53 protein-coding genes and 3 pseudogenes are annotated in these 55,214 nt (G+C 61.9%); 33 read left to right on the forward strand and 23 right to left on the reverse strand.

Annotation, left to right across the window (positions count from 1 at the left end):
- Nucleotides 1-31: 31 nt before the first annotated feature.
- Nucleotides 32-727 carry a VIT1/CCC1 transporter family protein gene (locus tag A3AU_RS0124630; protein ID WP_027055253.1) on the forward strand — a complete coding sequence of 232 codons (696 nt, stop codon included), beginning with the start codon at nt 32-34 and terminating at the stop codon, nt 725-727.
- Nucleotides 728-813: 86 nt separating this feature from the next.
- Here the strand turns inward: A3AU_RS0124630 and A3AU_RS0124635 are convergent, their stop codons facing one another.
- The 3 genes from A3AU_RS0124635 to A3AU_RS0124650 all read right to left on the reverse strand — a co-directional run bounded on the left by A3AU_RS0124635 (nt 814) and on the right by A3AU_RS0124650 (nt 5,655).
- Nucleotides 814-1,869 (reverse strand): AI-2E family transporter, encoded by a 1,056-nt coding sequence (locus tag A3AU_RS0124635; RefSeq protein ID WP_027055254.1) that lies wholly within the window; start codon nt 1,867-1,869, stop codon nt 814-816.
- Nucleotides 1,870-1,982: 113 nt separating this feature from the next.
- Nucleotides 1,983-4,592 (reverse strand): cation-translocating P-type ATPase, encoded by a 2,610-nt coding sequence (locus A3AU_RS0124640; RefSeq protein ID WP_051355455.1) that lies wholly within the window; start codon nt 4,590-4,592, stop codon nt 1,983-1,985.
- 226 nt (nt 4,593-4,818) lie between these two features.
- Nucleotides 4,819-5,655, reverse strand: a complete 837-nt coding sequence (locus A3AU_RS0124650) for a universal stress protein (RefSeq protein WP_027055256.1) — start codon at nt 5,653-5,655, stop codon at nt 4,819-4,821.
- Nucleotides 5,656-6,060: 405 nt separating this feature from the next.
- On the opposite strand from A3AU_RS0124650, the gene A3AU_RS0124655 reads away from it, so the two are divergent.
- The 8 genes and pseudogenes from A3AU_RS0124655 to A3AU_RS1000000138280 form a co-directional block, all read left to right on the forward strand.
- Nucleotides 6,061-7,368 (forward strand): glucoamylase family protein, encoded by a 1,308-nt coding sequence (locus A3AU_RS0124655; RefSeq protein WP_027055257.1) that lies wholly within the window; start codon nt 6,061-6,063, stop codon nt 7,366-7,368.
- 708 nt (nt 7,369-8,076) lie between these two features.
- A complete protein-coding gene (locus tag A3AU_RS0124665; protein WP_027055258.1) occupies nt 8,077-9,885 on the forward strand; it encodes a hypothetical protein in 1,809 nt (602 codons plus the stop codon).
- Between the two features lie 263 nt (nt 9,886-10,148).
- On the forward strand, nt 10,149-10,706 hold the full coding sequence (locus tag A3AU_RS0124670; RefSeq protein ID WP_027055259.1) for a cytochrome c: 558 nt from the start codon (nt 10,149-10,151) through the stop codon (nt 10,704-10,706).
- Nucleotides 10,707-10,965: 259 nt separating this feature from the next.
- Nucleotides 10,966-11,517 (forward strand): phosphatase PAP2 family protein, encoded by a 552-nt coding sequence (locus A3AU_RS0124675; protein ID WP_027055260.1) that lies wholly within the window; start codon nt 10,966-10,968, stop codon nt 11,515-11,517.
- 58 nt (nt 11,518-11,575) lie between these two features.
- Nucleotides 11,576-12,238, forward strand: coding sequence for a flagellar basal body-associated protein FliL (locus tag A3AU_RS0124680; protein WP_245235563.1), 663 nt, complete (start codon nt 11,576-11,578; stop codon nt 12,236-12,238).
- A gap of 65 nt (nt 12,239-12,303) precedes the next feature.
- Nucleotides 12,304-14,379, forward strand: a complete 2,076-nt coding sequence (locus A3AU_RS01000000136040) for a bifunctional DedA family/phosphatase PAP2 family protein (RefSeq protein ID WP_051355456.1) — start codon at nt 12,304-12,306, stop codon at nt 14,377-14,379.
- A gap of 82 nt (nt 14,380-14,461) precedes the next feature.
- Nucleotides 14,462-15,379 (forward strand): diacylglycerol/lipid kinase family protein, encoded by a 918-nt coding sequence (locus A3AU_RS0124690; RefSeq protein ID WP_027055262.1) that lies wholly within the window; start codon nt 14,462-14,464, stop codon nt 15,377-15,379.
- 409 nt (nt 15,380-15,788) lie between these two features.
- A pseudogene (locus A3AU_RS1000000138280) lies at nt 15,789-15,928 on the forward strand (Lrp/AsnC family transcriptional regulator); the annotation flags it as partial.
- Between the two features lie 129 nt (nt 15,929-16,057).
- Here the strand turns inward: A3AU_RS1000000138280 and A3AU_RS1000000136960 are convergent.
- Nucleotides 16,058-16,750 (reverse strand): annotated as a pseudogene (locus tag A3AU_RS1000000136960) (amino acid ABC transporter permease).
- Nucleotides 16,751-16,804: 54 nt separating this feature from the next.
- A pseudogene (locus A3AU_RS0124705) lies at nt 16,805-17,211 on the reverse strand (transposase); the annotation flags it as partial.
- A gap of 614 nt (nt 17,212-17,825) precedes the next feature.
- Between A3AU_RS0124705 and A3AU_RS0124710 the strand changes: the two are divergent.
- The 6 genes from A3AU_RS0124710 (at nt 17,826) to A3AU_RS0124735 (ending at nt 22,836) form a co-directional block, all read left to right on the forward strand.
- Entirely contained in the window at nt 17,826-18,065 is a 240-nt protein-coding gene (locus A3AU_RS0124710; RefSeq protein ID WP_245235564.1) for a hypothetical protein, read from the forward strand.
- Nucleotides 18,066-18,239: 174 nt separating this feature from the next.
- Nucleotides 18,240-18,461, forward strand: coding sequence for a hypothetical protein (locus A3AU_RS0124715; protein WP_027055266.1), 222 nt, complete (start codon nt 18,240-18,242; stop codon nt 18,459-18,461).
- A gap of 198 nt (nt 18,462-18,659) precedes the next feature.
- Nucleotides 18,660-19,448, forward strand: a complete 789-nt coding sequence (locus tag A3AU_RS0124720; protein ID WP_027055267.1) for a GGDEF domain-containing protein — start codon at nt 18,660-18,662, stop codon at nt 19,446-19,448.
- Between the two features lie 185 nt (nt 19,449-19,633).
- Nucleotides 19,634-20,596, forward strand: coding sequence for a glycosyltransferase family 4 protein (locus tag A3AU_RS0124725; protein ID WP_027055268.1), 963 nt, complete (start codon nt 19,634-19,636; stop codon nt 20,594-20,596).
- 130 nt (nt 20,597-20,726) lie between these two features.
- Nucleotides 20,727-21,953: an anion transporter gene (locus A3AU_RS0124730; protein ID WP_027055269.1), complete on the forward strand. Its 1,227-nt coding sequence runs from the start codon at nt 20,727-20,729 to the stop codon at nt 21,951-21,953.
- Nucleotides 21,954-21,969: 16 nt separating this feature from the next.
- A complete protein-coding gene (locus A3AU_RS0124735) occupies nt 21,970-22,836 on the forward strand; it encodes a tetratricopeptide repeat protein (RefSeq protein WP_027055270.1) in 867 nt (288 codons plus the stop codon).
- Here the strand turns inward: A3AU_RS0124735 and A3AU_RS0124740 are convergent.
- A complete protein-coding gene (locus tag A3AU_RS0124740) occupies nt 22,774-23,490 on the reverse strand; it encodes a hypothetical protein (RefSeq protein ID WP_027055271.1) in 717 nt (238 codons plus the stop codon). The genes A3AU_RS0124735 and A3AU_RS0124740 overlap by 63 nt on opposite strands.
- A gap of 59 nt (nt 23,491-23,549) precedes the next feature.
- A complete protein-coding gene (locus A3AU_RS0124745; protein ID WP_027055272.1) occupies nt 23,550-24,134 on the reverse strand; it encodes a TetR/AcrR family transcriptional regulator in 585 nt (194 codons plus the stop codon).
- 85 nt (nt 24,135-24,219) lie between these two features.
- On the opposite strand from A3AU_RS0124745, the gene A3AU_RS01000000136050 reads away from it, so the two are divergent.
- Entirely contained in the window at nt 24,220-25,095 is an 876-nt protein-coding gene (locus tag A3AU_RS01000000136050; RefSeq protein ID WP_032918070.1) for a crotonase/enoyl-CoA hydratase family protein, read from the forward strand.
- Nucleotides 25,096-25,128: 33 nt separating this feature from the next.
- Here A3AU_RS01000000136050 and A3AU_RS0124755 read toward each other — a convergent pair whose 3' ends face one another.
- Nucleotides 25,129-25,971: an alpha/beta fold hydrolase gene (locus A3AU_RS0124755; RefSeq protein ID WP_027055273.1), complete on the reverse strand. Its 843-nt coding sequence runs from the start codon at nt 25,969-25,971 to the stop codon at nt 25,129-25,131.
- 307 nt (nt 25,972-26,278) lie between these two features.
- Between A3AU_RS0124755 and A3AU_RS0124760 the strand changes: the two genes are divergently transcribed.
- Entirely contained in the window at nt 26,279-26,914 is a 636-nt protein-coding gene (locus tag A3AU_RS0124760; protein WP_027055274.1) for a CGNR zinc finger domain-containing protein, read from the forward strand.
- Nucleotides 26,915-26,986: 72 nt separating this feature from the next.
- On the opposite strand, the gene A3AU_RS0124765 is transcribed toward A3AU_RS0124760, so the two are convergent.
- The 5 genes from A3AU_RS0124765 to A3AU_RS0124785 form a co-directional block, all read right to left on the reverse strand.
- Nucleotides 26,987-27,304, reverse strand: a complete 318-nt coding sequence (locus A3AU_RS0124765) for a cupredoxin domain-containing protein (RefSeq protein ID WP_027055275.1) — start codon at nt 27,302-27,304, stop codon at nt 26,987-26,989.
- On the reverse strand, nt 27,301-27,825 hold the full coding sequence (locus A3AU_RS0124770; protein ID WP_027055276.1) for a DUF4142 domain-containing protein: 525 nt from the start codon (nt 27,823-27,825) through the stop codon (nt 27,301-27,303). The genes A3AU_RS0124765 and A3AU_RS0124770 overlap by 4 nt, the downstream gene beginning before the upstream one ends.
- A 105-nt stretch (nt 27,826-27,930) precedes the next feature.
- Entirely contained in the window at nt 27,931-28,617 is a 687-nt protein-coding gene (locus A3AU_RS0124775) for an RNA polymerase sigma factor (protein WP_161633530.1), read from the reverse strand.
- 94 nt (nt 28,618-28,711) lie between these two features.
- Entirely contained in the window at nt 28,712-29,791 is a 1,080-nt protein-coding gene (locus A3AU_RS0124780) for an HPP family protein (protein ID WP_027055278.1), read from the reverse strand.
- A 226-nt stretch (nt 29,792-30,017) separates the two neighbouring features.
- Nucleotides 30,018-31,199, reverse strand: a complete 1,182-nt coding sequence (locus A3AU_RS0124785) for a cystathionine beta-lyase (RefSeq protein ID WP_027055279.1) — start codon at nt 31,197-31,199, stop codon at nt 30,018-30,020.
- A gap of 350 nt (nt 31,200-31,549) precedes the next feature.
- Between A3AU_RS0124785 and A3AU_RS0124790 the strand changes: the two genes are divergently transcribed.
- The 7 genes from A3AU_RS0124790 (at nt 31,550) to A3AU_RS0124820 (ending at nt 38,432) form a co-directional block, all read left to right on the forward strand.
- Nucleotides 31,550-32,185 (forward strand): DUF1326 domain-containing protein, encoded by a 636-nt coding sequence (locus A3AU_RS0124790; protein ID WP_027055280.1) that lies wholly within the window; start codon nt 31,550-31,552, stop codon nt 32,183-32,185.
- Between the two features lie 9 nt (nt 32,186-32,194).
- Nucleotides 32,195-33,010 carry a DUF2182 domain-containing protein gene (locus A3AU_RS0124795; RefSeq protein ID WP_027055281.1) on the forward strand — a complete coding sequence of 272 codons (816 nt, stop codon included), beginning with the start codon at nt 32,195-32,197 and terminating at the stop codon, nt 33,008-33,010.
- A 387-nt stretch (nt 33,011-33,397) separates the two neighbouring features.
- Entirely contained in the window at nt 33,398-34,426 is a 1,029-nt protein-coding gene (locus A3AU_RS0124800; protein ID WP_027055282.1) for an amino acid ABC transporter substrate-binding protein, read from the forward strand.
- Between the two features lie 63 nt (nt 34,427-34,489).
- Nucleotides 34,490-35,677 carry an amino acid ABC transporter permease gene (locus A3AU_RS0124805; RefSeq protein ID WP_027055283.1) on the forward strand — a complete coding sequence of 396 codons (1,188 nt, stop codon included), beginning with the start codon at nt 34,490-34,492 and terminating at the stop codon, nt 35,675-35,677.
- 4 nt (nt 35,678-35,681) lie between these two features.
- On the forward strand, nt 35,682-36,839 hold the full coding sequence (locus A3AU_RS0124810) for an amino acid ABC transporter permease (RefSeq protein ID WP_027055284.1): 1,158 nt from the start codon (nt 35,682-35,684) through the stop codon (nt 36,837-36,839).
- Nucleotides 36,840-36,917: 78 nt separating this feature from the next.
- On the forward strand, nt 36,918-37,667 hold the full coding sequence (locus A3AU_RS0124815) for an amino acid ABC transporter ATP-binding protein (protein ID WP_031252160.1): 750 nt from the start codon (nt 36,918-36,920) through the stop codon (nt 37,665-37,667).
- A gap of 99 nt (nt 37,668-37,766) precedes the next feature.
- Nucleotides 37,767-38,432 carry a TIGR02117 family protein gene (locus A3AU_RS0124820; RefSeq protein WP_027055286.1) on the forward strand — a complete coding sequence of 222 codons (666 nt, stop codon included), beginning with the start codon at nt 37,767-37,769 and terminating at the stop codon, nt 38,430-38,432.
- Here A3AU_RS0124820 and A3AU_RS0124825 read toward each other — a convergent pair.
- Both A3AU_RS0124825 and A3AU_RS0124830 read right to left on the reverse strand, forming a co-directional pair.
- The gene (locus tag A3AU_RS0124825; protein ID WP_027055287.1) at nt 38,429-39,655 is read right to left on the reverse strand and encodes an FAD-dependent monooxygenase; all 1,227 of its coding nucleotides are present in this window, start codon (nt 39,653-39,655) and stop codon (nt 38,429-38,431) included. The genes A3AU_RS0124820 and A3AU_RS0124825 overlap by 4 nt on opposite strands.
- Before the next feature lie 20 nt (nt 39,656-39,675).
- Nucleotides 39,676-39,921 (reverse strand): zinc-finger domain-containing protein, encoded by a 246-nt coding sequence (locus A3AU_RS0124830; RefSeq protein WP_027055288.1) that lies wholly within the window; start codon nt 39,919-39,921, stop codon nt 39,676-39,678.
- Nucleotides 39,922-40,088: 167 nt separating this feature from the next.
- Here A3AU_RS0124830 and A3AU_RS0124840 point away from each other — a divergent pair, with 167 nt between their 5' ends.
- Nucleotides 40,089-42,290 carry an RNA degradosome polyphosphate kinase gene (locus A3AU_RS0124840; RefSeq protein ID WP_027055289.1) on the forward strand — a complete coding sequence of 734 codons (2,202 nt, stop codon included), beginning with the start codon at nt 40,089-40,091 and terminating at the stop codon, nt 42,288-42,290.
- Nucleotides 42,290-43,825, forward strand: coding sequence for an exopolyphosphatase (gene ppx / locus A3AU_RS0124845; RefSeq protein ID WP_027055290.1), 1,536 nt, complete (start codon nt 42,290-42,292; stop codon nt 43,823-43,825). The genes A3AU_RS0124840 and ppx overlap by 1 nt, the downstream gene beginning before the upstream one ends.
- Nucleotides 43,826-43,833: 8 nt before the next feature.
- Here the strand turns inward: ppx and A3AU_RS0124850 are convergent, their stop codons facing one another.
- From A3AU_RS0124850 to A3AU_RS0124870, 5 genes are all read right to left on the reverse strand, one after another.
- Nucleotides 43,834-44,238, reverse strand: coding sequence for a DoxX family protein (locus A3AU_RS0124850; RefSeq protein WP_027055291.1), 405 nt, complete (start codon nt 44,236-44,238; stop codon nt 43,834-43,836).
- A gap of 160 nt (nt 44,239-44,398) precedes the next feature.
- A complete protein-coding gene (locus tag A3AU_RS0124855; RefSeq protein ID WP_027055292.1) occupies nt 44,399-44,821 on the reverse strand; it encodes a DoxX family protein in 423 nt (140 codons plus the stop codon).
- Nucleotides 44,822-44,998: 177 nt separating this feature from the next.
- Nucleotides 44,999-46,396, reverse strand: a complete 1,398-nt coding sequence (gene fumC / locus A3AU_RS0124860) for a class II fumarate hydratase (RefSeq protein ID WP_027055293.1) — start codon at nt 46,394-46,396, stop codon at nt 44,999-45,001.
- Between the two features lie 154 nt (nt 46,397-46,550).
- Nucleotides 46,551-47,102, reverse strand: coding sequence for a DUF805 domain-containing protein (locus tag A3AU_RS1000000137340; RefSeq protein ID WP_051355457.1), 552 nt, complete (start codon nt 47,100-47,102; stop codon nt 46,551-46,553).
- A 105-nt stretch (nt 47,103-47,207) separates the two neighbouring features.
- Nucleotides 47,208-47,558 (reverse strand): SDR family oxidoreductase, encoded by a 351-nt coding sequence (locus A3AU_RS0124870; protein WP_027055294.1) that lies wholly within the window; start codon nt 47,556-47,558, stop codon nt 47,208-47,210.
- A 62-nt stretch (nt 47,559-47,620) separates the two neighbouring features.
- Between A3AU_RS0124870 and A3AU_RS0124875 the strand changes: the two genes are divergently transcribed.
- Nucleotides 47,621-48,595 (forward strand): glycosyl transferase family 90, encoded by a 975-nt coding sequence (locus A3AU_RS0124875; protein ID WP_027055295.1) that lies wholly within the window; start codon nt 47,621-47,623, stop codon nt 48,593-48,595.
- Between the two features lie 42 nt (nt 48,596-48,637).
- Here the strand turns inward: A3AU_RS0124875 and betI are convergent, their stop codons facing one another.
- The gene (gene betI / locus A3AU_RS0124880) at nt 48,638-49,276 is read right to left on the reverse strand and encodes a choline-binding transcriptional repressor BetI (protein WP_081709661.1); all 639 of its coding nucleotides are present in this window, start codon (nt 49,274-49,276) and stop codon (nt 48,638-48,640) included.
- Between the two features lie 83 nt (nt 49,277-49,359).
- Between betI and choX the strand changes: the two genes are divergently transcribed.
- Complete coding sequence (choX, locus tag A3AU_RS0124885; RefSeq protein ID WP_027055297.1) at nt 49,360-50,298, forward strand: choline ABC transporter substrate-binding protein; 939 nt, start codon at nt 49,360-49,362, stop codon at nt 50,296-50,298.
- Nucleotides 50,295-51,140 carry an alpha/beta fold hydrolase gene (locus A3AU_RS0124890; RefSeq protein ID WP_051355458.1) on the forward strand — a complete coding sequence of 282 codons (846 nt, stop codon included), beginning with the start codon at nt 50,295-50,297 and terminating at the stop codon, nt 51,138-51,140. Before choX ends, A3AU_RS0124890 begins: the two co-directional genes overlap by 4 nt.
- A gap of 66 nt (nt 51,141-51,206) precedes the next feature.
- Here A3AU_RS0124890 and A3AU_RS0124895 read toward each other — a convergent pair whose 3' ends face one another.
- Nucleotides 51,207-51,818, reverse strand: coding sequence for a hypothetical protein (locus tag A3AU_RS0124895; protein WP_245235565.1), 612 nt, complete (start codon nt 51,816-51,818; stop codon nt 51,207-51,209).
- 132 nt (nt 51,819-51,950) lie between these two features.
- Between A3AU_RS0124895 and A3AU_RS0124900 the strand changes: the two genes are divergently transcribed.
- Nucleotides 51,951-53,084, forward strand: a complete 1,134-nt coding sequence (locus A3AU_RS0124900; RefSeq protein ID WP_027055300.1) for a metallophosphoesterase — start codon at nt 51,951-51,953, stop codon at nt 53,082-53,084.
- Nucleotides 53,085-53,142: 58 nt separating this feature from the next.
- Here the strand turns inward: A3AU_RS0124900 and A3AU_RS0124905 are convergent, their stop codons facing one another.
- Nucleotides 53,143-53,322, reverse strand: a complete 180-nt coding sequence (locus tag A3AU_RS0124905; RefSeq protein ID WP_027055301.1) for a CsbD family protein — start codon at nt 53,320-53,322, stop codon at nt 53,143-53,145.
- Between the two features lie 173 nt (nt 53,323-53,495).
- Between A3AU_RS0124905 and A3AU_RS0124910 the strand changes: the two genes are divergently transcribed.
- The 3 genes from A3AU_RS0124910 (at nt 53,496) to A3AU_RS0124920 (ending at nt 55,173) form a co-directional block, all read left to right on the forward strand.
- On the forward strand, nt 53,496-54,149 hold the full coding sequence (locus A3AU_RS0124910; RefSeq protein WP_027055302.1) for a glutathione S-transferase family protein: 654 nt from the start codon (nt 53,496-53,498) through the stop codon (nt 54,147-54,149).
- A 56-nt stretch (nt 54,150-54,205) separates the two neighbouring features.
- Nucleotides 54,206-54,529: a YciI family protein gene (locus tag A3AU_RS0124915; RefSeq protein ID WP_051355459.1), complete on the forward strand. Its 324-nt coding sequence runs from the start codon at nt 54,206-54,208 to the stop codon at nt 54,527-54,529.
- Nucleotides 54,530-54,963: 434 nt separating this feature from the next.
- Entirely contained in the window at nt 54,964-55,173 is a 210-nt protein-coding gene (locus A3AU_RS0124920; RefSeq protein ID WP_027055304.1) for a cold-shock protein, read from the forward strand.
- Nucleotides 55,174-55,214: the final 41 nt, after the last annotated feature.

Genomic DNA, 55,214 nt, shown 5'->3' on the forward strand with positions numbered 1-55,214 from the left:
CGGAACTCGAAGGCACGATCAGGAGAGAAGCATGAGCCGCCTGCATGTCGAAAACCATCTGGTGTCGCGCATCGGTTGGCTGCGCGCCGCCGTTCTGGGAGCCAATGACGGCATCGTCTCGACCGCGAGCCTGATCGTCGGCGTGGCGTCGGCCGCCGCNCCGACCTCGCAGGTTCTGGTCGCNGGCATCGCCGGGCTGGTCGCGGGCGCCATGTCGATGGCTGCCGGCGAATATGTCTCNGTCAGTTCCCAGTCGGACACCGAGAANGCCGACCTCGCCCGCGAACGCGAGGAACTCAGGACCCAGCCNGAATTCGAGCGCGAGGAACTCGCCCAGATCTACGTCAAGCGCGGTCTGGAGACGGGCCTGGCGCGCCAGGTCGCCGATCAGCTGATGGCTAGGGATGCTCTGGCCGCGCATGCCCATGACGAACTCGGCATTTCGGAAATGACCACGGCGCGGCCGATCCAGGCGGCGCTGACCTCGGCGGCGACCTTCAGCGTGGGCGCGGCGATGCCGCTCATCATGGTGCTGGTCTCGCCTCGCGCCACGCTGGTGCTGGCGGTGTCGGTAGCCTCCCTGCTTTTCCTCGGCTTGCTGGGCGCCATCGGCGCCAAGGCCGGCGGCGCCAACATCCTTCGCGCAACCCTGCGCGTCACCTTCTGGGGCGCACTGGCCATGGCACTCACCGCCGGCATCGGCGCGCTGGTCGGCACGGCGGTGTAGGCGGCGGGCGGACGGCTGGGACGCGACCGTTAGCTATATACGTGGGTTTGCCTCGCGCTGTCGCCCGCGGGGCATTCAGCACGAGGTCATTCCTGTTGCTTGCTGACTTTGTCGCGAGCGGCCCAAACCTCTACGAGCAGCATCGTCACCGTAACAGCCAGCGGCCCAAGTATGAATCCGGGAGCCCCGAACAGGGCGAGCCCGCCTATCATGGATATGAAGGCGGGGATTGTGTGAAGCCTCAGCTGATTCCCTACGAACATCGGTCGAAGGACATTGTCGATGCCGCCCACCACGATGCCGCCCCATACAGCTAGGATCAACGCCTTACCCCAGTCGCCATCGAGCAAGAGCAGGATTGCCGCCGGTATCCACACGATGAACGCTCCCAGCACCGGCACGACGGAAAGCACGCTCATCACCACGCCCCAAAGAAGGGGCGTCGGCAACCCGAGTATCCAGAACATCAGACCGCCCAAAGATCCCTGAACGGCCGCGACGGCCAGCGTCCCGTAGACCGTGGCGTGGACGGTATCGAACACCCGCTGAAACAGTCGCTCGGTGTCGGTGCTCTCCAGCGGCATCCAATCGCGGAGCAGGCGGGCGACCGCGGTCCGATCACGCAGGAAATAGAACAGCATGTAGAACGTCAGGACGACTTCGGCTGCCTGCAACACCGAGCCCTTGACGAATGTGGCACCGGCGTTGCTGAGCCATGTTGCGAGGCTCGCCATCATCGCGGGCAGATCGACCTGTTGATCGATCCACCTTCCAATAGGTGCGATGCCAGGATGGGTTTCGAGGAGACGTTGGATCTCCCCATCAGCCACACGAGTTCGGACAGAGGCTGCCCCGGAAGCAGCTTCCTCGACCAAACGCCCTACCAGGAAGGCTGCCGGAACAGCGACGAGCAGCACTATCGTCAAAACCGAAACCATCGCCGCAAGGCTGGGATGTTTCAACTTCGTCTCGATCCAGCCATGGAAAGGAGCAAACAGGATTGCCAGTGACAGAGCCCACGTGATCGCGCCCAAGAATGGTTCGGCCAGAAGTGCGCACACGACAATCCCAACGATCACGGCGGCGCCTAGCACCACCATGCCCGCGCGGCTTCCGCGAACTTGTGAATTGCCGGCGTTCATTTTCCCAACACCGAAACGGTTCGTCTGGGCGTTTCCTTCACGTTCCAACCTTTGTTGCCACCTAACTCTTCTCCAACCGACGACTGATAGTGGAGCGGCTCCTTGACCCGGCGCTAGGCCTTCAGTTGCTGCCTCCAGAGTGGCTTCAGCAACTCCAGGCATGCCAGCACAGCAAATCCCGCGGCAAGCGTCATAGCGAGATCGTCGAGATGCAGCGGTCCGAAGCGGAAGAGGCTGGTGGCAAACGGCCACAGAAGCGTCCCCGCCAGCATTGCAGCAACGACCGCGACAACAATTACGAGGGACCGGTTCGGCCTGTTAAGCGCGGCCAAAAGGGATGCGCTGAAGGAGCGATTGACAAAAATCAGTCCCACGATTGTCAGCACCAGCGAGAAAAACGTTAGCGCCCGGATTTCGTTCTCGGCCATGCCCTGCCTCAGGGCGACAATGTAGATGCCCGCGAGAAGCGCGAAGGCGAGCGTCCCCTGGATCAGCCCCCACCTGATCAATGCCCCGGAGAACAGTGGCGAGTCCGGATTGCGCGGCGGCCGGCGCATCACATCGTCTTCTTCGCTCTCGGCCTCGAAAACCAGTGAACAAACCGGATCGATCACCATCTCCAGAAAGGCGATGTGTATCGGTCCGAACAGGATCGGCAAGCCAAACAGCAATGGCAGCAGCGAGAGACCCGCGATCGGCACGTGGACCGCGAAGATGAACCCTATCGCTTTGCGCAGATTGTCGAAGATGCGGCGGCCAAGCCGAATGGCTTTGACGATCGAAGCAAAATCGTCGTCGAGCAGGACGATCGACGACGCTTCGCGCGCTACGTCGGTGCCACGGCCACCCATGGCAATCCCGATGTTGGCTGCCTTGAGGGACGGCGCGTCATTGACGCCGTCGCCCGTCATGGCCACGATTTCACCGCTCGACTTCAGCGCGCTCACGATGCGAAGTTTCTGTTCGGGCATGATGCGCGCGAACACGGTTGCGGTTTTCAAGCGCAGTGCCAGTTCGTCGTCATTGAGCGATTGCATCTCACTGCCGGTCACCACGCTTTCAGCGTCAAGGCCAGCCTGACGCGCGATTATTTTGGCGGTCGCAGGGTAGTCGCCAGTGACCATCATAACCTTGATGCCGGCGGAACGGCAGTCGCTGACGGCTTCGGGAACGCGCGCGCGCAGCGGATCCGTCAGGCCGACCAGCCCGAGAAATTCGAATTTGAAATCGTGTTGCGTCTGCGGCAAGTTGGTGCCGCGATGAGACCCGCGGGCCACGCCGAGCACACGCAGCCCCTCGGACGCCATGGCCTCGACCGAGTTCTTCAGGGCCTTGAAGTCCCTTGCGTTCAGATGGCACAACGCCCCGATCGCCTCTGGCGCGCCTTTTGCCGCAACCAGCGAATTGCCATCGCCACGTGTCGATTGCCAGACATTCGACATCGCCAGCAGTCCGGGTCGAAGCGGATAAGCGTGGACCAGTTCCCAATCCGGTTTGTCCAGAAACTTGTGCTCGGACAGCCGTTCCTTGCCGAGTTTGTGAAATGCGATCTCCATGGGGTCGAAAGGAATCTGGGCGCTGGCAAGCACACCCGTCTCGACCAGATCGGCGAATGCCGCCGGCAGGTCGGTGCCCGGCTTGTCCGCCATCCGAAACAACATTCCATCCGCCGACCGAAGTTCGGCAATCGTCATCCGGTTCTCGGTGAGCGTGCCTGTCTTGTCGGTGCAGAGGATCGTCGCCGAGCCAAGCGTTTCGATCGCGGCGGCCCTGCGGGTCAGGACGCGCGCCTGCGATATGCGCCACGCACCCATGGCCATGAAGATCGTGAGCACGACGGGAAACTCTTCCGGCAGCATCGACATGCCAAGCGCGATGCCCGCGAGCACGGCGTCAAGCCATCCGCCGCGCAGAAGCCCATAAAGCAAAACCGCGACGACGCTGACTCCACCGCCGACCATGGCGAAAATACGCACGACGCGCCGCATTTGTGCCTGCAATCGCGGCGGTTCTGTCTCCATTGAGCTCAGCGAGTGGCCTATCTTGCCGATTTCACTTCGTGACCCAGTCGCGACGACCTCGCCAATCCCTGAACCGCGGACGATCAGGGAACCCGAGAATAAGAAAGGCAGATCGTCGCCGCCTGGCCGGTGCTCGGTCGTTGGCGGTGCGCCGTCGGCGGCAATCTTTCGGACCGGTACGGATTCGCCTGTCAGCAGGGATTCGTCGCTCTGAAGGTCCTGGCTCTGGAGAAGTCTGGCGTCGGCGGGGACCCGGTCACCCTCGCCGAGCACGACGAGATCTCCCTGGACAACTTCACGACCGGCAATGCGCTTGCGTTCACCACCGCGTATGACCAGGGCGCGAGGGCTGGTGAGGTCACGCAATGCCTCCAGGACGCGCTCGGTGCGTGTCTCCTGGATGATGGTTATGCCAATCGACATTGTGCCAAATGCCAACAGGATAAGCGCTTCCTCCAGATTGCCCAGAAGCAGATAGACGATGCCTCCGCCGAGCAGGAGCGCAAGCATGGGCTCGCGAATGACCTCAAAGGCTATTCTGAATGGTGTGCGCAGATTGGACCTGGGCAGCTCGTTAGGGCCCTCGGCGAGAAGTCTGGCCTGAGCCTCGGTTTCGCTGAGGCCGCTTAGGCTCTGTTCATTTGCCGAAGCACCAGCCGCACTTTGCGCTTTCCCGAAACTGGGCGCTTCTATGGGCTGCATCTAGTCCCTCTCGGCAGCGAATGCTCGCTGCATTTGCCTGACGATCTTGGCTCGACCTCGCTCATCCGCCGCCGAGTTCACCACCTCGCTCACGTCCGGCACGAGCCGGGAGAGATTGCTATGCAAGTCGAGGTGGCCGGCGTTTTCCGGCTTTAACCCTGTCACGCAACATGTCGCGCCATGGAAGCGCAAGACTGAATGCTGATCGCGATCCAAGATCGTACGCCTAATGCGACATCAAGACCGGCAAGCGCAGGTCCGACAGAATGCCTTCCGTGGCCCCACCCAGCACAAAGTCTCGAAGCCGCGAATGGCCCCATCCACCCATGACAAGGAGGCCGCCATTGATCCTGATGGCGTGCTCCTGAAGCGCGGCGCCGATTTCATTGTCGCCGGCGTGAATCGACTCGGCCTTGGCCTTGAGGCCTCGTGCCGCTAGTCCATGCGCCAGACGATCGCCGATGTCCTCTCGCGGCAGTAACTTTTCATCCGTCACGGTGACGACCGATATGGCTGATGCCAGTTCCAGGAATGGCCTGGCATCGGCCACGGCCCTTGCAGCCACGCGGCTGCCGTCCCAGGCGATCACCACATGATCGAGTGCAATGACATCTTCGTGACCTGGAAGAATCAAAGTCGGGCGACCAGAGCTGAACACAAGCTCCTCGGCAGTCATCCGGGCAGCTTCGTTGCCTTGCGTCCAGCCCACGAGGCAGAGGTCGAAGTAGCGGCCCTCCATGGCTGCACTTTCTCCCATCAGTGCGGGCTCAGCCTTCAGCTCCTGCCTCGTCAGCGGCACGCCGCACCGCGCGGCGTCGGCCGCGAGCGCGTCCAGCAATGCCTGGCCTCGGCTTCGGCTTGCAGCCTCGACCTCGCGTATCTTGGCGGGAAGGTCGAGCAGAAAGCGGGACAAGGCATTCGAAACGTCTGGGATGTCGACGTTGATGACCGCCGCATTCAGCATTGCGTGGAGATGCCGTGCTACCGCCGCTGCGTTCGATGTGACCTTGGAACTTGGCGGATCTGGATAGGTCGGCAAAAAGACAGATGCCAGAAGTTGCATTGTTAGCTTTCCTTCGACGACGGCAAAACGGCCAGAGGCTTTCTCGTCTGACTATCGCGATTTCGTAACGATGCGCCTTGATGCACATCAATTTCCGCGCCCCTCTCGCCACTCAACCGACGGCTGACCTACGGCAATCAGCGGAAGCGGCTGCCTCTGCCATGGGGCGATTTCGGTTGGCGAGGAGACGGGCAGCCCAGTGTGCCAAAGCTGCGTTGGCGCAACGCTCCTACTAGCTTAGATGCAGGTGCCTAGGGTGGCTTTTTGGGCCAATCCGCTGCTGTGATGCGCCACTCGGCTATCCTAAAAGCAAGGCGCAGATCAACATGGCCCCGGTGCGCCATAAGACGACCGCAATGGGCTTGCGAACATAATGCTGCATTAGGATGGGTAAGCCGATCTGCGATGAGCGACGACCTGGAGACCCTGCAGCGAGAGACATTCGACTACTTCATCCATGAGGTAAACCCGGCCAACGGTCTCATTCGCGACAAGACAGAAGCCGACTGGCCAGCCAGCATTGCCGCCACCGGCCTTGCGCTGGGGTGCTACCCAGTCGGGGTCACACGCGGTTTCATAAGCCGGAGGGCGGCTGCGGAGCGAACGCTAGCCACACTCCGCTTCTTCTGGAACAGTCCTCAGGGTCCAGAGCCAGAAGCCACCGGATACCGCGGCTTTTACTATCATTTTCTCGACATGGACACTGGCCGGCGGGCCTGGCGATGCGAACTGTCGACCATCGACAGCACCTTGCTGCTGGCCGGAGCCTTGGCCGCAGCCTCATTCTTCGATCGGAAAACAACGGTCGAAGCAGAAATCCGATCCTTGGCCGACGGGCTTTACCGAAGGGCTGACTGGCGCTGGGCGCTCAACAAGGGCAAGACCGTCACCCACGGCTGGACTCCCGAGACTGGCTTCCTGAAGTATCGGTGGAAGGGTTACGATGAGGCGCTCCTTCTATATGTCCTGGGCCTTGGCTCGCCGACCCACCCTCTGCCCTCAAGCAGTTATAAGGCATGGACCGCCACGTTCCGATGGCTGCACGCCTACGGTCACGACTATCTCTATGCTGGCCCGTTGTTTATCCATCAACTTTCGCACGTGTGGATCGATCTTCGCGGTCTGCAAGACGCTTTCATGCGCGACAAGAAGAGCGATTATTTCGAAAACAGCCGACGCGCTACGCTTGTCCAGCACCACTATGCCCTGGACAATCCACGCGGTTTCGACGGCTATGGAGAACATTGCTGGGGCCTTACCGCCAGCGATGGCCCTGGGCCTTCCACGATCAGACTGAAAGGCATCGAACGCCGGTTCCTGGATTACGCGGCGCGTGGTGTCCCGTTTGGTCCCGATGATGGGACGCTCGCCCCATGGGCCGCCGTCACCTCGTTGCCGTTTGCTCCCGAGATCGTGCTGCCGACAATCGCCTTCTGGATCCACAAGGCCAAACTCAAGTCCACCCGAACGTACGGTTTTGCTTCATCCTTTAATCCGACGCACCCGCAGGGCCAAGCCAAAGGGGCATTCGGCTGGTGGGTCTCACCCTGGCATTTCGGCCTGGATGAGGGCCCGGTCGTATTGATGATTGAGAATGCACGCAGCGGGCTGATATGGCGATTGATGCGCTCGTGCCCGTACATTCGCGAAGGCCTGCAACGGGCAGGTTTCGAGGGTGGTTGGCTGGAGCAAATCCAGCCACCTCGCCTGTAGGTCGGACGGTAACGCTTCACCATCGTGACGACGGCCACGCCCCCGCATGATAGTACCGATGATGTTCCTCCTGGCAATTCAACGGGAGACCGTCAGCAACAAAGTCAGCTTACTGGCAACTTCTTCCCAAGAGCCGACTGGCAGTTCTCGGCGCCGTTGCTGACAGACAGCAAGGCGCCTCACAGCGGTCGTTAAGATCAGACTGCCACCGGCCTGAAAGCCGACGCTGTGGGCCACGCCCCAGAAACTGTCTTCAATCTTATCGCTTCGCGACCCTAAGCTGCCCGAGGTCCAGAGCCTTCTGGATTCTCAACTGGCAAGCGAGGCTCGTCGAGATCCATATCATCTCGTAGGGGCTGCTCGAGGATCGCGCACGGGAACGGCTGCGGAATCTTGCCTCGCCCTCTTGCGGTAGCCTTGGCGCAAGCGCCGCCGAATACTGGCCTTCATATCTTCACGGCATGCTTCATGTTCGTATGTCCGAAACCATGCCCATCAGGAGCGTCGATGAAACAAACGGATGAGAATATTGCGGAGCGGTAGCCCAACGGCGGTATTTCGCCGAAGTCCCGGGCTGTGATGCGCGACCGCTCATGCTGTCAGCGTCAGAGCTTGCAAATCCCGTCACTTTACACAAAACTTGACCATCGAGGCCAGTCATCCGGGGGATGTCGGTTTAGTCAATTCAAAAAATGAGGATGCTAGGCGATGTTTGCAGTCATACGCGCTCATTTTACGACCACTCCAGCGAGCGACGTCTGGTCCGACGCCGAAATGCGGAACTGGCTTGACCCTACAATACCTTACAGCGTCGCCCATTATTGGTCCCAAACGTCTTTCTCGCAAATCGATTTAAGTTATCAGCTGTTGCCGATACTTCAGCTTGCCGACCCACGCAATGACCCGAATTTCGGCACGTCGGCCCGGGACAGGCTTGTGAATGGTGTCCTCGCCGGGGCGACTAACCAGTGGGACCCAGATTGGTCCACTTTCGCCCACGTCGTTATCTGGTTTCCTGCCGCGATAGATCTTCACGGCGGCGGCAGCTACAGCGTCAAACGCAAGGACGGAACCGGCGGACGAAGCATGGTCGTTGCGGTCGTCAACAAGGGTGCGCGGTTCGACACGATCTGTCAGGAGTTTGGGCACAATTTCGGATTTCAGCATGAACGAAATAAAGCGGGAGGCGAATACGGCAGTCCCTATTCCACGATGAGTTCCGCTGTATTCCCCGATAACGCCTTCGAGCGCCCTGCCTCTCCACAGCTTCCGGCAGGTCTTGCGCCTTTCGACGGCAACCCTCCGCCTACGACGGATGTCATGCGCATAGCCGGTCCGTATGTTACCCCCTTGCAGTTCTTCGTGAAACGGACCGGAGACTTCGTGCATGCCGATTCGGTTGAAGAGCTGCCCGCCACATTCCAAGATGCCCACATCAACGTATACCTGCGAGCGCTCGATGCAGGAGTAACGTCTTGGCCAACACGCCGTAAGGTCTTGGCAGTCGTTCCGCCCGCATACGGGGACGCAAATGGATATGGAATCGAAATTCGCAGACCGCGCGAGTACGACCAAGGTCTCAATGCGGCTCCAGCACCCGGTATTTCAGGTGTCGCAGGCGCCGTGATTCATTCTTTTGATCCTTCCACCAAACTCATTACCTATGTTGGTTGCATACCGTTTGCTGACCTTGAAGGTGATCGAGACTACCGGATCGGAAATTTGGTCATCCGACTCAACAATTTCAACGAAGACTCCGATTTTGCGAGCGTTACTGTTGGTGGGTCTAAACTGGGCAAAGCCACGATTCAGTTCGCACCGGCGCAGATCTCGTCAACCGTTACTTACACGACAGATTGGGAGTGGGTGTATGCAACTCCGTGCACAATGTTTCCTGAAAGCTCATACGCCCAGCGCAGCCACCTAAAATGCACCAAAGTCGTCCTGACGGCTCTCTCCCACGGGTATGAACAGCCGGGATACGTTTGGACAATTAACGACGTGGCAGTCGACCCTGCGCAGACCAGTATGGAAGTTTCGGTCAATGTGCGGTCCGGCGATCCAGGTCCAGGCGGGCAGTTTCGAAGTGAAGGCATCACCGTAAAGTATCGAACTATAGATAACCGCCTGGAGTTCGAATCCGATGCGCCGTATTCGGAGTTCAGCCTGAGTGTATCTGCAACGGTGAGCGAAACGCTAACCGCTGCTGCCGCGTCCACCCCCGCTCGCTCCGTATCAACAGACGTTGCATTCCAGAATATAGAGATTGAATGGTCGCTGCCCTACCTCGAAAAAATGGTGCAGTGCTGGCGCGAGCACATCTACCAGTGGACCCCCGAGGACATGTTCGGCATTCCCACGGGCAACGGTGCCGTTGCCGTCAAAATGCGCCAGTTCCAACAGCTCCACGACCATCTACTGGCGACGAATCCTGAACTCGCGGAAACCCTCACGAGAGAAGTCCTAAAACTCGGAAATATTACCAGGGATGATCTTTTTGCCCAGCCTGGCCCCTGACTAGAACATCGGCTTCCGGCAGCAACCCCAGCAGCTAATCTGGATCCGGACCGATAACCCATCTGCCGCCTACGACGATCCGTGCCTCCCGGTCGGTGCGCTTGACCAGCGACAGAATGACTGGGCCCATGTCAGCGCGTAAAGCTGGGAATTGAGAGCATGACAGGGTGGCGCGAGGTGCCCCGGCTCCGGTTGGGCTATCTGGAGAACTCCCGGCTGGACAGTCTGGTGACAAGGATTCTCTAGGTCTTTATATGCGAACAATGAGACGAACAGCTATCATAGGAGCCCTGTCGCTTGCCTGCGTCCCCGCCGTGCTCGCGGCTACCCATTCGGGCCGCGACGCGATCGTCGAGGCGCGCCAAGCTTCAATGAAGGAGATGGCCGCAGCGGCAAAGACGATCGCCGGGATGTTCGATGGCAAGCGGGCCTATGACGCCGCTGCATTCAAGGCAGCGGCCGAGGCTCTCCGCGCCCGCGCCGGCCCTACGCTCATCGCCGAATTCCCGGGCGCCTCGCTGGGCGCGCCATCGAGCGCCAAATTGGAAATAAATCAGGCCCGGCCGGAATTCGAGGCGCTGGCCCGTCACATCGGCCGGCTTACCGACGCCCTGGCCGCCAAGGCCGAGCAAGCGCCGGCCCATATCAGCGACGAGATGAGAATGGGAGCCGGCCTGGCGATGGATGGCGGCAGCCTGCTCGGCAAACGGCGGGGAGCCAGCGAGCCCGATCCCGCCAAACTGCCGGCGGAGCATCTGTTGCATCTCATCCTGCAGGACTGCTCGAGCTGCCATTCGAAATTCCGGCAGAAGGTCGAATAGGACGGCTGAACGCGAACTGGCTCGGTCGGCAATCTGCAGCCGATCGATTTCTTTGGGACTTGACCGGGCCGCAAGGCACATTTCTGGCAGGAGCCACCTTCACCGTGCTGACGCTCGCAGGGTTGTTTGTCATCCGCGGTCGGTTGAAAGGGCGGGCAGATGCCTGAATACCTCGGCGCCAGTGCACTGGCCTCCACCCATCAATTGTCCCCAAGGCCGAGTACGCATTGACTCTTGAGGCCGAACCAAGGATCTGCCCATGTTTGAACTCGACGCCGCGGTTACACACGCAATCAATGGATTGGCGGAACGCAGTGCGGTCGTCGATTTTCTGATGATCTGGGTTTCCTCCATCGGCGTCCCGCTTCTGGTGCTTGCAGTCGCCGGACAATGGTGGCGGCAAGCCGAAAGGCCTCACGTTCGCCACGCGCTTGTCGCGGCCGGACTCTCGTTCCTTCTCGGGCTCGGCTTTAATCAGCTTATCCTACTCTTCGTTCACAGGATGCGGCCCTATGACAGCGGCGTAACTCATCTCCTGATCGCCCCCAGCGGCGATCCATCATTCCCCTCTGATCACGCGACAGCGACGTTCGCGATCGCGGCGGCGTTCCTCCTGCATGGCATGCGGCGCGTCGGGGTGGGCTTCCTCGCCGCTGCTGCGCTTGTCACCTTCTCGCGCGTCTATATCGGAACCCACTACGTCAGCGACGTTCTGGGTGGAGCGCTGACCGCGGTCATTGCGGCCCTTATCGTCCGCTCAGCTTTCCGGGAGGACACCCGCATCGATCGATGGGTGACCGGAATTCTGTAAATAAGCGTCGGCGACGGAATGTCCGGGGCCGCGACTGGAAATATTGGGAAGGCTCCACATGTGCCATGAATCCTCCTCACCGAACCGGGTCAATCGGTCTCGCTTGCTCGCCTTTGCCCTTGCCTTCCTGATCACGTCGCTCGTGACCCCGGTTGCCATCAGCGCTGCTCTCGAAGCTAAAACGGCAGGCCTCGCCGATGCGACGGTGCTGATCATACGTCATGCCGAAAAACCGGATAGCGGGACCGGGCTATCTCCCGCGGGAGAGGCACGAGCGCAGGCCTATGTCGGATACTTTCAGCATCTGACACTGAACGGTGCTACGTTTCGCCCCGACACTCTCATGGCGACCGCAGATTCCAAAAACAGCGCGCGCGAGCGCCTGACCCTCGAGCCTTTGAGCCAGACACTCGGGATTCCGTTGGATCTAAGATTCACCACCAAGGACATCGCCGGCCTTGTTCATGCCTTGAAAAGCGAAGGCCACCGAAAGTCCGTGCTTATTGCCTGGCATCACGGCACGTTGCCGCAGATCATAGAGGCGCTCGGCGGCGACCCGCACGCTGTCCTGCCCGACGGCTACTGGCCCGAAAACGTCTTCGACGCCGTCGTGGTGCTTCGCTACGACCATCATGGGAAGTTCATTCCGGGCTCCGAGCAACTCATTCGCGAAGATCTTGCAAACCCGCCGGGACTGATCAGGGGAGCGAATTCGCAATGAGGCCCTCCCCCGTAAAAAGCCTCCCCCGGGTGCTTCTGATCTTCGGTCAAAACGAGCGGCAATAAATGTCCTTTTTCTCGGCGCTCACGGACTACATAGCTTCGCATCCGCATCTGGCCTATGCGGCGATCTTTCTGCTGGCTTTATCGGAATCCGTTCCGGTCATCGGCGCCGTCGTTCCTGGAACCGCGATCATCGTTGGCCTTGCAGCTCTTGTCCCGAGCGGCGTGCTGACGCTGTGGCCGATGTTGATCGCAGCCTTTCTGGGCGCGATCGTCGGCGACGGCCTGTCCTTCTGGCCGGGTCATCGCTACCACCGTGAAATTCTCCTGCGGTGGCCGTTGAACCGTTATCCCGAACTCGTCGCGCGCAGCGAGGCGTTCTTCGTACGGCACGGCGGCAAGAGCGTCTTTCTGGCGCGCTTCACGGCGGGCGTCCGCGCTTTCATCCCGCTCGTGGCGGGCATGTTGCGAATGCCGGCCCGGCAGTTCTACTACGCCAACATCATCTCGGCATTCGTGTGGGCACCATCGCACATTCTGCCTGGCGTGTTCGTCGGCGCATATCTCAGCGTTGCCGGCGCTGCCGCAGGTCGGCTCGCGGTGCTCCTTGTCGCCGTCATTTTGCTCTTGTGGGTCACCGTTTGGGTCGTCCGTCATGCGTTAAGCAGGGCCATTCCCTTCCTTCTGGCGAATCTGGAGCGGCTGCGAAGATGGGCGGATACTGGGGATACGTGGGCGATGCGACAAATCCGTTCCTTGCTCGATCCGGCCCAGCAGGAAACGAGGACCCTAGCGGCGCTGGCACTGCTGCTCGTCGCAGCAGCCTGGACCTTTTTCGGCATCCTCGAGGATGTCGTCAGCGGTGATCCGTTGGTACGCACCGATGCCGCAGTCTATCGCATCCTTCAGGATCTCCGGACGCCGTCTGGCGATTCCTTGATGGTCGGTTTCACGGAACTGGGTGACACGACTGTCGTGGTTGCGATTGCCGTCGTCGTATTCCTATGGCTAGCCTGGACGCGCGCCTGGCGCACAGTGGCATACTGGGTGGCCGCCATCGGCGGTGCGGCAGCCATCAACACGGGCATCAAAGTGGCGCTCCATCGTGCGCGACCCAACGAGAGCCTCTATTCCGGTTGGAGCGATTTTTCCTTTCCCAGCGGGCACAGCACCGAAAACGCCGTCCTGTATGGTTTTCTGGCTTTCCTGATCGCTCGGCGCGTCCGGCCAGCTTGGGGTCTCCCGGTTGCGCTTGCGGCGGCCGTTTTGGTGGCCTTGATCGCCTTCTCCCGCCTCTATCTCGGTGCCCATTGGTTTTCCGACGTGGCGGGCGGACTGGCTTTCGCGACGGCATGGCTGTCATTGCTATGCATAGCCTACTTGCATCATCAACCGACCGAAAAGGGCGCCAGCGGTCTCATGGTCGTGGCATGTGCTGGTCTGGTCGTCGCCGGCGGTGCCAATGTCTATCGCCGTCACGCGGCCGACATGGTGCGCTACGCAGTCCAATACGAAGCACCTTCGATCCTGGCCGGCGATTGGTGGGCGCGGGAGTGGCAGCATTTGCCTGCGCAACGTATCGATCTCGCAGGCGAGATCGAGGAACCGTTGACCTTCCAGTGGGCCGGCAGCCTGGAACGCCTCGAAGCAGATCTGGCGCAAAAGGGCTGGCGCCCACCAACTCCGTGGACGTTGGCCGGCGCTCTCGCCTGGTTCACGCCGCGCCCTGCTCCGATGGACCTTCCAACGTCTCCCTATATGGAGCGCGGGCGCTTGCCGAGCCTCACCCTGGTCCATCCGCGCGGCGACACGGGCGAGGCCAGTTCGCGCCTCGTGCTTCGCGTTTGGGCGGCCGATATTGACCTTCGAAACGGCCATCTGACGGAACTCTGGATCGGTTCCGTCGTCGAAGAACAGCTGGGTAATCGCTTCCCCCTCTTCACGGTATCGCAGGCTCAGCCCGACGCGAACGGACCTCGCGACTTTCTTGCTGCGTCTCTCGACGCCGCACGGCTGGTGACGCGCCCCGACCTTCTTCCGATCCCCGTTTGGGACGGCCAGGTTCTGCTGGCTCGTGACGCAAGTATTCCGGCCAATCCGGGAACCGAAACTTTGCAGGGGGGCGTTGCCAGTCCCTGACCGAGAGGAACCGTGACGCAATGTCGTAATGCATGAGACGAGCACACGATACCAGTTTCACTCTTTCGCAAGTGGCGCGCACATGACTGTCCTGGTCCTCCTCAATGCAAGCGCCGGCACTATCCAGCGCGCCGACTACGATGTCGAAGCATTCGTTCGAAACGGGCTTAAGGCGCGCGGATTGGAAGCCGAGGTGCGAATGGCGGGCGGGAGCCAGATCGCGGAGATGGCCCACAGTTTCGTCTCGGCGAAAACACCCGGCGACAAATCAAGGACGCTCGTGGTCGGCGGCGGCGATGGCACCCTCGGTTGCGCGGCATCGGCGGTCGCGGGAACGGATGTCGTGCTGGGTGTACTGCCACTCGGCACCCTCAATCATTTCGCCCGCGATCTCGGTTTGTCGAACGATCTGGACGCTGCCATGGACACAATCGCCGCAGGCCATTTGGAGCAGATCGACGTTGCGGAGGTGAACGGTCGGGTTTTCCTCAACAACTCATCCATCGGCATCTATCCGTTTCTCGTCGCCGAACGAACCGCCGAGCAGAAACGGCTAGGGCTGGGAAAGCTTGCCGCGCTCGGCCCGGCGCTTGTCCGCACGCTCAAGGCTTCATCATGGAAGCGGGTCAGGATCTCGATCGGCAACGGGCGAAGCCAGAAGGCGCTTTGCGTATTCGTTGGGAACAATTTCTACGATCTGCGTGCGCTCGGCCACCGCGGCAGTCTTACGTCCGGTGAACTTTGCGTCTACGTCGTGAAGCCGCAGTCCTGGATAGGGCTCGCGCTTCTGCCGCTCAAGGCAGCGCTCGGGTTGATCGACCCAGTCCACGATGTCGAACTCTTGCGGGTTCAAAGTCTGGAGGTCAAGGCGCGCCGCCGACACCTGCGCATTGCGATGGATGGCGAGACGGTCGAGGCAATACCGCCGTTGCAGTATCGGATACGGCAGCGGTCGTTGCGCGTTCTCGCGCCCGCCATGAAAAAAGTTGCACCTCTTTAACGAATTTAAGCGTGCCGGCAGTCGCCCTCCTGTCCTGAAATCGAGGCTGGAGCCAATTCGGACCTCAATCTGATGGAACACAACAACCCAACATTGGTGCGGCATTTGGGGTTAGGTTTGCTGGCGACAGCCCCGCTAGTGGCATTGATCACGTCGGAGCGGATCCAGACATGGGCGGGCACCGTCTCACTCGGTGTCGACAAACAGCAATCTCGTCGTGGTGTACGAGACCTTCTACGTGCAAATTTCATTCCTCAAAGCCATGACGAGCTATCAACGGCCATTTCGGGCGAAGCCCAGAACAGTCTCCATATCGAGGCAAGTGCTGTTGCCAGAGAGCAGCGTCGCGCTGACCCAGATCGGGATTCGATCGTGTCTATCGCAAGCGCCTCCCGCCTCGTCGGCAAGAACTCATCATCTTCTCGGCTACGATGCCTTTTATCAGAAGCTGATCACGAACTTCGACCTAGACTAGCGACAGTCACTGGCTTCTTTTCGATGGAAGCAATCATCAGCAATCGCCCCGTGGACCTGATCAAGCTGCGGTAACCGCGACACGTATAAGCTGAGACGTGGCCGGCGAGCTTTGATACCTTGAGACTGGCGGCTGCCTTCAATTCGGAGTGGTCAACGATGAGCCCACGGATCTGCTTCGAGCTCCGTGGGCTGCAGCACGGTTTAAGTCCGTACTCTTAGCGCCCTTTCCAGCCTGTCGGCGATCTGTGTGACGATGTAGGCAATCACCATGTAGATCACGACGGCGATCACGAAAGCTTAGAGGTAATAGTAGTTCAGCGCCGCGGTAAGCTGGGATTGCGCGAAGATATCGACGACCTCGATGGCGAAGCCCAGGGAAAGCGCCTTCATGATGACCATCATCGAGGTTGTCAGGTCTGGAATCGCGGTGAGGGCCACCTGGGGGAACAGGATCCGTCGGAACAATTGCCCCCCAGTGTAGCCTAGCGAATGGGCGGCATCCGACTGACCGGTGTCGAAGGCGTTGAGAGCCCCTTTGATGATCTCCGACTGGAACGCGGCGACACAGCCGGTGATCGCAACGACCAGGATCACCCAGTTGGGGGTATTGTGTGCGTTGAAATCAATCCCGAGCAGCGAGAATAGGAACTGGAATGCCGGTGGCAGACCGAAATAGGCGAGGAAGATCACGATCACCATCGGGACGCCCTTGAATATGATCTTGTAGGCCATGATGACCTCCCGCAGCACCGGAACTCGTCTGTACTCGACGAGAGCAAAGATGCTGCCGACGATCGTCGACAGGACGAAAATCATCAGCGCCATTCCGACTGTCACAGGTACAGCCGCTAGAATTTCCTGGGTGTCCTGGAGCAGGATGTCGGTATCAAACATGGTTGAATACCCTTGGGTCAGACGCTTGCGATAGCGGCATTTTTGATCGGAGCGGTGGTCGCTGGGGATGCGGTTGAGCCAGGCATGGAAGCCTGAGCGGGACACATCCAGGGCACTACACAGCCATGCCACCGGCCAGATATTCCGGTGCCTCGCGATGAAAGCGAACCTCATGTCACTTCCCTCGCGAAGTAGGCTGCGGCCTTTTTTAGGATGTCGCGCTCCGCCTTCAGCTTGGACACTTCCTTGCGCAGCCGGTCGATCTCCTGCTGCTCCGGCTTCATCTGCCCATGACCGGGAGACGCATGCTGCGGATCGGTCGACAACTCGCGCACCCATTTGCGCAGCACATTCTCGTGCAGATCGAGGTCGCGGGCAGCCTGGGCCACCGCAACGCCCCGATCCTTGATCAATCTCACCGCTTCAAGCTTGAACTCGCGGCTGAATTTCCTTCTCTGCATTCCAACTCTCCAGTTCCGTTAAACACCTTATCTCGGTGTCCACGAAACCGGCAGCAGGCCAGACGGCATGATCCGCAGCCCGAAGCCCTTCAACCCGGCGTCATAGTGGACAACCGGCTTCCCGCTAGGTTCAACTTGGTCGACGAGCAATCTGGAAAGATCTGTGACAGGCATAGTGATCTCCTTTCGAATGTCGGCTGCCCATGTCGGCACTATGTCGGCACCGAAGTTGCTAAGTCCCGGACAGCTGCGGAGACATCAGAGGAGGAAAAGTTTTTCAGATCAATACGTTGGGTAAGCCGAGGTAAGCTGCGGCGAGATGCGGAAACCCCGGGACACGGTTTGAGGAACAGAGGCGCCGGTCTTCTAAGCCGATGGTCACAGGTTCGAAATCCTGTCGGGATCGCCAATCAACTGCCGGTTTTGCTAATGCATGTCGCCCAAAAGGTGGTCCCGGTTTTGGAGAACGACATGCATAAAAACAAAGACCTAAGGCGCGTCGCTTGAATCCGCTCATACGCGACGCGCTTTAGGCTGTCTCGTCGGTACGCTGCCGGTCTTCGCCGCAAGGCATGAACAGAGGGAACCTGACGCCCGCCAGCGCGTTGCCTCGGATGGTCAAGCAGATCGCCTTCGCCGCCGTGCTGTTCCAGGTTGCCGTCTTCTCGGCTCTGATAACTCAGACGGTTCTTTTCGCATCGACGGCTACCCAGGCCGCTGACGTACAGCAACCCGTCGCGGTCGCTGACAAGGAATGCGCCTCCGCGACCTGGCCGAATATTCCGGGCCGGTGCTTGGAGCGGGTTGAAGCGCGCAGCTCCAGAGTGACGATGGTGCTGATGGCCGGGCAATGAGGCCAGACTCGCCGGGCGGCCCGGAATTATTTCGTGATCAGCCGACCTTGGAACCTTAACCCCGCATGAGGCGTTCGGGGCCTTGTATTCGCGGAGCCTCATAAAAGGCAATGTGCGGGCCAGCGAATGGGTGGTGCAAAACAAGAGCGGGTTGGGGGAGGAGAAAACGAGGCCATGTCGAAACGTGAAATTGGAACGTCCCCTGCCTTGGTGCGGCGTATCGCTGAACTCAAAGCCAGAATGCAGGATGCCGAAATTTCCGATCATGAGATGAAGACCTTCCACAAGGTCGCCGCCATCATGGGGGCAGGCGATGGTGCCTTGCGACTGGATGCCGACGACCTGATCGCGGCATCCTTCGTTGTCGAAGCGAGTGGACCGGCGCCCAACCGTTGATGGTCAGGATTTCCTCTATCAGCTAAAGTCCAACACCAGATCCGCACGCGTCGCCAGATCCGCACGCGTCGGGAGCACGGCCGCCCTCCGGCGGTCGTTGCTTTTGACTTTTGGCCTCGATCGCGAATTGAAGGAAAGTCTTAGCATTTTGTTTGCGTTGGCACGTCATAGTAGGGACGGCTAACGGAGTGGAATGGGATGAGGCTCGACCTGTCGCCGACCAGCTGGGGCAGGGTGATCGCTGTCACCGTCGCCGGCACGGCATTCTTCATTGCCGTGGCGTTTTTCGTCGATTCGTTCAATTTTCCCTATCTCTCGCCCGAGGCTCTCTGGCACGCGGAGCTCACGGACCTGCTGCTTCCCCTGGGGCTGGGCGGCTCGTTTCTGTTTTTCCTGATGTGGAAGATTCGCCAGCTGGCCATCGCCCAGCGTGACCTCAGCGTTATCGCGGCGACCGATAGCCTGACGGCGGTGCTGAACCGCGGCGCCTTCTCGATGCTGGTCGAGGCCTATCTCGAGCAGACCCGCAAGCAGGAGCAGCCCCGTTCCGGCGCCCTGCTGATCATCGATGCCGACCACTTCAAGTCGATCAACGACCGGCTCGGTCATGACAGCGGCGACCAGGCGCTCAAGCTGATCGCGCAGGCGATCAAGGGACAGCTTCGCGGCAGCGACATTGTCGGCCGCATCGGCGGCGAGGAATTCGGCGTGTTTCTTCCCGGGGTCGACCCCTCGCAATCCTGGCTGGTCGCCGAAGGCATCCGCCGACGGATTCGCGAGATGGACTTTTCGCCCGGCGGCCGCGCGTGCCCGCTTTCCGTATCGATCGGCGGCACCAGCTTCAGTGGGCCGACGACCTACGAGGCGATATTCTCGGCCGCCGACAGACGGCTCTACGCCGCCAAATCGAACGGACGCGACCAGGTCAGCTTCGACCCGGCGGAAGCCTCCCTGGTGTCTCAGCCCAGCGCCGCGACGGTGCATTGACCGCTCCTTGACGCTTTCTTGTCGGTGTGCTTCCTCCGACTAGATGAAGTATGGGCCTTGGCAGGAACATTCCTGCTCCCTTGATCTCTCGATCGTCCATGCCGCCTGTGTAGCCCATGGCACTTAGGCTGCCGGCGAAAGAGTGACGAGACGACCCGGGGCAAGGCCAGTTATGCGCGGCGATCATGATCCATCTGTTCAACGGCTTTCAGAACCCGTTTGGCGGCAGTGAGCGTGAAACCCTGGACCTGTACCGGCTGTTGGGCGGCGAGCAGCAGGTGCGTCTGTGGGCGACCTCATCGCGCGTGTCCGACGAACTGATGCGGCAGTTTCCGATTCACCGCATTTCGCCCGCAAAGCGCGATGTGCCGGACGGCGGCACCTATGTCTTCCTCGGTGCGCATTGGCGCAACAGGATTTGGCCTTACCTGATCCGACGCCCACGCCGGCTGATCTATGTCTTCAACACCTTTCACCCGAAGATCATCGCGCTAACGACCGGCATGCCGCGTCTGCTGGGCTGGCCCGATGCCGAACTGGTGCTGATCTCCGACTTTCAGAAGCGCTTGCTGCAGGTCGAAGGCGTCGTGCATCCGTCGCCGATCGATATCACCCGCTTCTCACCACGGCTGACAAGGCCCGATGGTCCGTTCACGGTTGGGCGGCTGAGTCGCGATACGGCGGACAAGCATAATGCCGACGATGCGACGCTCTATGAAGCCTTGCTGGCAGAAGGCATCGCGGTGCGGATCCAGGGCGGCATGCCGCTCAAGGACAAGCTCGCGCCACATCCGCACCTCGAACTCCTGCCCCAGGGCGAGGTTGCCGCCGAGCGGTTTCTGCCGACGCTCGACGTGTTCTACTACCGCACCGGCTCACATGTGGAGACGTTCGGTCGCGTGGTGTTCGAGGCGATGGCCTGCGGTCTGCCGGTCGTGTGCCATTCGCATGGCGGCTACGCCGACCATATCAGGCATGGCGAAAACGGCTTCCTGTTCGAGACGGCGCAACAGGCATCGCAAATATTGTCCCAACTCAAGGCCGATCCGGCGCTGCGCGCTGATGTGGGCCACAAGGCGCGGCAGACCGTCGAGGAGATGTTTTCGCCGCAGGCATTGCGACAGCGGCTGGATTTCTATCGGCGTTAGCGATAACGCCTGCGGAGCCGCGGTTTACTCGCCCCGTTTGTCATCAGTCTCGACATCGCCAGAGCGGACAGGCAAAAGAACCACCGGCAGACTGCATCGGCGTCGCCAGATCGAGCGAGACTTGCTACCGATGACATTGATGGGCGCTGCGGCACTGCTGATCCTGGTCCTGACCTATGCCGGCGTCGCCATCGGCCGCATCCCTGGCCTGCGTCTTGATCGGGCAGGCATTGCATTGCTTGGCGGTGCCGCGATGATCGCCATTGGCGCGATCAGCATGGAGGATGCCTACCGCGCGATCAATTTCGACACCATCACGCTTCTGCTTGGCATGATGATCGTGGTGGCGCATCTGAAGGTCTCCGGCGCCTTTCGCGGCCTGGGCGCCATAGCCATAGAGCATGCGCATGCGCCGTTCATGCTGCTTGTGATGGTGACGGTGCTGACCGGCGTGCTGTCGGCCTTCCTGGTCAACGATGCCATCTGCCTGGTCATGGCGCCGATCGTCGTCCATGTCACCCGCGTCATCAACCGCAACCCGATCCCCTACCTGATCGCCACCGCCACCGCGTCAAACTGCGGCAGCGTCGCCACCATCACCGGCAATCCGCAGAACATGGTCATCGGCGCGCTGTCAGGCATTTCCTATCCCGCCTTTTCGGCTGCGCTCGCGCCGGTCGCGCTGTTCGGCCTCGTCGCGGTCATCGTCATCGTACGCATTGTCTATCGGGCCGAGTTCACCCGCACCATTCAATTGACGCCGCATGTCTCGCGCGGTCGCATGCATCGCGGACAGGTGCTGAAGGCGGTGGTCGTCTGCATCGGCCTGGCCATCGCCTTCTTCGCCGGGGTTCCGGTTGCCAAGGCGGCACTGATCGGCGGCGCCATCCTCCTGCTCACCCGCGCCATCAAGCCGGAACGCATCTATCGCGAGATCGACGGACCGCTGCTGTTCATGTTCGCCGGCCTGTTCGTGGTCGTTGCCGGCGCCGAACGGATGCTGCTGACGCCTGATCTCATCGCCTCGGCCAAGAATCTCGGCCTCGACGACGTCTGGCGTTTGTCGGGATTCACCGCGGTACTCTCCAACATCATGAGCAATGTGCCGGCGGTGCTGGCGCTGCGGCCCTTCATACCCGGACTGGAAAATCCCGAACGCGCCTGGCTTGTGGTGGCGATGAGTTCGACGCTTGCCGGCAATTTCACGCTGCTCGGCTCGGTCGCCAACCTGATCGTCGCCGAACAGTCCAAGGCGGCCGGCACGCCGTTGTCCTTCGGTGCCTTCTTCAAGGTTGGTTTGCCTCTGACGCTGATCACGCTCGTGGTCGGGACGGCATGGCTGGCGTTTGGGTTCTAGAGGGAACGGCAAAGCAATGGTGAATACCGGTCAAGGTGAAAGCGGAGATCTGGTCCGCCGCGCCGTGGCCGCTTTCAATTCCGGCAATCACGGCCAGGCGGTGGATCTGTGCGAGTCGGGCCTGAGGCGGCACCCGGGCGATCCGGCGCTTTGCCATCTGTTGGCCGCGGTCCTGTTCGCGAGAGCTGACCTGCCGGAGGCTCGTGCGCGTATCGAAGCAAGCCTTGCCGCTCGTCCGGACAATGTGCCCGCCTTGGTTCTCGCATGCCGGATTGCCCGGGCTGAAGGCAGGTTCGAAGCGGCGTTGCAACTGCTGGATCGCGCCGCAAGGCTGTCATCGCAGGCCGAGATACTGCTCGAGCGGGCTCGCACCCTGGATCGGGCAGGCGATGCCTCGGCGGCGGCGTCCTGGACACTTGTCTTGCAAAGGGATCCGAAATCCGAGGAAGCAATGGCGCGCCTCGGGCGCCTTGCCTGGGAGCGCGGCGCGTCCCTGGAGGCGGAAGCCCTCCTCGAACAAGCCGTCGCCGGCGGCGGGCACCCGACTGCCTGGTTCGATCTTGGGTTGGTGCGTCAGGACATCCGCAAGTTCGGCAGCGCCGCCGAAGCCTATCGACGGGTGATCGAGATGAGCCCGGCCGCACCGGAGGCTGCCGTCAATTTGGGTGTCGTGCTGCAGGAAACCGGTGATCTCGACGGGGCTATGGCAGCCTATTCATTGGCCTATGGTCTGAGCCCATCCACCTTCGGCGTTATTGCCATGGCACTTACGTCGGCGCCAAGTGGCCGGCTGTGGCTTGATGAGGAGGCGCTGCGTCGCTCACTCGCCGGTGGAGCGCCCCCGCCTGGCGCGAAACCGCTTCCGATAGACGCCGGGCGTTGAAAGGACATCCGCGACCGTCTGAGCATAGGATGCCTGGCGTTTCTCGTCGAACACCTCGAATTCGAGCTGTGGCGCGGCCCGTGGAACCGCAAAGCATTGCGCGACCGGAGTTCCTTTCCGGAGCACGCCGGAGAACTCGGGTTCCGTCCAGACCGCCGGGAAATTGATGCCGCCGTCGTTGAATCGGTCGGAATCTACCAGGCCCGTCACCAGCCTGAAGGGAAGATCCTCGCGATTGACCGGGTGCGTCGCGAACAGCGACCAGCCATCCTCGACCTCAATGGTCCAGAAGCTGTTGAATTTGAGGGCGGCCTGGTCTGGATTGGCAAACGGGCTGCCGGCCAGCTGGCCCGGCGTGTGGAAGCTCAGCGGCGCTCTGGGGTGGTTTTTGGTGACCGGGTCCGGGATCTTCCAGTCCCAGGAAAACGTCCCCTTGCCGACAACGACGTCGCATGGCAGCAAGACCATGAAGCCATAGGTCATCGCGTCGACCACCGGCGGGCACTGCTTGAGCGTGCGAATGTCGCGGCCGTGGATTGCCGAATAGGCGCTGGCGGGCATCGAGCGCAGCCAATCCGGCAGAGCGCCGCGCGCCAGGATCGGGCGTGGCAAATGCTCGACCAACATTGGATCACACCGGAAAATGACACGCATCGCCGCCTCCTGACATTTGCGATACCATGCTTGCCGGCCACGCTCCAAGCGGCGGCCGGTCAGTCGTTGTTCCGGGATCTCGCTCGAACAAGCGTTGCGGCGGCTCGTCCGGCGGCCTCGATGTAGTCGGGATTGCGATGGATCAGCATGATCGAAAAGCAGCCATCTATCAGCAGCACGATCTCGCGGGCCAAGGCCTGCGGCTCCTTGATGTCGTGCCCTGACAATTCGCCAGCCAGCCAAGTTTCGAAATTCGACTTGTGGCGCGACCCGACCTTGACCGCCGGATGACCGGGCATCGAGGCCAGTTCCGCGGCGGTGCGCAGAAACCCGCATCCCTTCCATTTCGGATGGCGCGCAACCCGTGCCAGATTGCTGAAGATCGCCTCGACCTTGCGGTCTGCGCCACCTTGCGCCGCGTCGAACCAGCCGGCGATTTGCTGCAGGTTGGGCTGGTCGCGGCCATCGAGATAGGCGGCGATCAGATCGTCCTTGCTCTTGAAGTGGTAATAGAGCGTGCGTTTGGTGAGCCCCGCCTTTTCGGCGATGGCATCGACGCTGACACGGCCGATTCCCTCCGCGTAGAACAGTCTGGTTGCGGCATCGATGATGCGCTTGCGGGTCGGACTTTGCGTGTCAGGCATTCGCTTATGTATACCGACTAGTGAATATACACAAGCAAGGAAAGGCGTACCCTTCCGGCCATCGACATGCTGGAAGGAAGCTCAAATGACCGACCTTGTCCTGAACCAGACCCGGGAAGGGATTGCCGTCCTTTCCCTCAACCGCCCGGAGAAACTCAACGCGTTGAACTACGCCATGATCGATCGCCTGCTGGCGATCCTCGACACGATCGAGACCGACAATGCGGTTCGCGCCATCATCCTGACCGGGGCGGGGGACCGTGCCTTTTCCGCCGGTGGCGACATCCACGAATTCTCATCGAGTGTCGCCGCGGGCACGGATGTGGCGCTTCGCGACTTCGTCATGCGCGGCCAGAGGCTGACGGCGCGGCTGGAGGCCTTCCGCAAACCCATCATCGCCGCCGTCAACGGGATCGCTTTCGGTGGCGGCTGCGAGATCACCGAGGCTGTGCCGCTGGCAATCGCCAGCGACCGAGCGATGTTCGCCAAGCCGGAGATCAACCTCGCCATGCCGCCGACATTCGGCGGCACGCAAAGGCTGCCGCGTCTGGCCGGACGCAAGCGCGCGCTCGAATTGCTGCTGACCGGGGACTGGTTCCCACCACCGCGGGCTCTCGAACTCGGCCTCGTCAACGAGGTCGTCCCGCATCAGGACCTGATGCCGGCGGCTTTTGATCTGGCCCGGCGTGTCCTGCGGCATTCCGGGCCGGCCATAGCAAGCATCCTCAACGCGGTGGCGCGCGGCATCAACCTCGGCATCGCCGAAGGCCTGCTGGTCGAGGCCGAGCAGTTCGCCCGCATGGCTCCCACCGCCGATCTCAGGGAAGGGCTGGACGCATGGATCGAGCGGCGCAAACCCGGCTACGACGGCTCGTGGAGGCATATCTCGCGGCCGGACGAGGCAAGGCGCGCCTCGCTGCGGCTCGACCAGGCAGCGGGGCAGGGCAAAGCACCGAGGTGACGGAGTTCGACACGGCTAGTCCCATCTCTCCGTTCAGCACAGGAAATCGAGTATCGCCTTGGCGATCTCGTCGGCATGCGTTTCCAGCGCGAAATGGCCGGTGTCTATAAACCGCACTACCGCGTCCGGCATGTCGCGCTTGAACGCCTCGGCGCCCGGTGGCAGGAAGAACGGATCGTTCTTGCCCCACACCGCCAGGAACGGTGGCTTGTGGGTGCGGAAATAGGCCTGGAAGGCAGGGTAGAGCGCGACATTGCTCTTGTAGTCGCCGAACAGGTCGAGCTGTACTTCTTCGGCGTCCGGCCGGCCGAAATAGAAGCTGTCCAGCGAATGGCCGTCGGGCGAGACCAGATCCGCCGGCGCGCCATGCGTGTACTGCCAGGCGATGGCGTCGGGCTTGAAAGTGGGGCGCAGTGCCTCGCGGTTGGCCGGCGACGGGTCGTGCCAATAGGCGCGGATCGGGCTCCAGCCGTCGCTCAGGCCTTCCTCGTAGGCGTTGCCGTTCTGCGAGATGATCGCGCTGATGCGCTCGGGATGCTTCACCGCCAGCCGAAAACCGGTCGGCGCGCCATAGTCGAATACGTAGAGCGCGTAGCGGTCGAAGCCGACCACTTCGGTGAAGCGGTCGATGATTTGCGCAATATGGTCGAACGTATAGGCGAACTTTTCACGCGACGGCATGTCGGAGCGGCCGAATCCCGGCAGGTCGGGCGCGACGATATGGAAGCGGCCGGCAAGCCGCGGAATGAGGTCGCGGAACATGTGGCTCGAGCTTGGGAAGCCATGCAACAGCAGCAGCTTCGGCGCGCCTGGTGTACCGGCCTCGCGATAGAAAACGTTGAAGCCGTCGACATCGGCGTTGCGATAGGTGGTCATGTTTCTCTCCATTTCTGTAACCGAAAAATCGGCATTGGGACGGTTATCGAGGTCAACGCGGCAAGCCCGATGCCTGGGACTCGGGTCCACGCTTCACGGGCACGCACCGCTTCGACGGGATATCGAGGTGGTATCAAGCGCGGTGACCATCGGCATCTCCTTCTAGGTCGGATTGATGTGCGTAACCTGTTAAAGTGACTCAGAACGGTTATTCGATAAGAACGTAACTTGTCAATCGGCCTCGAAGAGGTTATCACTGATTTGTGTTCAGGGCGCTCGGCGGGGCCGAAGCGCAAATGGAGTGGCGATGACCTCTGCGATCTTTGTCGGTGACGCGCTCGGCCTGGATTTCCTCAATTCGATCGCGACGCCCCTCGATACCCCCGTCGACTGGATCAAGGACGGTGAGGGATTGCTGGACTGGGTCGGCCAGGCGCGGCTGGCGCCCCCCGAGGCGCTCGAGACCATGCGCGAGCAAGCCCTGCCGGGCGAACTCGACAGGGTCGCCGATCAGGCGCGGCGCCTCAGGGAATGGTTCCGAGGGTTCGTGGGCGAACACAAGGGGCGTCCACTGGCCGCTCAGGATCTTGCGCAATTGGAGCCGCTCAACCGCCTGCTCGAACGTGACGAGATCTTTGCCCGGATCGCTCCCATCCTCGCCGATAAAGACCTGCCTGGGAGTAATGAAATCCCTCTTCAGCTTCAGACGACCCGCAAGTGGCGCACGCCCGAGGCGCTTCTGCTGCCGATCGGCGAGGCGCTGGCGCGGTTCGTCTGCAGCGAGGATTTCTCACATGTGAAAGCCTGCGAGGGGCCGGCCTGCACGCTGCTGTTCGTCGACCACACGCGCGGCCATCGGCGCCGCTGGTGCAGCATGGCGCAGTGCGGCAACCGCGCGAAGCAAGCCGCGCACCGGCACCGCGTCAAGGCGCATCACGATTAGCCGCGACGGCTCCTGCCAGGTTGGATCGGCGCTGTGAGGGCTGGCGGCTCCGCGCCGCCAGCCGCGAATGCATCACGGCGTCACGTTCACATGACCTTTCATGTTGGGATGAAAGCGGCAGAAATAGTCGACCGCTCCGGCTGCCTTCAATATGAGGCTTGCTGATTTCTTCGGCGCGATCGTCACCTCCCAGCCGCCCTTCACGGTGGCAGTGTGGGCAACCACGTCCTTGTTCACCCACTCGATCGTGTCGCCGACCTTCGCCTCTATGGTCGCCGGCGAGAAGACAAGCTTGTCGATGGTGACCTCTATGGTCGCGGCCGCCGCCGGCACCGCCGTAAGCACCAGCACGGCCAGCCACCACGGACGGATCAAGGCACCCGCTTTCATTTCAGCATGCCGGCGACATGTTCGGCATACTGCTCGTGCCCCTGGAAGATTTTCAGGCCGGTCTCGAGCAGGCTCTTCAGCTCGGCATTGCCGGCCGAGGGGATGAGCAGCGTTTCGAGCGCGCCGTTGACCTGCTTGTGGTAGGCCACTTCATTCTCGATATAGGCCTTGTCGAAGGCCGCGCCTTTCAGCTTGGCGAGCTTGGCACGTTCCTCTTTCGCCGCTTTCGTCAGCGCCTGGCTGGTGGCGTTGTCCTCGGGCTTGACCTTGAGCTTCTTGACCAGGTCGAGGGCCTGCTTGTTCACCGCCTCATGGTCGCGCTCCATGTCCTTGGCGAAGGCAATGACCTCCTTGTTCTTCGATGTCTTGACCGCCAGTTTCGCCGCCTCGATGTCGAGGACGCCCGCTGTGTAGGCGATATGGGCGATCTGCGGGTCGGTCGGCTTGTCGGCGGCCTGCGCGAACGGCGCAGCGCTGGCGATAAGCAGGGCGGCGAGGGCGGTGGTATATCGGGTGAACATGGCATCCTCCTTGGCCGGCCGCGAAGACGCGCCGGGCTCACATTTCCAGTTGACGTTGATTGGATGCTGGACGGACAGAAACGTTCCCGGAAAATCTGGACAGGATCAGTCGAAGCCCAGCCGGTTCATCACGGCCCGGGTCAGCCGTTCGCAGCGGCGGCCGGCGAAGGGAAAGGCGTCGAGCAGCACCGGCCCGATCTCATCGTCCAGCGCCTTGCGTAGCAGGGTACGCGCCCGGTGCAGCCTTGTCTTCACGGTCTCCGGCCGCACCCTGAGCAAATGGGCTGTCTCTTCAATGCTCAAGCCCTCGATGACGCGAGCCACGAAGACCATGCGATAGATGTCGGGCAGGCTGTCGGTCGCCCGCTCGACAAGTGCGAGAATCTGCCGCTGCGCCATCGTCCGCTCCGGGTCGTCGCTGGGATTGAGGGGAAAGCGGATGATCTGCGCTTCCGGATTTTCAGGCATCGCCACGGTGTGGCGCTTCTTGCGAAGCCTTCCGAGCGCCTCGTTGATAACGATGCGCGACAGCCAGGTGGCGAGCGAGGATTCACCGCGAAAAGCCGGCAGATTGGCGAAGGCGCGGACATAGGCCTCCTGGACGACGTCCTCGGCTTCGGCGTCGTTGCGCAGGATGCCGCGCGCCATGCGGTAAAGCCGCTGGTTGTTCTTCTTGATGATGACGCGGAAGGCGTCGGCGTCGCGCGCCAGCGCCCGCTGCACGAGCAGCACGTCGCCGGAAGGGCATTCGGCCATCTCGGGCGTCGTTGCGGGCATTGCGAGCTTGCTCATCGCGACCGGATCTCCCCGAACAGGCGCTTCACTGCACGTTGGATGCGCTCGCCGGAAAAAGGTTCCCGGATTTCAGCAATCCGACTTCACTATTTTAAGCTGCGGCCAATCCCTTGTCCGCGGCCTGCACGCGCGCGGCCGCCGCCAGAAGATCGGTCTGGGTGATCAGGCCGAGAATGCGCCGTTCGCCGTCGACGATGACCACGGCATGGCTGCGGCCGTCGGTCAGCACGGGAAGCAGGCTCATCGCCGGTGTGTCGGGCGAGGCGGTGCCGGCCTTTGACATCACGCCTTTCACCGTATCGGTTGCCTTCGTCAGTTCACGCAGGCCGACCGCGCCAACCAGCCTTGCATCGGCGTCGACCACCGGCAAGGTGCGGATATTGTGATCGAGCAGTTGCTGGCGCGCCTCGTCGGCGGTGGCCTGCTCGGGCACTGAAACCACATCACGGGACATGATATCCTCGCATAACAGCGTCTGCTGAGAGCGCACCATGGCCTGCAGCTCGACTTGCCTCAGCAGCCGTTCGAGGTCGTTGCGGTCGATGTCGAAAGTCTCGTCCAGCGTGGTCAGTGCCGCGTCGATATCCTCGGGCCGGAAGCCGACGCGCTGCTGCGCCGGCGGATCGGCGGTGCCGTGGCTATTGGCGGCGGGCGCGGCCACATGCGGGTAGTTGCGCCGCGCCAGTCTGTGGAAAAGCAATCCCAGCGTGACCAGGATGATCGAATTCAGGGCCACCGGCACGAAGGGAAACAGGAAGCCCGCACTGACAACGGCAGATCCGCCGAGCACCCCCGTCAGCGCCGCCGCGCCACCTGGCGGATGCAGGCAGCGAGTGAACGACATGGCCGCGATGGCGAGCGCCACGGCAAGGCCCGAGGCAAATACCGGATCATGGACGAAATGCGCTACCGTCACGCCGACCAGCGCCGATATGGAATTGCCGCCGATGATCGACCAGGGCTGCGCCAGCGGGCTCGCGGGCACGGCGAAAAGAAGCACGGCCGAGGCGCCCATCGGCGCCACCAGCAGGGCCACATGCGGACCGCCGCCCATCGCCAGCCCGCTGATCACACCGGTCAGCGCGATGCCGATGGTGGCGCCGATGCAGGCGAGCAGCCGCTCCCGCAACGTCGCGCCGGCAAGGATGGGGACAAAAAGACGAAAGGCCATGGCGAGCTTTGTTTGAAATGGATTGGTCGGAAATGGCGTGCAGAGGCAATGCAGCCGAACTCACGGATTTGAAAGTCAAACAAATCCGCCAAGTCGCGGCCACGCAGAATAATATTGCGCGACGCATTGCAACGGGATGTCGCGAGCGGCTCGCGCTTTGTCATCAGCGCCAAGGCCTTGCGGCCGGTTGCTGATTCTGTCCGGCAGCCAATCCCGCACGGGTCGGTTAGGCAGTCGCCGCCGCAAGACCACGCAAAATGTCGGCTTTCAGGTCGTCGACATCCTCGAGGCCGATCTGCAGGCGGATCAGCGGACCTTCATAGGGGGCTTTTGCAACGACGCGGTCGCCAAGCCAGACCGGCACCGCAAGGCTCTCATAGCCGCCCCAGGAATAGCCGAGCCCAAAGATTTGCAAGGCGTCGAGGAAGGCGTGCTGCTCCTTCTGGCCGCCGCCGGCAAGCACGATGGAAAAGATGCCGCTCGAGCCGCAAAAGTCGCGCTTCCAAAGGCCGTGGTCCGGGTGGCTGGGGAGGGCAGGGTGAAGCACGCGCGCCACGCCCTTCTGGCCTTCCAGCCACGACGCGATGGCGAGCGCGCCGCGCTGGTGATGTTCCAGGCGCACCCCCATCGTGCGCAGGCCGCGCAGCACCTGGTAGACATCGTCGGGCCCCGCACAGCAACCGAGCGTGCAGAAGCTCTCGTAGAGCTGCTTCCAGTGGCTCTCATTGGCAGAAACCGTGCCAAGCAGCACGTCAGAATGGCCGGCCGGATACTTCGTTGCCGCGTGGATGGAGATGTCGACGCCGTGGTCGAGCGGCCGGAAGTAGAGCGGCGTCGCCCAGGTGTTGTCCATCATCACGATGGCGCCGGCCGCATGCGCCGCCTTGGCGATCGCAGGGATATCCTGCACCTCGAACGTGTTGGAGGCCGGCGACTCCGTGAACACCACCTTGGTGTTGGGCTTGATCAGCGCGGCGATGCCGGCGCCGATTTCGGGAGCGTAGTATTCGACCTCGACGCCCAGCCGCTTCAGCATCGTGTCGGCGAAATTGCGCGTCGGGTGATAGACGGTATCGACGATCAGCAGGTGATCGCCGGCCGACACGAAGGCGAGCAGCGGAATGGTCACCGCCGCGAGGCCCGACGGCACCACGATCGTGCCGGCCGAGCCTTCCAGTGCGTCAATGGCGTGGGCAAGGGCGTCCGTCGTTGGCGTGCCGCGCGTGCCGTAGGTGTATTTCTGGTTGCGATCCGCCATGGCGGCGGCATTGCGGAACAGCACCGTCGAGGCGTGCACGACAGGCGGATTGACGAAACCGAAATAGTCGTGCGGGTTGTTGCCCGAATGGGCAAGCCGCGTGTTGATGCCTATTTTGCCGGAACCCTGCTCGTTGCCGTCCTTAGCCATTCTTCATCTTCGCCTTGTTTGACAAGGCGCTAGCCATAGTGCGGCACCATGGACCGTGCAACAGCCCACCGTCCGCCAGGAATGGACTTCGAATATGCCAATTCTCGGGCTGAAGGACCGAGCCAGGGCCGATCCCGCATTGGGCCGGGCACCTGCGGCAGTGCCTGCCGGCGGCGTCGATCGTTGCGCTGTCGACCTATTGTGGGCAGCTTCGAAAGATATATAATAGACTTCTAATATTAATCGCCGGATTGCCTCGATCAGATGCTGCCGGATGGTTTTTGCCGGTTACCTCCTGATCCCACGATCCGGGTATCGCGCTCACCAAGCGCGGCAAGGGGAGGAATGCCATGGCCGACGTCAAATGGACAATGAAGGCGCGCGAATTCATCAACTGCAATTGCGCCTATGGCTGCCCATGCCAGTTCAACGCTTTGCCCACATACGGCTTCTGTCAAGCGGTTGCCGGCATGGAAATCGAGAGCGGCCATCACGGGAGCACGAAACTCGATGGATTGAGGTTCGTCGGGATTTTCCGCTGGCCCGGCGCCATACACCAGGGCAAGGGCGAAGCAGCGGTGGTTATCGACGAGAGGGCGAGCGAGGCCCAGCGCGACGCACTGCTTCGCATACTGGGCGGTCAGGACACCGAACCGGGCGCGACGATATTCCAGGTCTTTTCGACCACTCTGGAGAAATTTCATGACCCGATATTTGCCCCGATCGACTTCGAGGTCGACGTCGGCGCGCGAACCGGACGGCTGCACGTCAAGGGCGTGACCGACGGACATGGCGAGCCGATCAGGAATCCGGTCACCGGCGCCGAGCACAGGGCACGCATCGACCTGCCGCATGGCTTCGAATACGCGATGGCCGAAGTCGGCCGCGGCTGGACCAAGACGACAGGCCCGATCAAGTTCGAGTTTGCGGACACGCACAGCCATTTCGCCAATCTGCACCTTACGCAGAGCGGCATCGTGCATTGACCTGATCCAATGAGCGACACGACCCTCGAGGCGGTGCTGCGGCGCGACCGCGTGGTCGTGATGGCTGCGCTCGTGGGGATTGCCGTGCTCGCCTGGGTCTATGTCTTGTGGCTCGCCACCGACATGGCCGGAATGGACATGTCGAATACGGACATGGGCGGCATGGATATGGGCGCCGCCGTGGCGCCCGGCTTCCGGGCCTGGGCACCCGCGGATTTTGCTTTCATCTGTACGATGTGGGCGGTGATGATGGTCGGCATGATGACGCCTTCGGTGGCGCCGATGCTGCTGCTCTATGCCGGCGTCGGCCGAAAGGCGCAAGCGGATGGCCGGCCCATCGCTTCGACCGGATGGTTCTTTACCGGCTATCTCACCGTCTGGACCGCCTTCAGCGTCGCGGCAACCGGCGCGCAATGGCTGCTCGGCCGCGTCGCCTTGCTTGACCCCTTGATGGCGACAGACAGCACGATCCTCGGCGGCCTCGTCCTGATTGCCGCCGGCCTCTATCAATGGACACCGATCAAGGCCGCCTGCTTGCGCCAATGTCAGGGGCCGATCTCGTTCCTGGCGAGCCGTGGCGGGTTTCGCTCCGCGCCGCTCGGCGCGCTTCGGCTGGGCATCGATCACGGCCTTTATTGCCTGGGCTGCTGCTGGGCGCTGATGGCCCTGCTGTTCGTCGGCGGCGTCATGAACATCCTGTGGATCGCCGGGATCGCCCTCCTCGTTCTTCTGGAAAAGACGGTCACGAGCGGGCCGTTGATCCCGCGCATTTCCGGCGTGTTGATGGTGGCCGCCGGCGCTTGGCTCGTCTTTCGCGCGCTTTGACAAAGCAGGTTCCGATGACAGTCTTCGGACGTGCAATTCATCCCGTATCCAGATGAGCAAGGCGCCAGGCTGGTGCCGGGGATGGATTTCGCCGCTGGCCCGCATTTGGTTTGAATGCGCTTTGCCGACTTTATTCGCGCCGTGACTAAATTGCGGGCGCGTTTGTCTGCAATTCAGGCATTTCAGGCAATGGATTTTCAAACGCGTTCGGTTTCGGTCATTTTCCTTGACCTCACCGGAATTATCGCCTTCGATGCCGTTCGTGAATGGGAGGCGGCGCGTCGGTTACGATGCGGAATTCCAGGAAATGGGCTGGAATGGGAGCTGCGTTCACGCGGGAAAAAGAATCAGGGTTTGCCTGAAAACAGAGAAAAGGGTCTGTGGGTCATGAAACATATTGCTATCGGCATTCTTGGCGCAGCCACGTTCGGGTTTATGGCGTCGGCCGCGTCGGCGACGACACTCGATACCGTCAAGGCCAAGGGCTTCGTCCAGTGCGGCGTCTCGACCGGTCTGGCCGGCTTCTCGGCGCCGGACGACAAGGGTGACTGGCAGGGCATCGATGCGGATTTCTGCCGCGCCGTTGCAGCCGCCGTCTTCGGTGACGGCACCAAGGTCAAGTTCACGCCGCTCAGCGCCAAGGAGCGCTTCACCGCGCTGCAGTCCGGCGAGGTCGACATCCTGTCGCGCAACACCACCTGGACCATCAACCGCGACACCGCGCTTGGCCTGAATTTCGTCGGCACAACCTACTATGACGGCCAGGGCTTCATGATCAACGCCAAGAAGCTGCCGGGCGTGAATTCGGCGCTCCAGCTCTCGGGCGCCGCCGTCTGCGTGCAGAGCGGCACCACCACCGAGCTCAACCTCGCCGACTACTTCAAGGCGAACAAGATGGAGTACAATCCCGTCGTCTTCGAAAAGCTCGAAGAGGTCAACGCCGCCTATGATGCCGGCCGCTGTGACGTCTACACCACCGACCAATCGGGCCTCTACGGCATTCGGCTGACGCTGGGCTCGCCGGCCGATCACGTGGTGTTGCCCGAGATCATCTCGAAAGAGCCGCTCGGCCCGGCCGTGCGCCAGGGTGACGATCAGTGGTATCACATCGTCAAGTGGACCTATTTCGCGCTGCTCGACGCCGAGGAGCTTGGCATCACCAAGGCCAATGTCGATGAGATGAAGAACTCCCCCAGCCCGGAGATCAAGCGCGTGCTCGGCCAGGAAGCCGATACCAAGATCGGCACCGATCTCGGCGTCTCCAACGACTGGGTGGTGAACATCGTCAAGGCCGTCGGCAACTATGGCGAGATGTTCGACCACAATGTCGGCTCGGGCAGCCCGCTCAAGATCGCGCGCGGCATCAATGCGCTGTGGACCAAGGGCGGCCTGCAATACGCTCCGCCGATCCGCTGATTGAAATGTGATCCGGGAGGCAGGCTACCTGCCTCCCGGTTTCTCTTTCCAGGGGACGGTCGAATGGCATCGCAGGAAGTTCTCCGCCAGGAGCCCAGCCGGGCTTCCCTCATCAATGATCCGAAAGTCCGCAGTCTCTTCTTCCAGACGCTGGTCGTCATTGTTCTGTTCGGCTCCGTCTGGTGGATCGTGCAGAACGTCATCGACAATCTGCAGCGCCTGCACATCGCCTCCGGCTTCGGCTTTCTCAGGGGCCGCGCCGGGTTCGACATCTCGGATACGCCGATCGCCTACACGTCGGACTCGACCTATGGCCGCGCCATCGTCGTCGGCCTGATCAACACGATCATCGTCGCCGTCGCCGGCATCATCACCGCCACCATCATCGGCTTCGTCATCGGCATCGGCCGCATGTCGCAGAACTGGCTGATCCAGAAGATCTGCACTGTCTATGTCGAGATCTTCCGCAACATCCCGCCGCTGCTGGTCATCTTCTTCTGGTATTCCGGCGTGCTGGCGGTGCTGCCGGCGCCGCGTGACAGCTATCATCTGCCCTTCGGCTCCTTCCTCAACCAGCGTGGCTTCTATTTCCCGCGCGCCGTCTGGGGCGACGGCTCCTGGCTGATCCTGGTTGCCCTTGTCGTGGCGCTCGCCATGGCGTGGTTCGTCGCCCGCACGGCGCGTCAGCGGCAGATGGCGACGGGTCAGCAATTTCCGGTGCTCTGGACTTCCATTGCGCTGATCGTCGGCCTGCCGCTGCTCGCCTATGTGCTGAGCGGCTTTCCGCTGAGCTTCGACCTTCCCAAACAATCGACCTTCAACCTGACTGGTGGCTTTCAGATCAAGCCGGAGTTCCTGTCGCTCTATCTGGCGTTGTCCTGCTACACCGCGGCCTTCATCGCCGAAATCGTCCGCGCGGGCATCAGGGGCGTCAGCAAGGGCCAGACCGAGGCGGCCGCCGCACTTGGGCTGCGATCCGGGTCGATCCTGCGGCTGGTTGTCGTGCCGCAAGCCATGCGCATCGTCATTCCGCCGCTGACCAGCCAGTATCTCAACCTGACCAAGAACTCGTCGCTGGCGATCGCCATCGGCTATCCGGACCTCACGGCGACAGCCGGCACGGTTCTGAACCAGACCGGACAGGCGGTTGAGGGCGTGCTGATCATGATGATCGCCTATCTCGTCCTCAGCCTGGTGACCTCGGCCGTCATGAACGTGGTCAACGCCAGGATGGCGCTGGTGGAAAGGTAAGGCCATGCAGGAACACGACATGTCCTGGGTGCGCACCGAAATGGCCCTGGCGCAGCCCGCGCCCGGCAGCGTCCGCGGTCCGCTGGCCTGGGTGCGCAAGAACCTCGTCGGTTCGGTTGGCGACACCATCCTCACCATCCTTGGCATCATAATCGTTGCCTGGGTTCTGCCGCAGGTCATCAGCTGGGCGTTCATCAATGCCCAGTGGACCGGGCCGGACCGCACGGTCTGCGCGACCGTGGCACAAGGGGGCATCCAGCCCGACGGCTGGAGCGGCGCCTGCTGGGCTTTCGTCAATGCCAAGTTCGGCCAGTTCATGTTCGGCACCTATCCGGTCGAGGAACGCTGGCGGCCGATCCTGGTCGCCATCCTGTTCGTGGCGCTGCTGGTGCCGATGCTCATGCCGCGAGTGCCGCGCAAGGGGTTGAACGCCATCCTGCTTTTCCTGGCGCTGCCGATCGTTTCCTTCGTCCTGCTGGTCGGCGGCATGTTCGGCCTGCCACATGTCGAGACCTCGCGCTGGGGTGGGCTGCTGATCACTCTTAGCCTTTCCTTCGTCGGCATCGCCGTGTCGCTGCCGCTCGGAACCGTCCTGGCGCTCGGCAGGCGCTCGAAGATGCCGATCGTCAAGATGCTGTGCGTTATCTTCATCGAAGCCGTGCGCGGCATCCCGCTGATCACCGTTCTGTTCTTCGTCAGCGTCATGCTGCCGCTGTTCCTGCCGGCTGGTGTCAGCTTCGACAAGTATCTGCGGGCGCTGATCGGCGTGTCGCTGTTTGCCGCCGCCTATATGGCCGAAGTGGTGCGTGGCGGCCTGCAGGCGATCCCCAAGGGCCAGTATGAAGGCGCCGACTCGCTCGGCCTCGGCTACTGGCAGAAGATGGGGCTGATCGTGTTGCCGCAGGCGCTGAAGCTGGTCATCCCAGGTATCGTCAACACCTTCATCGGCATGTTCAAGGACACCAGCCTGGTCCTCATCATCTCGATGTTCGACCTGCTCGGTATCGTCAAGCAGAACTTCTCCGACGCCAACTGGGCGACGGCGCAGACCGCGAAATCCGGTCTCGTCTTCGCCGCCTTTGTCTTCTGGCTGTTCTGCTTCGGCATGTCGCGCTATTCAATGTACACTGAACGCCGGCTCGACACCGGCCACAAACGCTAAACAAAAGAACAAGGGGATCCTGTCATGGCCACCGAAAATGCCGTCAGCGCGGAAGAGATCAAGGTCAACGCCGCAAAGATGCACATCTCCGACACCGATGTCGCCATCGACATCATCGCCATGCACAAATGGTACGGCGAGTTCCACGTGCTGAAGGACATCAATTTGAAGGTGATGCGCGGTGAGCGCATCGTCATCTGCGGCCCGTCGGGCTCGGGCAAATCGACCATGATCCGCTGCATCAACCGGCTGGAAGAGCACCAGAAGGGCAAGATCATCGTCGACGGCAAGGAACTGACCAACGATCTCAAGAAGATCGACGAGGTGCGCCGCGAGGTCGGCATGGTGTTCCAGCACTTCAACCTGTTCCCGCATCTCACCATCCTGGAGAATTGCACGCTGGCGCCGATCTGGGTGCGCAAGACGCCGAAGAAGCAGGCCGAGGAAATCGCCATGCACTTCCTCAAGCGAGTGAAGATCCCGGAACAGGCCAACAAATATCCTGGCCAGTTGTCCGGCGGCCAGCAGCAGCGCGTGGCGATCGCCCGTTCGCTGTGCATGAACCCGCGCATCATGCTGTTCGATGAGCCGACCTCGGCACTCGACCCCGAAATGATCAAGGAAGTGCTGGAGACGATGGTCGGCCTCGCCGAGGAAGGCATGACCATGCTGTGCGTCACCCATGAGATGGGCTTTGCCCGCAAGGTCGCCAACCGCGTGATCTTCATGGACCAGGGCCAGATCGTCGAGCAGAACACGCCGGCCGAGTTCTTCGACCACCCGCGCCACGAGCGCACGAAGCTGTTCCTGTCGCAGATACTGCACTGAGCGGCTCACACCGAGCAAAAGCCCGGCCGCAATGCGGCCGGGCTTTTTTCTTATCGATCGGCTGATGCGATTGTCGGCGGAGCGGTGGGGGCGTCATCGATGAGAAAAGTCTTCCGTTTCCTTTCCATGTTGCTGGCGGCGATCGTGCTTGCAGCGGCCCTCGGCACACTGGTGCCGCGCCCGCTCTGGCCGGCGGCATCCACGGGCGAGGGCACGCGCCACATATTGGTGCTGAAGAACCCCATCCATACCGACATCGCCATTCCGGTGAACGACACCGTGCGCCAGCGCTTCCACTTCCTGGCTGACGCTGGCCTTCCGGCCGACGCGCCCGAGGTTCGCTATCTGGTCTTTGGCTGGGGCGGCCGCGCCTTCTATCTGGAAACACCGACCTGGTCGCAGCTGAAAGCCGTACCGGTGATGAAGGCGCTGACGCTTGACACGTCGGTCATGCATGTCGATGTCGCCGGCGATATCGTCGAACCGCATCCCGATGTCGCCGGCTTCGACATTGGTGAGGACCGGTTCGCGGCATTGCTCGATTTCATCGCGGCGAGCTTCCAGCAGGGGCCGAACGGTCCGGTCGTGATCGAGAATGCGCACTATTCCAGCTTCGACCGCTTCTATGAAGCGAAAGGCCATTTCAACGCGCTGGTCGGCTGCAATACCTGGACCGCCGCCGCGCTACGTACCGCCGGCATGCGGACCGGCTGGTGGAACCCGCTGCCGGTGTCGCTCGGGCTGTCGACGCGACTGTATAACTAGTTTGCTTGCCAGCCATAAAGCCAGTCGAGATCCGTCGCGAGCTTTTCGGGGGAGCGCATATTGAGGAACAGGTTGCGGACGATTGCCACCGGTCCCGCGGCATGCCAGGCAAGGTGGTTGAGGGCGCCGCGCCGGGCGACTTTGGCGACGCGCGGCCGCCGCAGATTTTCCCAGACGAGGAGGCCTCGCGCCGGATCGGCGGGAAAGGCGGCAAAGGAGCCGGCAAGCGTCGCCGCATCCTCGATCGCCATCGCCGCGCCTTGTGCCGCGAAGGGTGTCATCGCATGCGCCGCGTCGCCGATCAGCGCGATGCCGTCCGGCGTTGTCCAGGGCTGCTTCTGCTCGACCGTATGGAGCGGCCAGGTCAGCCACGGGCCGGCCATTTCCAGTAGTCTTGCAAGGTCCGGCGCGGTGCCGCGCGTTGCGGCGGCGAGGATGCCGGGATCGGCATGGCCGGACCAGCCCTCGGCCATACGCTCGCCCCTGGTGAAGACGACGAGGTTGAAGGCGTCGCCCCTGCTGACGGGATAGGCGACCATATGGAAGCCAGGATGCAGAAAGGTCGTCACACAGTCGGCCGCGCCGATCGCGGCAAAGGCTTGCCCGGCGGCGCTGTCAACCGCGACGGTGGTGCGCCAGGCCAGCTCACCGGAAAAACGGCTTCTTGGCGATGTTGTCCCCCTGGTCGAATCGACAAACGCGCGCACCGACGACCAGACGCCATCGGCGCCGACCAGCAGGGCGCCTTCCACCTCGAGTGTCTTGCCGTTGATCTCGACACTTGCCGTGACGCCATGGGTCCCCATGGTAATGCCGCGGACGCGCGCGCCGGTGGTGAGATGAATGTCCGGCAGCTCGGCAACGCGCGCCATCAGCACCGCCTGCAGGTCGGCGCGGTGAGCCACGAGGTAGGGCGCCCGCCAGCGCGCTTCAGCGGACTGTCCAAGTGGCACGCGCGCCAGTTCCCGCAACGTCGCTGCATCCTTCAGCACCACCGCTTCGGGCCGCACCGCTGTTGGCAGCAGCCGGTCGAGCACGCCGAACTGGCGAAGGATGCGCGTTGCATTGGGAGAAAGCTGGAGGCCGGCGCCTACCGCGTCCATGCGCTGCGCCTGTTCGAACACTTGCACGGGGTAGCCGTGTGCGGAGAAGGCCAGCGCCGCGGTCAAACCGGCGATGCCCGCCCCGGCGATAATGACTTGCCGGGAGCGTACGTCGTCCATTTGCTGCCGGTCGCTGGAGATCAGGCGGCCTGGTCGATGTAGAGGCAGCCGGACGGCAGCGTTTCCGTCGCCCTCAGCTTTGGCGAATAGCGGTAGAGCGTCGAGCAGTAGGGACAGACTTTCTCATTGTCGTCACCCATGTCGAGAAACACATGCGGGTGGTCGAAAGGCGGGTTTGCGCCCGTGCACATGAATTCCTTGACCCCGATGTCGATCGCCGGATGGCCGGCATCGTTCTGGAAATGGGGAATGGAACCGCCTGCCATCGTCGTCTCCTTAGCGCAGCCTCGTCTGCATCTGGATCATATCAGGCCTCTTTGCAAGTTCGATGAAATCAAACTGTCGCAAAAGCCTGTCAGACAACTGTCGCAAAAGCCTGCCACAGGGTAAGTTAAGCCGGTTAACCGGCTGAGGCGGGGCAAGAGCAGGGACCATGAACGAACTGAAGCCGGTACAGAGCGAATTCATCAACATCGAGGCGGCAAGTCCGGAAGGCGGCAATCCGGACCGTTTCGTCAATCGCGAGTTTTCCTGGCTGCAATTCAACCGCCGCGTGCTCGAAGAATCGCTGAACACCCATCATCCGCTGCTGGAGCGTGTCCGCTTCCTGTCGATCTCGGCCGCCAATCTCGACGAATTCTTCATGGTGCGAGTCGCCGGCCTCGCCGGCCAGGTGCGTGAGGGCATCGTGCTGAAGAGCCCTGATGGCCGCACCCCCGAACAGCAGCTCGAACAACTGCTGCGCGAGGTCGAGCGGCTTCAGGAAGATCAGCAAAAGAGCCTTTCGACGCTCACCGTGCTGCTCAACAAGGAAGGCATCGAGAGCATCACGCGAGATGCGCTGACCAAGGACGAGAAGGTCTGGCTGGAAGAGCATTTCCAGGACCAGGTGTTCCCGGTGCTCACCCCGCTGTCGATCGACCCGGCGCATCCGTTTCCGTTCATTCCCAATCTCGGCTTCTCGATGGCGCTGCAGCTTCGCCACCGCAAGAATGGCGAGGAGATGAGCGCGCTTCTGCGCCTGCCAGTGGCGCTGAAACGGTTCATCCGTCTGCCGGATCGCAAGCGCCATGTCCGCTTCATCCCACTTGAGGAGGCGGTTGGCCTCTATATCGGCAAGCTGTTCCCCGGCTATGAAGTCAAGGGCTCAGGCACGTTCCGCATCATCCGCGACAGCGATATCGAGGTCGAGGAAGAGTCGGAAGATCTCGTGCGCCTGTTCGAGACGGCGCTGAAGCGCCGCCGCCGCGGTTCGGTCATTCGCATCGAATTCGACAAGCTGATGCCAAGCGAATTGCGGGACTTCGTCGCCGGCGAGCTTGGCGTTTCGTCCAGCCGCATCAGCGTGCTGACCGGTCCGCTGGCGCTCAGCCAGATATCCGAGATCGTCTCCGTTCCGCGCGACGACCTGAAGTTCACGCCCTACAATCCGCGCTTTCCCGAACGCATCCGCGAACATGGCGGCGACTGCTTTGCCGCCATCCGCGAGAAGGACATCATCGTCCATCACCCCTACGAATCCTTCGACGTGGTGGTGCAGTTCCTGCGCCAGGCGATGGCCGATCCCGAAGTGGTGGCGATCAAGCAGACGCTTTACCGCACCTCCAACGACAGCCCGATCGTGCGCGCGCTGGTAGACGCGGCCGAGGCCGGCAAGTCGGTGACCGCGCTTGTCGAGCTCAAGGCGCGCTTCGACGAGGAAGCCAACATCCGCTGGGCGCGTGACCTCGAGCGCGCCGGCGTCCAGGTCGTGTTCGGCTTCCTCGAGTTGAAGACCCACGCGAAAATGTCGCTGGTGGTGCGGCGCGAGGACGGCAAGCTGCGCAATTACGTGCATCTGGGCACCGGCAATTACCATCCGGTCACCGCGCGCATCTACACCGACCTGTCCTTCTTCACCACCGACCCGACGATCGCCCGCGACGTCGCCCAGCTGTTCAATTTCATCACCGGCTATGCCGAGCCGACCGCCGAAATGCGGCTGGCGATCTCGCCGTTCACGCTGCGCAACCGCATCCTGCAGCACATTTCCGACGAAGTCGCCCATGCGCTCGAAGGAAAGCCGGCGCGCATCTGGATGAAAATGAACGCGCTTGTCGATCCGATCATCATCGATGCGCTCTATGATGCCAGCCGCGCCGGTGTCGAGATCGACCTCGTGGTGCGCGGCATATGCTGCCTCAGGCCGCAAGTGCCAGGGCTGTCGGAGAACATCAGGGTCAAATCGATCGTCGGCCGGTTCCTGGAGCACAGTCGCATCTATTGCTTCGGCAATGGCCACGGCCTGCCGTCGGACGAAGCGATCGTCTATATCTCCTCGGCTGATCTCATGCCGCGCAATCTCGACCGCCGCGTCGAGACCATGGTGCCGATCACCAATCCAACTGTGCATGAACAGGTGCTCGGCCAGATCATGCTGGGCAACATCATGGACAATCAGCAAAGTTTCGACGTATTGGCTGATGGAACCTCCCGGCGCGTCGTGCTGGAGGAGGGCGAGGAACCGTTCAACGCGCAGGAATATTTCATGACCAATCCGAGCCTGTCCGGACGGGGTGACGCGCTGAAGTCGCATGCGCCCAAGCGCATAGCGCAGTTCAAGCGCCGCAAGAAGAACGCAGCAGCGTCCACCTGATGCTGTCTGATTCCCAGGGCCGGCTGCACGACCGCCGACCGCTGTCCATCATCGACATCGGGTCGAATTCGATCCGCCTCGTTGTCTATGAAGGGCTGGCGCGCTCGCCGACCATGCTGTTCAACGAAAAGATGCTGGCTGGTCTCGGCCGGGGCATCGTTTCGACCGGTAAACTCGACCCCGAGGCGGTGACGCGCTCGATGGAGGAGTTCCGCCGCTTTCGCGCGCTGTCCGACCAGGCCGGCGCCGAGCACATGTATGTGTTGGCCACCGCCGCCGCCCGCGAGGCGATCAACGGTCCCGACTTCATCCACCGCGCCGAGGAGGTGCTGAAAACCGAAATCCGCGTGATCAGCGGGCGCCAGGAAGCCCATTATTCGGCGCTCGGCGTCATTTCGGGTTTCCACCCGGCCAATGGCATCGCCGGCGATCTGGGCGGCGGTAGTCTCGAACTGGTCGACGTGGCCGGCGAAGTGATTGGCGACGGCATAACGCTGCCGCTGGGCGGCCTGCGCCTGCAGGACATGGCAAAGAACTCGCTCACCCAGGCACAGAAGATCGCGCGTGACGAGCTGGCGAGGGCCAAGCTGTTGAAAGGCGGGCAGGGCCGGCCTTTCTACGCCGTCGGCGGCACCTGGCGAAACCTCGCCCGGCTGCATATGGAGATGACCAACTACCCGCTTGGCGTCATGCACCACTACGAAATGTCCGCCGACAGCGCGACGAACTTTCTCAAGCAGGTAGCCAAGGCCGAGATCGAGAAGGTCAAGGGGATCGAAGGCGTCTCGAAGAACCGGCGCTCGCTGCTGCCCTACGGCGCTGTCGTGCTGCAGGAGATCATGGCGGCGATGCAGCCGTCGAAGATCATTGTTTCGGCACTCGGTGTGCGCGAAGGCTTCCTCTATTCGCTGCTCGACGAAGCCGAGCAGAAGGCCGATCCTTTGATTTCGGCATCCGAGGAACTCGCCCGGCTTCGCTCTCGCTCGGTCACCCACGCGCACGAGCTGGTCGATTGGACAGCCAAATCCTTTGCAGCCTTCGGCATCGATGAGACCGAGGACGAGGCGCGCTACCGCCACGCCGCCGCATTGCTGGCCGACATCGGTTGGCGCGCGCACCCGGAATATCGCGGCAGGCAGTCCCTCAACATCATCGCCCACGCCTCCTTCTTCGGCGTCGACCATCCCGGCCGTGCCTTCCTGGCTTTGGCCAGCGCCTATCGTCACGACGGCATCTTCAACGAATCGATCGCCCCGGAAATCAAGGCGCTGGCGACGCCGCGCTACCTCGATCGCGCTCGCGTGCTGGCGGCAATGATGCGCGTGGTCTATCTGCTCACGGCCTCTATGCCCGGCATCATGCCCAGGCTGAAATGGGAGCAGCGCGGCAATGGCGTGCTGGCGCTGGTGTTGCCGGCGTCGTTGGCCGATCTCTACGGCGAGCGGCCTGCCGGCCGGCTGGCGCAACTTGCGCGGATCACCAACCGCAGGCTCGTGCTGGCGGTAGAGGGTGGGCCGAGCATGACTGTGAAGTAGGCTGGGCCTTAGACGGGATCACGTCCGTCGGCCGACCAGGCTCCGGCGCCGGCCATAGCCAGCGCCAGGAAGCCGCCTGATATCGCAATGTCCTTCATCAGCATCTGCTGGTGCAGAAAAGCGAGCGTCGCATCGTCGGCACCCTGGCCGTAGTGGCCGATGAAGCCGGCAACGACGCAGAAGGCCGCCAAGAGCAGCGCCACGATCCGGGTCTGGAAACCGATGAGGATCAGCAGTCCGGCGATCAGCTCGAACAGGCCCGTGCCCCAGGCGGCAAGCGCGGGCAGCGGCAGGCCGAGGCCGGCAAGATAGCCCGTCGTGCCGGCGATATTGGCGAGCGCCTGGAAGCCGGACGGTACGAACAGCACGGCAAACAGCAGCCGCGAAATCAGAAGCAATGCGTTGCGGGCCATGGCCACCTCCCTTGCCGGCGCCCGATCGGGCCTAGCCGGCCGCCATGCAGTCTACGCCTGCGCGGCGGCGGCCGAAACCGGCGCGCCTTCTATTTCCAGACAACGAAAAAGCGGCGCGAAAAATTCCGCGCCGCTTCTGTCAAGGCTTTGGAGGAAAAGCTCAGCCGCGCTTGGCGTCGATCGAATAGGCGCCGGCGCCAGACGAAGCCAGCAGCAGGAAGCCGCCGGTGATGGCGAGGTTCTTGAGGAACTGGATCATCTGCATCTGGTCGGCCCAGCCGGTGTGGGCGACCAGCCCGGTGGCGACCGTGAATATGGCGAGCACCCAGGCGGCGATCCTGGTCTGGAAGCCGAAGAGAATGGCAAGGCCGCCGAGGAGTTCGATCAGGCCTACGACGACGGCCGTTACCGTCGGCAGGGGCAGGCCGATGCCGCCGAAATAGGCGGCGGTGCCGGAAATGGCGGTCAGCTTGCCGAAACCGGAAAGCAGGAAAATGACCGCGAGCAGGATGCGGCCGAGCAGGATGGTGACAGAGCTGTTCGACGCGGTGCCGGCGGCGACGGTGGAAGTGTTGATGGACATGGTGGCTCTCCGAATGGGTTGAATGACCCACAGATAGACAATGCCGACTGTTCACCAAAGCCGTCTATCCGGCGACACATCGTTCACAGGCCGTATGTTCCCATGATCGGCCAAGAAGCGCGAAATTCGTGTCGGATGATGCGGTGACGGGAGTAAATTCTCCCGCCGCGAAACACCTTACCCCGGATGCGTCATATCCTCCGGCCGCACCAGTCGGTCATAGTCGGCCTCGCTGACCAGTCCGGTGGCCAGCGCCTCCTCGCGCAGCGTCGTACCGTTCTTGTGCGCCGTCTTGGCGATCTTGGCGGCGTTGTCGTAGCCGATGGTTGGCGCGAGCGCCGTCACCAGCATCAGCGAGCGGTCGAGCGCGGCCTTGATGTTGTCTTCCCGCGCCTCGATGCCGACCACGCAATTGTCGGTGAAGGAGACCGACGCGTCGGCGAGCAATTGCACCGACTGCAGGAAATTGTAGGCCATCAGCGGATTGTAGACGTTGAGCTCGAAATGCCCCTGGCTGCCGGCGAACGTCAGCGCGGCATTGTTGCCGAACACCTGCACGCAGACCTGGGTCATCGCTTCGCACTGCGTCGGGTTGACCTTGCCCGGCATGATCGACGAGCCGGGTTCGTTTTCCGGCAGCGCCAATTCACCGAGGCCCGAGCGGGGCCCCGAACCGAGGAATCGGATGTCGTTGGCGACCTTGAAGAGTGCGGCGGCCGCGGCGTTGATTGCGCCGTGCGAGAACACCATGGAATCGTGCGCCGCCAGCGCCTCGAACTTGTTCGGCGCGGTGACGAAGGCGATGCCGGTGATGGCGGCGATGCGATCAGCCACCCGCTCGGCAAAGCCGACCGGCGCATTGAGGCCGGTGCCGACAGCGGTGCCGCCCTGCGCCAACTCCTGCAGGCCGGGCAGCGTCATTTCGATGCGCCTGATCGAGGAGGCGACCTGCGCCGCATAGCCGGAAAATTCCTGGCCGAGGGTGAGGGGAGTGGCATCCTGCGTATGCGTGCGGCCGATCTTGATGATGTGGTTGAAGGCCCTGGCCTTGGCGTCCAGCGCCTTGTGCAGGTGTTTCAGCGCCGGCAACAGATCGTGCACGATGCGCTCGGCGCAGGCGATGTGCATGGCCGTCGGATAGGTGTCGTTCGACGACTGGCTCATATTGACGTGGTCGTTGGGATGCACCGGCTTCTTCGACCCCATCACGCCGCCAAGCATCTCGATTGCCCGGTTGGAGATCACCTCGTTGGCGTTCATGTTGGACTGGGTACCGGAGCCGGTCTGCCACACCACCAGCGGGAAATGGTCATTGAGCTTGCCGTCGATGACCTCTTGCGCCGCCTCGACAATCGTCTTGCCGATCGCCGGATCGAGCCGCTTCAGGTCCATGTTGGCTTCCGCCGCCGCCCGCTTGACGATGCCGAGCGCGCGCACGATCGAAGCCGGCTGCTTTTCCCAACCGATCTTGAAATTGCCCAGCGAGCGCTGCGCCTGCGCGCCCCAATAGCGGTCGGCGGCGACCTCGATGGGGCCGAACGTATCGGTTTCGGTTCTGGTCTTTGGCGTGCTCACAGGGTCTCTCCTTGTCGAAGTCGGCAACGGCGTATCGCGTTGCACAAATGGCTTCAAGCAGAGATTGCGGACGGCAAGGATGCAAATCGGTTGAAGAATACGCTTCCTATGAAGGGTCCCGCTGCATGTTCGCGGAACTTTCTTCTTCCTTGACCTAAAGGCCGCGGCGGCCAAATCCGGTTGGACCTGTGGGGCGCCTCGCCTGTGGCGCTGGATTTGCGGGATCCTTCGCGCTGGCTCGCTGTTCCGGCCTGGCGGATAGCGATTGCTGCCGCATAGAGCGTTCGGCCGCCATACGGGAGATGTGGGCGCCGAGGTCGCTCCTCGATTCCTCCGCACCGGGTGGGGGACCATAGTCGTTGTTGCCGTCTGAGCCGGAGAAGAAGCCGCATTCGACGAGCACCCATAGTCCGCCGATATAGGGGAGGAACAACAGCAAGGACCATCGGCCGGATTTGTCGAGATCATGGTACCGCTTGATCGTCGCGGCGAAATTGACCCAGAGTGAAAGTGCAGCGCCGATGAGCAGCACCAGATTGGCACTTGGATTGTCTGAGGGAAACGCTCTTAGCCTGTGTCCGGTCGATGCACCTTTGACATGGACCAGGGCGGCAACGGTCACAACCAACAGGATCAGCACCGCAAACTGAGCCAGCCACCATCGCCCACGTCCAATGCGCCCGGAAAATCCAAACAAAAGATTCATTTGCAACCCCAACCGGTAATAAGGGCAATATTTATCGTCTATGTAAAAGGTCGCTAAATGTACTCTGATTCAACAAGGGGCGCGATTGGTCGATTATTTGAATGGTTAATTGATATAAAATTCTATTTTTAGATAGTTTGGTATTTTACAATGCGCGCGGCCTGCCCGGTCTCGCGGAGGCCGGCAGCCGGTGCTCACCCCGCTATATATATCCACCATCCACCGCAAAGATCGCGCCGCAGGTCCCGCGGCCTCATCGCTGGCTAAATAAGGAGCCATCCCGGCGAGGTCGTCGTCGGGACGGCCGATGCGGCCCAGCGGATAGCTGTGCTCGACATGGGCCTTCAGCTCCGCCTGTGCCTCGGCCGGCAGATTGTCAACGGTTTTGCGCCGCATGGCTGTATCGACCGTGCCGGGCGCGATGCCGTTGACACCGGGATTGTCTAGCCCTTGCATCCGCGGCGCCGACGGGATAGCCGCGTTGATCGAAATGGGTCGGGGGGAGAGCGTCTTTAAAAATGGCACCGCTCAAGATGGGACTTAAAGCGCTCCCCATCGATGTCGACGTGGTCGAGATTGGCAGGCCCTTCCTGTCCGGCCTCAATCGCGGCGAGATCCACTGCCGTTTCGAAGGCGGCAAGCTCAAGGTGCGCTCCCGTGCCGCCTGGCTTGAAAGGCATGTGCAGGTGCTGACCTTGATAGCCGAGGCGTTGGCATCCCTTGGCGTCCGCAGTCTGCCGCCCTTCTATGTACTTCTTGGCGATACGCCGTCGCGCCGCAGATATCGCCGTTTCCGCACGCGTTTCGCTTTCTCTTCAGCCGATGGCTATAGCGAGGTAGCAGCGCCGGACTTCGTCTTCGATGGCTGGCCGGATGCGAAATTCGACGACTATGACCAGAAGACGCGGGCGATGGCGGTCGCATCGGAAGAGCCGCCGCGCGATGACAGATTGTTCTGGGCGGGCCGCTGCATGAACGGTGCCCGCCGACGCGTCGTCGAGATCGCTTCTGCCCGTCCGGACCTCATCGAGGCCTATGACACCGAGCCGAACTATGATGTCGCTACCAATCGGTATTCCGCCAAATTCATGACGATGGAAGACCAGGTTGCCAGCTACAGGTACATGATTGACATCGAAGGGGCGGGCTACAGTGGCCGCTTCAAGATGCTGCTCCACACCAAGCGCGTGGTGTTCCTGCAGGATCGGCCGTGGCGCGAGTGGTTCTTCGACGATATCGAGGCGTTTCGCCACTATGTTCCGGTGGCGCGCGACATGTCGGACCTGGTCGAACGCATCGAGTGGCTGCGCACCAATCCGAAGCTGGAAGCCGAAATGGCCGCGGAGGCACAGCATTTCGCACGGACCCGCCTGACGCGCTCGGCGGCCGTGGCGGCCTGGGCGAAGCTCCTGGCGGATCATGCTGCCGCTAGTGGCAATCTAAAATCCGGTCGGCAGCGGCGCAAACGCCCTATCGGTTGGCCGGCCACATAAGCGCGTTTGTTGCTCGGCATGTGGTTCGCAAGCCGGGCCGATTTACGCGCTGACCGTTTCAGCTCCGCACATGGCCAGTCGCGCGGCGACAAAATCCATGACCTGGCGGATCGCCTGTTCGCGCGAGACGCTGCCCGGCTCCAGGCCTAGCCGCAGCCAGAGCCCGTCGATCAGCGCGGTGACGCCGAGCGCGATGTCGTCGGCGTCCCTCGGTGAGGCAAGACCGTGCAGGGCGGACAACAGGTTCGAGCGCATGCGCGCGTGCAGCACCTTCTGGATGCGCGCCAGCTTCTCGTCGCGCGGCACCTCGGCGCAGAGCGAAAGCCAGGCGTGACAAAGAGGCGGCAGGAACAGATGCGCCTCGAAATTGCCCTCGATCACCGCATCGAGCCGCTCCATCGGCGTCCGTGCCAGGCGAAGCCGCGCGACCACCGCGTCGCGCAGCACGGCGTTGGCTTCCCGCATCGCATGCTCGAACAACTCCTGCTTGTTGCGGAAATAGTGCAGCACGATGCCCTTGGAGGCGCCGGCATGGGCGGCCACCTTTTCGAGAGTCGCACCCGCGATACCTTCGCGCTCCAGCACCGCGAAAGCGGCCTGCCGTAACTCTTTGCGGCGTATGTCGCTCAGACGCTTTAATTTCACGGCTTCCATCCACGCATTGCGAATCCAAGTTGACATTTTCGTCCGTCTAGATCAACAATTGACCAGTGGGACAATAAAAAGACCAATTGGTCAATTTAGTGATGACGAGGAGAATCGAAATGGTCCGCATGCTTGCAAATGGCGTCTGTCTTGCAGCCCTGATGCTGGGCGCTCATGCGGCCCAGGCGGCCGAGGCCGAGCAGTGCCGGGCGGTGCGCATGGCCGAACCGGGCTGGAACGATCTCGCCTTCACCACCGGCGTCGCCAATGTCTTGCTCGGTGCGCTCGGCTACCAGCCGCAAAGTTCTGTGCTGGGCATCAACGTCATCTACGAAGGCATGAAGAACAACGATTTGGACCTGTTCCTCGGCTATTGGGATCCGGCCATGGTCACCTATTACGAACCCTACAAGAAGGATGGCACGGTCGAGAATGTGCGCGTCAATCTCGAAGGCGCCAAATACACCTTCGCCGTGCCGACCTATGTCTGGGATGCCGGCGTCAAGGACTTCGCCGACCTGCACAAATTCGCCGACAGGTTCGGCAAGAAGATGTACGGCATCGAGCCCGGTTCGAACCAGCTGATGATGGACGCCATCGCTGACCCGTCGCTTGGTCTCGACGGCTGGCAAGTGGTCGAGTCGAGCGAGGCTGGCATGCTTTCCGAGGTCGGCTACGAGATCAAGGAGAAGCAGTTCATCGTCTTCCAGGGCTGGGCCCCGCATCCGATGAACACCATGTATGATTTCAAGTATCTGACAGGCGGCGACAAATTCTTCGGTCCGAACTTCGGCGCCGCGACGGTGACGACGCAGGTGCGCAAGGGCTATCTGCAGCAATGCCCCAATGTCGCGCAATTTCTCAAGAATCTCGCCTTCGACATCGATTTTGAGAATGTCGGCATGGGCTATCTGATCAATGACGGCATGAAGCCGGAGGACGGGGCGCTGAAGGCGATCACGCTGAACAAGAACCGCCTCGACGCCTGGCTCGCTGGCGTCACCACCTTCGATGGCAAGCCCGGCCTTGCCGCGGTCAAGGAAAAGCTCGGCCTGTGAGAGCACCGGCATCGGATGGCCTGCCGGGGCAGGGCGCCTTGCCGCAAGCGGACGCCTGGGCCGGGCGCAAGCAATTCATCAACGCCGGCGGCCTCGAGACCGCCTATGTCGAGATACCAGGCGTCGAACCCGCGCTGGTTCTGGTGCATGGCTTCACCGATACCAGCCGCAGTTTTTCGCTCCTGGCGCCGTATCTGGCGGGCCGCCGGCTGATCATGCCCGACCTGCGCGGCCACGGCGCATCGCAAGCCGGCCACGGCTTCGGCATCGCCGACTTCGCCGACGACATTGCGGACCTGATCCGGCATTTGCAGCTCGACCGGCCTGTCGTCGTTGGCCATTCGCTGGGCGCCATGGTGGCCATCGCCCTGGTTGCGCGGCATGACGACCTCATCGGCGGACTGGTGGTCCTGGCCGGTACGTTGAAGCCCGATTTCGCAAGCGATCATCCGCTGGTCGCCGGTGTCCAGGCCCTGCGCGACCCGATATCGCCGGCCGATCCGTTCTATTGCTGGTGGCACGCCTGTCGGTCCGGTGTCCCCGAGCCGTTCCTCGCCGGCCTGGCGAAAGACGCATCGGCCATGCCCGCGGCGCGCTGGCGTGCCATCCTGGAGGAGATTCGGCAGGCTGACCTGACCGGTGCGGCGCAAAACGTGCGGACCCCAACGCTCATCATCGCCGGCGCCTACGATCCGCTGTTTGGCGAGGCGCATCAGCAGGCGCTGTTGCGTTGCCTGGCAGGAGCAAGCTTCGTGCGTGCCGAAGCGTGCGGCCACAACCCGCATTGGGAGGATCCGGCATTTGTCGCTGAGGTGATCGGCGGGAGGTTCGGGAACGGATAGATCCGCTGGTACCCTGCCGGACTTCATTGGTCGATCAGGTTTGGAGTCGATCAGGTCTGGCGGCTTTTACTCGGCCAGCGGCTTGATCGTCTCGTAGCCATTGACCGCTTCCGCGCTGGTGCCTTCATCATAGCGCCGGGCGAGGGCGGCTTGCAGATCGGGCGCGTAGAGCGCGGTGAAGGCATCGATCGTCTCGCCGGCTCCATTCTTGAAGGTCTCCTTGACGGCGAGCACATTGTACTTGCAGTCGCCCAGGCTGAAGGTTTCCTTGCCCTTGACGTCCAAGGTCAGCGTCTTGGTGCTCTTCGGCTGCTTGCCCGGCGACAATTCGACGAACTCGATCGTGCTCTTGGCTCCCGTCTTCAGTGGAAACAGTGTTCTGAGATCGGAGAACGGGATCATTGCCATTCGGCCGGTGTCGCTGTCGCGAAAAACCTCGATCAGGCCGGCAAACAGGAATTGCTTCTGCGGTGATTGCGATTCGTAAGTGTTGGCGACGGAGACCATCCCGCCCGCGACGGGCCGAAATTCGCTTTGGATGCCGGGCCTCGCCAAAACAAACCCATTCTTGGCCGATTTCGCATCGACGCAGGGGCCGCCATGAGCCGCACCGATGGTGAGCAGGATCGTCAACATCGTGCCGGCGGATACAGTCTTCAGGACACTCTCCCTTGCCATGGAATCCCCACCCTGGGGGCCCGTGAAAATGGCAGACACCGGTCGCCATGTCGATGATCGGACCGCCATTTCACGTTCAATATCGCGGACTGAACTTTACGCCAGGCCGCTCTCCATGCTGAAATTCCGGGTATGATGAATCACCGTTCCCCTGTATTGCTTTCAAGACGCAGCTTTCTGGTGCAGGCTGCCGGTCTTGCCGCAACTGGTGCACTGTCACATCAAGCGTTCGGCCAGACCGGGCAGCGCATCCAGCCGATTGACGCGACCTTCCTCTTCATCGCCGATGTCCATGCCTGCCGCATGGCCAGCGGCCTGAGCCCCAACTGCCAGCTGGAGGGCAAAACCGACGCCGCATTGTTGCGCAGCGTCGCGGCACTGAACGCCATCGGCGACAGGGACTGGCCGGCCGAGATCAAGGGCGTCGCCACCGGCTTGCGTTCGGCCGGCAACCGGATCGGCATGCCGCTCGGCCTTGTCGTCGGCGGCGACATCACCGACGATGGCGGCGGCCAGATCACGCAGCCGAGCGAGGGCACGCAACTGCTGCAATTCAGCCAGCGCTACAGCCAGGGTGTCGGCCCGGATCGCGTCCACATGCCGGTCTATGTCGGGCTTGGTAACCATGATCTCGACCAGAACGGCCCGCCGCACCACGTCGACTGGTATCGCCGCGAAATGCGCGATTATGTCGAGGTCAATCACCGCGCTGGTGTCTTCTTCAAGCCGCCCGTGCCGGCCACCGGCTACGATGTCGACACCGACTGCTATTCATGGGACTGGGGCGGCTTGCATCTCGTCCAGACGCATCGTTTCGCCGGCGACACCGGCCATGGCGCCGACAGCAGCCTGCCATGGCTCAAGCAGGATCTGGCGACCTATGCGGCGGATGGCCGCCCGGTCATCCTTTTTCAGCACTACGGCTGGGATACATTCTCGACGGAGCGGTGGGATCCCGCCAAGCGCACTTACGACGACGACGGCGCCGGCCCACCGCATTGGTGGGGCGAGGCCGACAGGCAGGCACTGCTGGCGGCGCTGAAGGGCTACAATGTCGTCGCCATCTTCCACGGCCACCAGCATGAACAATCGCTGATCTACCGTCGCGAGGGGCTCGACCTGTTCAAGCCGAAGGCCGCCTATATGGGAGGGTTCGCCGTGGCCAGGGTGACCAGCGACGGCATGGATGTGGTGCTAGGCGAGGCGGCCGATGATCACGGCGAGGTCACCTTCACCGACGCTTTCAGCAAGGGCTGGAGCACATGAAAAAGGCGGCCTTGACGGTCGCCCTTCACGGTAGGCTACGGCATCTCCCAATGCGGGATTAGAGTGCCTTCTTGACCTTGTCCTTCACGTCGCCATAGGCCTTCTGCACCTTGCCGGCGACCTTGTCGGCCATGCCTTCGGCTTGCGTCTGCCTGTTGCCGGTCGCCTTGCCGGTGGCCTGCTTGACCGAGCCCTTGATCTGCTTGGCTACGCCCGCGACCTGATCCTTGTTTACCATTTCGCATCTCCTGGGAGTTTGAATTCGGAGGAATTCGTACGCCGGGAGCAAACGAGCCAGTGGCGGTTATGTTCCGAGAGTTGTTGCGAAGCTAGATGCATGCGCGCGGCCGCTTCCTGCGGCAGGGCCGGCGGGCTAGTGTGTGTCTGCGCACCATGCGCATGGGGAGAAAAATGGCTGAATTCCTGCTCTACATCGGCAACAAATGCTTCTCCTCCTGGTCGCTCAGGCCATGGGTGGCGATGAAGCATCTGGAGATCCCGTTCGAGGAGGGCTTCGTGCGGCTGCGCACGCCCGAGACCTTTGCCAACCTGGCGAAAGTGTCGCCGACCGGCCAGGTGCCCGTGCTGAATCATAATGGCAGGATCGTCTGGGAAACCCTTGCCATCCTTGAGTATCTTGCCGATCTGTTTCCCGAGAAAAAACTCTGGCCCGATGACATCGGTGCTCGTGCCTTGGCGCGCGCGGCGGCGACCGAGATGCATTCCGGCTTTCGCGAGGTCCGCTATGGCTGGCCGATGAATCTTCGCAGGCCGAAGGGTCACAAGCCGCTCGACACCGAGGGGGAAGTGCAGCGGGCGCGCATCGAAGCGCTGTGGCGCCAGTGTCGCGAAAAATACGGCAAGGGCGGCCCCTTCCTGTTCGGCCATTTCACCGCCGCCGATGCCATGTACGCGCCGGTCGTCACCCGCTTCGACACTTATGGCGGCGAACTGGCCCCGGATACGCGCGCCTATGTAGACGCCGTGCTGGCGACGCCGGCGATGCGGCACTGGTATCAGGAAGCGGCGAAGGAGCCCTGGCCGGAGCCGGGGCCGGACGAATAGGTCAATCGATGCGCTGAGCATCGATGGTAGATTGACGGCGTTTTGGAGGAGGACCCATGGCCAGCAACGACGGATCGCTCACAGCGCCGTTGATCTTTCATTGCCGGCTGATCCCGCCTCGACCGGATTTCGCCTTCACCATGACCGAGGAAGAAAAGAAACTGATGGGGCGGCATGCCGACTACCTGCGCGACAAGCTGCGGGAGGGTATCATGATCGTGGCTGGCCCGGTCGCCGACCCGGCCGGCCCGTGGGGGCTATTGATCCTGCGTGTAGGGAGCGAAGCCGAGGCGAGAGCCGTGATCGCTGGCGATCCGGTATCGCGTTCTGGCCGCGGTTTCCACTACGAGATCCTGCCGCTGATCAGCGCCATCGTATAGCCAAGCTCGCGGCCTGGTTTCGGCCTCATGGCACATACAAGAACGCCTCTCGCACCGATTTTCGCGCGAGAGGCGTCCTTTTTGTCAGCTTCCCAGAGATCGCTCTCTTAAATTGCCCGACACCGTCGCAATGCGTCGGCATGGAATTGACTCCGGGCTTTGTGTGTTTTTGGGGGCCTTGTCTTTCGGCTGCTTCGCCAGTTGAGGTCTCATGTTTAAGCAATCATGGGTTGAATTTAGGTTGATTGAAAACCAGAAATTGACTCGGCGGCAAAAGAAGCCTACAAGAAATTTGTCGATATTTGTTTGATTGACTTTTGTTATCCGCGCTTTCAAGCGCGCCATTGACGAACTTCCCCATCAAAAATCGAGACAAAAATCGTTGTGCATTCGCACCGCGGTTAGCGAATATTTGCCATGGAAAGGGTTCGTTTATGAGCACCGGCACAGTTAAATGGTTCAACGCCACCAAGGGTTTTGGTTTTATTCAGCCTGACGACGGCTCGACCGACGTTTTCGTCCACATCTCGGCCGTCGAGCGCGCCGGCATGCGCGACATCGTCGAGGGCCAGAAGCTCGGCTATGAGATGGTCCGCGACAACAAGTCAGGCAAGATGTCCGCCGACCAGTTGAAGGCGGCTTAAAGAACGAATTCAGCCTTCCCGGTGACCACGGATGTACTGGC

Source organism: Mesorhizobium erdmanii USDA 3471 (assembly GCF_000472705.1).
In the GTDB taxonomy this organism is placed as follows: domain Bacteria; phylum Pseudomonadota; class Alphaproteobacteria; order Rhizobiales; family Rhizobiaceae; genus Mesorhizobium; species Mesorhizobium erdmanii.

What these genes read in the sequence shown, in the direction of transcription:
- A3AU_RS0124635 (WP_027055254.1), bottom strand. Translation starts at nt 1,869, where the DNA reads ATGAACGCCGGCAATTCACAAGTTCGCGGAAGCCGCGCGGGCATGGTG.
- A3AU_RS0124640 (WP_051355455.1), bottom strand. Translation starts at nt 4,592, where the DNA reads ATGCAGCCCATAGAAGCGCCCAGTTTCGGGAAAGCGCAAAGTGCGGCT.
- A3AU_RS0124650 (WP_027055256.1), bottom strand. Translation starts at nt 5,655, where the DNA reads ATGCAACTTCTGGCATCTGTCTTTTTGCCGACCTATCCAGATCCGCCA.
- A3AU_RS0124655 (WP_027055257.1), top strand. Translation starts at nt 6,061, where the DNA reads ATGAGCGACGACCTGGAGACCCTGCAGCGAGAGACATTCGACTACTTC.
- A3AU_RS0124665 (WP_027055258.1), top strand. Translation starts at nt 8,077, where the DNA reads ATGTTTGCAGTCATACGCGCTCATTTTACGACCACTCCAGCGAGCGAC.
- A3AU_RS0124670 (WP_027055259.1), top strand. Translation starts at nt 10,149, where the DNA reads ATGAGACGAACAGCTATCATAGGAGCCCTGTCGCTTGCCTGCGTCCCC.
- A3AU_RS0124675 (WP_027055260.1), top strand. Translation starts at nt 10,966, where the DNA reads ATGTTTGAACTCGACGCCGCGGTTACACACGCAATCAATGGATTGGCG.
- A3AU_RS0124680 (WP_245235563.1), top strand. Translation starts at nt 11,576, where the DNA reads ATGTGCCATGAATCCTCCTCACCGAACCGGGTCAATCGGTCTCGCTTG.
- A3AU_RS01000000136040 (WP_051355456.1), top strand. Translation starts at nt 12,304, where the DNA reads ATGTCCTTTTTCTCGGCGCTCACGGACTACATAGCTTCGCATCCGCAT.
- A3AU_RS0124690 (WP_027055262.1), top strand. Translation starts at nt 14,462, where the DNA reads ATGACTGTCCTGGTCCTCCTCAATGCAAGCGCCGGCACTATCCAGCGC.
- A3AU_RS0124710 (WP_245235564.1), top strand. Translation starts at nt 17,826, where the DNA reads ATGGTCAAGCAGATCGCCTTCGCCGCCGTGCTGTTCCAGGTTGCCGTC.
- A3AU_RS0124715 (WP_027055266.1), top strand. Translation starts at nt 18,240, where the DNA reads ATGTCGAAACGTGAAATTGGAACGTCCCCTGCCTTGGTGCGGCGTATC.
- A3AU_RS0124720 (WP_027055267.1), top strand. Translation starts at nt 18,660, where the DNA reads ATGAGGCTCGACCTGTCGCCGACCAGCTGGGGCAGGGTGATCGCTGTC.
- A3AU_RS0124725 (WP_027055268.1), top strand. Translation starts at nt 19,634, where the DNA reads ATGATCCATCTGTTCAACGGCTTTCAGAACCCGTTTGGCGGCAGTGAG.
- A3AU_RS0124730 (WP_027055269.1), top strand. Translation starts at nt 20,727, where the DNA reads ATGACATTGATGGGCGCTGCGGCACTGCTGATCCTGGTCCTGACCTAT.
- A3AU_RS0124735 (WP_027055270.1), top strand. Translation starts at nt 21,970, where the DNA reads ATGGTGAATACCGGTCAAGGTGAAAGCGGAGATCTGGTCCGCCGCGCC.
- A3AU_RS0124740 (WP_027055271.1), bottom strand. Translation starts at nt 23,490, where the DNA reads ATGCGTGTCATTTTCCGGTGTGATCCAATGTTGGTCGAGCATTTGCCA.
- A3AU_RS0124745 (WP_027055272.1), bottom strand. Translation starts at nt 24,134, where the DNA reads ATGCCTGACACGCAAAGTCCGACCCGCAAGCGCATCATCGATGCCGCA.
- A3AU_RS01000000136050 (WP_032918070.1), top strand. Translation starts at nt 24,220, where the DNA reads ATGACCGACCTTGTCCTGAACCAGACCCGGGAAGGGATTGCCGTCCTT.
- A3AU_RS0124755 (WP_027055273.1), bottom strand. Translation starts at nt 25,971, where the DNA reads ATGACCACCTATCGCAACGCCGATGTCGACGGCTTCAACGTTTTCTAT.
- A3AU_RS0124760 (WP_027055274.1), top strand. Translation starts at nt 26,279, where the DNA reads ATGACCTCTGCGATCTTTGTCGGTGACGCGCTCGGCCTGGATTTCCTC.
- A3AU_RS0124765 (WP_027055275.1), bottom strand. Translation starts at nt 27,304, where the DNA reads ATGAAAGCGGGTGCCTTGATCCGTCCGTGGTGGCTGGCCGTGCTGGTG.
- A3AU_RS0124770 (WP_027055276.1), bottom strand. Translation starts at nt 27,825, where the DNA reads ATGTTCACCCGATATACCACCGCCCTCGCCGCCCTGCTTATCGCCAGC.
- A3AU_RS0124775 (WP_161633530.1), bottom strand. Translation starts at nt 28,617, where the DNA reads ATGAGCAAGCTCGCAATGCCCGCAACGACGCCCGAGATGGCCGAATGC.
- A3AU_RS0124780 (WP_027055278.1), bottom strand. Translation starts at nt 29,791, where the DNA reads ATGGCCTTTCGTCTTTTTGTCCCCATCCTTGCCGGCGCGACGTTGCGG.
- A3AU_RS0124785 (WP_027055279.1), bottom strand. Translation starts at nt 31,199, where the DNA reads ATGGCTAAGGACGGCAACGAGCAGGGTTCCGGCAAAATAGGCATCAAC.
- A3AU_RS0124790 (WP_027055280.1), top strand. Translation starts at nt 31,550, where the DNA reads ATGGCCGACGTCAAATGGACAATGAAGGCGCGCGAATTCATCAACTGC.
- A3AU_RS0124795 (WP_027055281.1), top strand. Translation starts at nt 32,195, where the DNA reads ATGAGCGACACGACCCTCGAGGCGGTGCTGCGGCGCGACCGCGTGGTC.
- A3AU_RS0124800 (WP_027055282.1), top strand. Translation starts at nt 33,398, where the DNA reads ATGAAACATATTGCTATCGGCATTCTTGGCGCAGCCACGTTCGGGTTT.
- A3AU_RS0124805 (WP_027055283.1), top strand. Translation starts at nt 34,490, where the DNA reads ATGGCATCGCAGGAAGTTCTCCGCCAGGAGCCCAGCCGGGCTTCCCTC.
- A3AU_RS0124810 (WP_027055284.1), top strand. Translation starts at nt 35,682, where the DNA reads ATGCAGGAACACGACATGTCCTGGGTGCGCACCGAAATGGCCCTGGCG.
- A3AU_RS0124815 (WP_031252160.1), top strand. Translation starts at nt 36,918, where the DNA reads ATGCACATCTCCGACACCGATGTCGCCATCGACATCATCGCCATGCAC.
- A3AU_RS0124820 (WP_027055286.1), top strand. Translation starts at nt 37,767, where the DNA reads ATGAGAAAAGTCTTCCGTTTCCTTTCCATGTTGCTGGCGGCGATCGTG.
- A3AU_RS0124825 (WP_027055287.1), bottom strand. Translation starts at nt 39,655, where the DNA reads ATGGACGACGTACGCTCCCGGCAAGTCATTATCGCCGGGGCGGGCATC.
- A3AU_RS0124830 (WP_027055288.1), bottom strand. Translation starts at nt 39,921, where the DNA reads ATGGCAGGCGGTTCCATTCCCCATTTCCAGAACGATGCCGGCCATCCG.
- A3AU_RS0124840 (WP_027055289.1), top strand. Translation starts at nt 40,089, where the DNA reads ATGAACGAACTGAAGCCGGTACAGAGCGAATTCATCAACATCGAGGCG.
- ppx (WP_027055290.1), top strand. Translation starts at nt 42,290, where the DNA reads ATGCTGTCTGATTCCCAGGGCCGGCTGCACGACCGCCGACCGCTGTCC.
- A3AU_RS0124850 (WP_027055291.1), bottom strand. Translation starts at nt 44,238, where the DNA reads ATGGCCCGCAACGCATTGCTTCTGATTTCGCGGCTGCTGTTTGCCGTG.
- A3AU_RS0124855 (WP_027055292.1), bottom strand. Translation starts at nt 44,821, where the DNA reads ATGTCCATCAACACTTCCACCGTCGCCGCCGGCACCGCGTCGAACAGC.
- A3AU_RS1000000137340 (WP_051355457.1), bottom strand. Translation starts at nt 47,102, where the DNA reads ATGAATCTTTTGTTTGGATTTTCCGGGCGCATTGGACGTGGGCGATGG.
- A3AU_RS0124870 (WP_027055294.1), bottom strand. Translation starts at nt 47,558, where the DNA reads ATGCAAGGGCTAGACAATCCCGGTGTCAACGGCATCGCGCCCGGCACG.
- A3AU_RS0124875 (WP_027055295.1), top strand. Translation starts at nt 47,621, where the DNA reads ATGGCACCGCTCAAGATGGGACTTAAAGCGCTCCCCATCGATGTCGAC.
- betI (WP_081709661.1), bottom strand. Translation starts at nt 49,276, where the DNA reads ATGTCAACTTGGATTCGCAATGCGTGGATGGAAGCCGTGAAATTAAAG.
- choX (WP_027055297.1), top strand. Translation starts at nt 49,360, where the DNA reads ATGGTCCGCATGCTTGCAAATGGCGTCTGTCTTGCAGCCCTGATGCTG.
- A3AU_RS0124895 (WP_245235565.1), bottom strand. Translation starts at nt 51,818, where the DNA reads ATGGCAAGGGAGAGTGTCCTGAAGACTGTATCCGCCGGCACGATGTTG.
- A3AU_RS0124900 (WP_027055300.1), top strand. Translation starts at nt 51,951, where the DNA reads ATGATGAATCACCGTTCCCCTGTATTGCTTTCAAGACGCAGCTTTCTG.
- A3AU_RS0124905 (WP_027055301.1), bottom strand. Translation starts at nt 53,322, where the DNA reads ATGGTAAACAAGGATCAGGTCGCGGGCGTAGCCAAGCAGATCAAGGGC.
- A3AU_RS0124910 (WP_027055302.1), top strand. Translation starts at nt 53,496, where the DNA reads ATGGCTGAATTCCTGCTCTACATCGGCAACAAATGCTTCTCCTCCTGG.
- A3AU_RS0124915 (WP_051355459.1), top strand. Translation starts at nt 54,206, where the DNA reads ATGGCCAGCAACGACGGATCGCTCACAGCGCCGTTGATCTTTCATTGC.
- A3AU_RS0124920 (WP_027055304.1), top strand. Translation starts at nt 54,964, where the DNA reads ATGAGCACCGGCACAGTTAAATGGTTCAACGCCACCAAGGGTTTTGGT.